Origin of the sequence: Litoreibacter sp. (assembly GCF_039974535.1) — a bacterium.
Lineage (GTDB): Bacteria > Pseudomonadota > Alphaproteobacteria > Rhodobacterales > Rhodobacteraceae > Litoreibacter.
On sequence record NZ_JBDWIU010000011.1, the window covers coordinates 394,058 to 448,654 of the forward strand.

General features: G+C 55.6%; 63 protein-coding genes, 1 tRNA gene and 1 other RNA gene (2 of these 65 only partly in view). 35 read left to right on the plus strand and 30 right to left on the minus strand.

Annotated elements, in window-relative coordinates; genetic code table 11:
• Nucleotides 1–90 carry the 5' portion of a 50S ribosomal protein L33 gene (gene rpmG / locus ABJN86_RS12470; RefSeq protein ID WP_011454349.1) on the minus strand. Its footprint begins 78 nt before the window's first position, so the window shows 90 of its 168 coding nt (coding positions 1–90); the start codon lies at nucleotides 88–90; the stop codon falls past the left edge of the window.
• A 181-nt stretch (nucleotides 91–271) separates the two neighbouring features.
• Here rpmG and ggt point away from each other — a divergent pair, with 181 nt between their 5' ends.
• Nucleotides 272–2,020, plus strand: coding sequence for a gamma-glutamyltransferase (gene ggt, locus ABJN86_RS12475; RefSeq protein ID WP_348367540.1), 1,749 nt, complete (start codon nucleotides 272–274; stop codon nucleotides 2,018–2,020).
• Nucleotides 2,021–2,096: 76 nt separating this feature from the next.
• Here the strand turns inward: ggt and rnpB are convergent.
• From rnpB to ABJN86_RS12510, 7 genes are all read right to left on the minus strand, one after another.
• Nucleotides 2,097–2,476, minus strand: an RNA gene (gene rnpB, locus ABJN86_RS12480) — RNase P RNA component class A.
• A 12-nt stretch (nucleotides 2,477–2,488) separates the two neighbouring features.
• Nucleotides 2,489–3,265, minus strand: coding sequence for an N-acetylmuramoyl-L-alanine amidase (locus ABJN86_RS12485; RefSeq protein WP_348367541.1), 777 nt, complete (start codon nucleotides 3,263–3,265; stop codon nucleotides 2,489–2,491).
• A complete protein-coding gene (locus tag ABJN86_RS12490) occupies nucleotides 3,189–3,920 on the minus strand; it encodes a hypothetical protein (RefSeq protein ID WP_348367542.1) in 732 nt (243 codons plus the stop codon). The genes ABJN86_RS12485 and ABJN86_RS12490 overlap by 77 nt, the downstream gene beginning before the upstream one ends.
• Nucleotides 3,921–3,954: 34 nt before the next feature.
• On the minus strand, nucleotides 3,955–5,436 hold the full coding sequence (gene gatA / locus ABJN86_RS12495; RefSeq protein ID WP_348367544.1) for an Asp-tRNA(Asn)/Glu-tRNA(Gln) amidotransferase subunit GatA: 1,482 nt from the start codon (nucleotides 5,434–5,436) through the stop codon (nucleotides 3,955–3,957).
• Complete coding sequence (gatC, locus tag ABJN86_RS12500; RefSeq protein ID WP_348367545.1) at nucleotides 5,436–5,723, minus strand: Asp-tRNA(Asn)/Glu-tRNA(Gln) amidotransferase subunit GatC; 288 nt, start codon at nucleotides 5,721–5,723, stop codon at nucleotides 5,436–5,438. Before gatC ends, gatA begins: the two co-directional genes overlap by 1 nt.
• A gap of 99 nt (nucleotides 5,724–5,822) precedes the next feature.
• On the minus strand, nucleotides 5,823–6,095 hold the full coding sequence (locus ABJN86_RS12505; protein WP_348367547.1) for a hypothetical protein: 273 nt from the start codon (nucleotides 6,093–6,095) through the stop codon (nucleotides 5,823–5,825).
• A 348-nt stretch (nucleotides 6,096–6,443) separates the two neighbouring features.
• Nucleotides 6,444–6,893 carry a nucleoside deaminase gene (locus ABJN86_RS12510; protein ID WP_348367678.1) on the minus strand — a complete coding sequence of 150 codons (450 nt, stop codon included), beginning with the start codon at nucleotides 6,891–6,893 and terminating at the stop codon, nucleotides 6,444–6,446.
• 52 nt (nucleotides 6,894–6,945) lie between these two features.
• Between ABJN86_RS12510 and ABJN86_RS12515 the strand changes: the two genes are divergently transcribed.
• The 19 genes from ABJN86_RS12515 (at nucleotide 6,946) to ureG (ending at nucleotide 21,819) form a co-directional block, all read left to right on the plus strand.
• Entirely contained in the window at nucleotides 6,946–7,734 is a 789-nt protein-coding gene (locus tag ABJN86_RS12515; RefSeq protein WP_348367548.1) for a pseudouridine synthase, read from the plus strand.
• 493 nt (nucleotides 7,735–8,227) lie between these two features.
• Complete coding sequence (locus ABJN86_RS12520; protein ID WP_348367550.1) at nucleotides 8,228–8,575, plus strand: hypothetical protein; 348 nt, start codon at nucleotides 8,228–8,230, stop codon at nucleotides 8,573–8,575.
• Entirely contained in the window at nucleotides 8,568–8,702 is a 135-nt protein-coding gene (locus ABJN86_RS12525; RefSeq protein WP_348367551.1) for a hypothetical protein, read from the plus strand. Before ABJN86_RS12520 ends, ABJN86_RS12525 begins: the two co-directional genes overlap by 8 nt.
• An 82-nt stretch (nucleotides 8,703–8,784) precedes the next feature.
• Nucleotides 8,785–8,907 (plus strand): hypothetical protein, encoded by a 123-nt coding sequence (locus tag ABJN86_RS12530; protein WP_348367553.1) that lies wholly within the window; start codon nucleotides 8,785–8,787, stop codon nucleotides 8,905–8,907.
• A gap of 320 nt (nucleotides 8,908–9,227) precedes the next feature.
• The gene (locus ABJN86_RS12535) at nucleotides 9,228–9,407 is read left to right on the plus strand and encodes a hypothetical protein (RefSeq protein ID WP_348367554.1); all 180 of its coding nucleotides are present in this window, start codon (nucleotides 9,228–9,230) and stop codon (nucleotides 9,405–9,407) included.
• Complete coding sequence (locus ABJN86_RS12540) at nucleotides 9,408–10,298, plus strand: Hint domain-containing protein (RefSeq protein WP_348367556.1); 891 nt, start codon at nucleotides 9,408–9,410, stop codon at nucleotides 10,296–10,298.
• A gap of 183 nt (nucleotides 10,299–10,481) precedes the next feature.
• Nucleotides 10,482–11,147, plus strand: a complete 666-nt coding sequence (locus tag ABJN86_RS12545; RefSeq protein WP_348367557.1) for an ankyrin repeat domain-containing protein — start codon at nucleotides 10,482–10,484, stop codon at nucleotides 11,145–11,147.
• Nucleotides 11,148–11,290: 143 nt separating this feature from the next.
• Nucleotides 11,291–12,943, plus strand: a complete 1,653-nt coding sequence (locus ABJN86_RS12550; RefSeq protein WP_348367559.1) for an AMP-binding protein — start codon at nucleotides 11,291–11,293, stop codon at nucleotides 12,941–12,943.
• 4 nt (nucleotides 12,944–12,947) lie between these two features.
• Nucleotides 12,948–13,715 (plus strand): 5-oxoprolinase subunit PxpA, encoded by a 768-nt coding sequence (locus ABJN86_RS12555; protein ID WP_348367560.1) that lies wholly within the window; start codon nucleotides 12,948–12,950, stop codon nucleotides 13,713–13,715.
• Nucleotides 13,712–14,374 carry an allophanate hydrolase subunit 1 gene (locus tag ABJN86_RS12560; RefSeq protein WP_348367562.1) on the plus strand — a complete coding sequence of 221 codons (663 nt, stop codon included), beginning with the start codon at nucleotides 13,712–13,714 and terminating at the stop codon, nucleotides 14,372–14,374. The genes ABJN86_RS12555 and ABJN86_RS12560 overlap by 4 nt, the downstream gene beginning before the upstream one ends.
• Nucleotides 14,371–15,384, plus strand: coding sequence for a biotin-dependent carboxyltransferase family protein (locus tag ABJN86_RS12565; RefSeq protein ID WP_348367563.1), 1,014 nt, complete (start codon nucleotides 14,371–14,373; stop codon nucleotides 15,382–15,384). The genes ABJN86_RS12560 and ABJN86_RS12565 overlap by 4 nt, the downstream gene beginning before the upstream one ends.
• 67 nt (nucleotides 15,385–15,451) lie before the next feature.
• Nucleotides 15,452–16,726, plus strand: coding sequence for an Hsp70 family protein (locus ABJN86_RS12570; protein ID WP_348367565.1), 1,275 nt, complete (start codon nucleotides 15,452–15,454; stop codon nucleotides 16,724–16,726).
• 229 nt (nucleotides 16,727–16,955) lie between these two features.
• Entirely contained in the window at nucleotides 16,956–17,753 is a 798-nt protein-coding gene (locus ABJN86_RS12575; RefSeq protein WP_348367566.1) for an urease accessory protein UreD, read from the plus strand.
• A gap of 1 nt (nucleotide 17,754) precedes the next feature.
• Nucleotides 17,755–18,057, plus strand: a complete 303-nt coding sequence (locus tag ABJN86_RS12580) for an urease subunit gamma (RefSeq protein ID WP_348367568.1) — start codon at nucleotides 17,755–17,757, stop codon at nucleotides 18,055–18,057.
• A 13-nt stretch (nucleotides 18,058–18,070) separates the two neighbouring features.
• Complete coding sequence (locus tag ABJN86_RS12585) at nucleotides 18,071–18,376, plus strand: urease subunit beta (protein ID WP_348367570.1); 306 nt, start codon at nucleotides 18,071–18,073, stop codon at nucleotides 18,374–18,376.
• Nucleotides 18,376–20,118, plus strand: a complete 1,743-nt coding sequence (gene ureC / locus ABJN86_RS12590) for an urease subunit alpha (RefSeq protein ID WP_348367571.1) — start codon at nucleotides 18,376–18,378, stop codon at nucleotides 20,116–20,118. The genes ABJN86_RS12585 and ureC overlap by 1 nt, the downstream gene beginning before the upstream one ends.
• Before the next feature lie 15 nt (nucleotides 20,119–20,133).
• Nucleotides 20,134–20,571 carry an urease accessory protein UreE gene (locus ABJN86_RS12595; protein ID WP_348367573.1) on the plus strand — a complete coding sequence of 146 codons (438 nt, stop codon included), beginning with the start codon at nucleotides 20,134–20,136 and terminating at the stop codon, nucleotides 20,569–20,571.
• Nucleotides 20,555–21,208 carry an urease accessory UreF family protein gene (locus ABJN86_RS12600; protein WP_348367575.1) on the plus strand — a complete coding sequence of 218 codons (654 nt, stop codon included), beginning with the start codon at nucleotides 20,555–20,557 and terminating at the stop codon, nucleotides 21,206–21,208. Before ABJN86_RS12595 ends, ABJN86_RS12600 begins: the two co-directional genes overlap by 17 nt.
• Nucleotides 21,205–21,819 carry an urease accessory protein UreG gene (ureG, locus tag ABJN86_RS12605; protein WP_348367577.1) on the plus strand — a complete coding sequence of 205 codons (615 nt, stop codon included), beginning with the start codon at nucleotides 21,205–21,207 and terminating at the stop codon, nucleotides 21,817–21,819. Before ABJN86_RS12600 ends, ureG begins: the two co-directional genes overlap by 4 nt.
• 58 nt (nucleotides 21,820–21,877) lie before the next feature.
• Here ureG and ABJN86_RS12610 read toward each other — a convergent pair whose 3' ends face one another.
• Complete coding sequence (locus tag ABJN86_RS12610) at nucleotides 21,878–22,342, minus strand: LuxR C-terminal-related transcriptional regulator (protein ID WP_348367579.1); 465 nt, start codon at nucleotides 22,340–22,342, stop codon at nucleotides 21,878–21,880.
• Between the two features lie 26 nt (nucleotides 22,343–22,368).
• On the opposite strand from ABJN86_RS12610, the gene ABJN86_RS12615 reads away from it, so the two are divergent.
• Together ABJN86_RS12615 and ABJN86_RS12620 are read left to right on the plus strand one after the other, a co-directional pair.
• Nucleotides 22,369–23,412, plus strand: a complete 1,044-nt coding sequence (locus ABJN86_RS12615) for an alpha/beta hydrolase fold domain-containing protein (protein WP_348367580.1) — start codon at nucleotides 22,369–22,371, stop codon at nucleotides 23,410–23,412.
• A gap of 185 nt (nucleotides 23,413–23,597) precedes the next feature.
• Complete coding sequence (locus ABJN86_RS12620) at nucleotides 23,598–23,981, plus strand: hypothetical protein (protein WP_348367582.1); 384 nt, start codon at nucleotides 23,598–23,600, stop codon at nucleotides 23,979–23,981.
• A 137-nt stretch (nucleotides 23,982–24,118) separates the two neighbouring features.
• On the opposite strand, the gene ABJN86_RS12625 is transcribed toward ABJN86_RS12620, so the two are convergent.
• The gene (locus tag ABJN86_RS12625) at nucleotides 24,119–24,442 is read right to left on the minus strand and encodes a zf-HC2 domain-containing protein (protein ID WP_348367584.1); all 324 of its coding nucleotides are present in this window, start codon (nucleotides 24,440–24,442) and stop codon (nucleotides 24,119–24,121) included.
• Nucleotides 24,439–25,029, minus strand: coding sequence for a sigma-70 family RNA polymerase sigma factor (locus ABJN86_RS12630; protein ID WP_348367585.1), 591 nt, complete (start codon nucleotides 25,027–25,029; stop codon nucleotides 24,439–24,441). Before ABJN86_RS12630 ends, ABJN86_RS12625 begins: the two co-directional genes overlap by 4 nt.
• Nucleotides 25,030–25,169: 140 nt before the next feature.
• On the opposite strand from ABJN86_RS12630, the gene ABJN86_RS12635 reads away from it, so the two are divergent.
• From ABJN86_RS12635 to ABJN86_RS12655, 5 genes are all read left to right on the plus strand, one after another.
• A complete protein-coding gene (locus ABJN86_RS12635) occupies nucleotides 25,170–27,293 on the plus strand; it encodes a molybdopterin-dependent oxidoreductase (RefSeq protein WP_348367587.1) in 2,124 nt (707 codons plus the stop codon).
• Between the two features lie 95 nt (nucleotides 27,294–27,388).
• On the plus strand, nucleotides 27,389–28,090 hold the full coding sequence (locus ABJN86_RS12640; RefSeq protein ID WP_348367588.1) for a hypothetical protein: 702 nt from the start codon (nucleotides 27,389–27,391) through the stop codon (nucleotides 28,088–28,090).
• Nucleotides 28,091–28,323: 233 nt separating this feature from the next.
• Nucleotides 28,324–28,983, plus strand: coding sequence for a DUF6796 family protein (locus ABJN86_RS12645; protein WP_348367590.1), 660 nt, complete (start codon nucleotides 28,324–28,326; stop codon nucleotides 28,981–28,983).
• Complete coding sequence (locus tag ABJN86_RS12650) at nucleotides 28,976–30,598, plus strand: VCBS repeat-containing protein (protein ID WP_348367591.1); 1,623 nt, start codon at nucleotides 28,976–28,978, stop codon at nucleotides 30,596–30,598. Before ABJN86_RS12645 ends, ABJN86_RS12650 begins: the two co-directional genes overlap by 8 nt.
• Entirely contained in the window at nucleotides 30,598–30,996 is a 399-nt protein-coding gene (locus tag ABJN86_RS12655; RefSeq protein WP_348367593.1) for a hypothetical protein, read from the plus strand. The genes ABJN86_RS12650 and ABJN86_RS12655 overlap by 1 nt, the downstream gene beginning before the upstream one ends.
• Nucleotides 30,997–31,272: 276 nt before the next feature.
• On the opposite strand, the gene phoB is transcribed toward ABJN86_RS12655, so the two are convergent.
• From phoB to ABJN86_RS12690, 7 genes are all read right to left on the minus strand, one after another.
• Nucleotides 31,273–31,959, minus strand: coding sequence for a phosphate regulon transcriptional regulator PhoB (phoB, locus tag ABJN86_RS12660; RefSeq protein ID WP_348367595.1), 687 nt, complete (start codon nucleotides 31,957–31,959; stop codon nucleotides 31,273–31,275).
• 3 nt (nucleotides 31,960–31,962) lie between these two features.
• On the minus strand, nucleotides 31,963–32,670 hold the full coding sequence (phoU, locus tag ABJN86_RS12665; RefSeq protein ID WP_348367597.1) for a phosphate signaling complex protein PhoU: 708 nt from the start codon (nucleotides 32,668–32,670) through the stop codon (nucleotides 31,963–31,965).
• Nucleotides 32,671–32,673: 3 nt separating this feature from the next.
• On the minus strand, nucleotides 32,674–33,471 hold the full coding sequence (pstB, locus tag ABJN86_RS12670) for a phosphate ABC transporter ATP-binding protein PstB (RefSeq protein WP_348367598.1): 798 nt from the start codon (nucleotides 33,469–33,471) through the stop codon (nucleotides 32,674–32,676).
• Nucleotides 33,472–33,484: 13 nt separating this feature from the next.
• Nucleotides 33,485–34,813 carry a phosphate ABC transporter permease PstA gene (gene pstA, locus ABJN86_RS12675; protein ID WP_348367600.1) on the minus strand — a complete coding sequence of 443 codons (1,329 nt, stop codon included), beginning with the start codon at nucleotides 34,811–34,813 and terminating at the stop codon, nucleotides 33,485–33,487.
• Nucleotides 34,810–36,036, minus strand: coding sequence for a phosphate ABC transporter permease subunit PstC (gene pstC, locus ABJN86_RS12680; RefSeq protein WP_348367601.1), 1,227 nt, complete (start codon nucleotides 36,034–36,036; stop codon nucleotides 34,810–34,812). The genes pstA and pstC overlap by 4 nt, the downstream gene beginning before the upstream one ends.
• Nucleotides 36,037–36,095: 59 nt before the next feature.
• Nucleotides 36,096–37,133 (minus strand): substrate-binding domain-containing protein, encoded by a 1,038-nt coding sequence (locus ABJN86_RS12685; protein WP_348367603.1) that lies wholly within the window; start codon nucleotides 37,131–37,133, stop codon nucleotides 36,096–36,098.
• Nucleotides 37,134–37,262: 129 nt separating this feature from the next.
• A complete protein-coding gene (locus ABJN86_RS12690; protein ID WP_348367604.1) occupies nucleotides 37,263–38,318 on the minus strand; it encodes an ATP-binding protein in 1,056 nt (351 codons plus the stop codon).
• Nucleotides 38,319–39,380: 1,062 nt separating this feature from the next.
• Here ABJN86_RS12690 and ABJN86_RS12695 point away from each other — a divergent pair.
• Entirely contained in the window at nucleotides 39,381–40,070 is a 690-nt protein-coding gene (locus tag ABJN86_RS12695; protein ID WP_348367606.1) for an NAD(P)-binding domain-containing protein, read from the plus strand.
• A gap of 919 nt (nucleotides 40,071–40,989) precedes the next feature.
• Here the strand turns inward: ABJN86_RS12695 and ABJN86_RS12700 are convergent.
• From ABJN86_RS12700 to ABJN86_RS12715, 4 genes are read right to left on the minus strand one after another with little or no spacing between them, the layout of a single operon-like run.
• Complete coding sequence (locus ABJN86_RS12700; protein ID WP_348367607.1) at nucleotides 40,990–41,730, minus strand: ATP-binding cassette domain-containing protein; 741 nt, start codon at nucleotides 41,728–41,730, stop codon at nucleotides 40,990–40,992.
• A complete protein-coding gene (locus tag ABJN86_RS12705) occupies nucleotides 41,727–42,671 on the minus strand; it encodes an iron chelate uptake ABC transporter family permease subunit (protein ID WP_348367609.1) in 945 nt (314 codons plus the stop codon). Before ABJN86_RS12705 ends, ABJN86_RS12700 begins: the two co-directional genes overlap by 4 nt.
• Nucleotides 42,661–43,599: an iron chelate uptake ABC transporter family permease subunit gene (locus tag ABJN86_RS12710; RefSeq protein ID WP_348367611.1), complete on the minus strand. Its 939-nt coding sequence runs from the start codon at nucleotides 43,597–43,599 to the stop codon at nucleotides 42,661–42,663. The genes ABJN86_RS12705 and ABJN86_RS12710 overlap by 11 nt, the downstream gene beginning before the upstream one ends.
• A gap of 10 nt (nucleotides 43,600–43,609) precedes the next feature.
• The gene (locus ABJN86_RS12715; protein WP_348367613.1) at nucleotides 43,610–44,491 is read right to left on the minus strand and encodes a siderophore ABC transporter substrate-binding protein; all 882 of its coding nucleotides are present in this window, start codon (nucleotides 44,489–44,491) and stop codon (nucleotides 43,610–43,612) included.
• Between the two features lie 146 nt (nucleotides 44,492–44,637).
• On the opposite strand from ABJN86_RS12715, the gene ABJN86_RS12720 reads away from it, so the two are divergent.
• From ABJN86_RS12720 to ABJN86_RS12750, 7 genes are all read left to right on the plus strand, one after another.
• Nucleotides 44,638–44,934: a DUF2218 domain-containing protein gene (locus tag ABJN86_RS12720; protein WP_348367615.1), complete on the plus strand. Its 297-nt coding sequence runs from the start codon at nucleotides 44,638–44,640 to the stop codon at nucleotides 44,932–44,934.
• 101 nt (nucleotides 44,935–45,035) lie between these two features.
• Complete coding sequence (locus tag ABJN86_RS12725; protein WP_348367617.1) at nucleotides 45,036–46,991, plus strand: TonB-dependent receptor; 1,956 nt, start codon at nucleotides 45,036–45,038, stop codon at nucleotides 46,989–46,991.
• Nucleotides 46,992–47,073: 82 nt separating this feature from the next.
• The gene (locus ABJN86_RS12730; protein WP_348367618.1) at nucleotides 47,074–47,487 is read left to right on the plus strand and encodes a hypothetical protein; all 414 of its coding nucleotides are present in this window, start codon (nucleotides 47,074–47,076) and stop codon (nucleotides 47,485–47,487) included.
• Nucleotides 47,487–48,149, plus strand: a complete 663-nt coding sequence (locus ABJN86_RS12735; RefSeq protein ID WP_348367620.1) for a MotA/TolQ/ExbB proton channel family protein — start codon at nucleotides 47,487–47,489, stop codon at nucleotides 48,147–48,149. Before ABJN86_RS12730 ends, ABJN86_RS12735 begins: the two co-directional genes overlap by 1 nt.
• Nucleotides 48,142–48,513 (plus strand): biopolymer transporter ExbD, encoded by a 372-nt coding sequence (locus tag ABJN86_RS12740; protein WP_348367622.1) that lies wholly within the window; start codon nucleotides 48,142–48,144, stop codon nucleotides 48,511–48,513. The genes ABJN86_RS12735 and ABJN86_RS12740 overlap by 8 nt, the downstream gene beginning before the upstream one ends.
• 1 nt (nucleotide 48,514) lies before the next feature.
• On the plus strand, nucleotides 48,515–48,904 hold the full coding sequence (locus ABJN86_RS12745; RefSeq protein ID WP_348367623.1) for a biopolymer transporter ExbD: 390 nt from the start codon (nucleotides 48,515–48,517) through the stop codon (nucleotides 48,902–48,904).
• Nucleotides 48,901–49,818: a TonB family protein gene (locus ABJN86_RS12750; RefSeq protein ID WP_348367624.1), complete on the plus strand. Its 918-nt coding sequence runs from the start codon at nucleotides 48,901–48,903 to the stop codon at nucleotides 49,816–49,818. The genes ABJN86_RS12745 and ABJN86_RS12750 overlap by 4 nt, the downstream gene beginning before the upstream one ends.
• Nucleotides 49,819–50,397: 579 nt before the next feature.
• On the opposite strand, the gene ABJN86_RS12755 is transcribed toward ABJN86_RS12750, so the two are convergent.
• From ABJN86_RS12755 to hisD, 8 genes are all read right to left on the minus strand, one after another.
• Nucleotides 50,398–50,472: transfer RNA gene (locus ABJN86_RS12755), tRNA-Phe, on the minus strand.
• Nucleotides 50,473–50,584: 112 nt separating this feature from the next.
• Nucleotides 50,585–50,803: a DNA gyrase inhibitor YacG gene (gene yacG, locus ABJN86_RS12760; RefSeq protein WP_348367625.1), complete on the minus strand. Its 219-nt coding sequence runs from the start codon at nucleotides 50,801–50,803 to the stop codon at nucleotides 50,585–50,587.
• Nucleotides 50,800–51,828 (minus strand): ribonuclease E/G, encoded by a 1,029-nt coding sequence (locus ABJN86_RS12765; protein WP_348367627.1) that lies wholly within the window; start codon nucleotides 51,826–51,828, stop codon nucleotides 50,800–50,802. The genes yacG and ABJN86_RS12765 overlap by 4 nt, the downstream gene beginning before the upstream one ends.
• Nucleotides 51,825–52,394 carry a Maf family protein gene (locus tag ABJN86_RS12770; RefSeq protein WP_348367628.1) on the minus strand — a complete coding sequence of 190 codons (570 nt, stop codon included), beginning with the start codon at nucleotides 52,392–52,394 and terminating at the stop codon, nucleotides 51,825–51,827. The genes ABJN86_RS12765 and ABJN86_RS12770 overlap by 4 nt, the downstream gene beginning before the upstream one ends.
• Before the next feature lie 23 nt (nucleotides 52,395–52,417).
• Nucleotides 52,418–52,636, minus strand: coding sequence for a translation initiation factor IF-1 (gene infA, locus ABJN86_RS12775; protein WP_008186030.1), 219 nt, complete (start codon nucleotides 52,634–52,636; stop codon nucleotides 52,418–52,420).
• Between the two features lie 137 nt (nucleotides 52,637–52,773).
• A complete protein-coding gene (locus tag ABJN86_RS12780) occupies nucleotides 52,774–53,232 on the minus strand; it encodes a low molecular weight phosphatase family protein (protein WP_348367630.1) in 459 nt (152 codons plus the stop codon).
• A 3-nt stretch (nucleotides 53,233–53,235) separates the two neighbouring features.
• Nucleotides 53,236–53,706: a UPF0262 family protein gene (locus ABJN86_RS12785; protein WP_348367631.1), complete on the minus strand. Its 471-nt coding sequence runs from the start codon at nucleotides 53,704–53,706 to the stop codon at nucleotides 53,236–53,238.
• On the minus strand, nucleotides 53,703–54,597 hold the 3' portion of the coding sequence (gene hisD / locus ABJN86_RS12790; protein WP_348367632.1) for a histidinol dehydrogenase. It continues 410 nt past the right edge of the window; 895 of the gene's 1,305 nt are visible here — the last part of the coding sequence; the start codon falls outside the window, past its right edge — the gene reads right to left on this strand; its stop codon occupies nucleotides 53,703–53,705. Before hisD ends, ABJN86_RS12785 begins: the two co-directional genes overlap by 4 nt.

Here is a 54,597-nt window from a genome sequence, read left to right on the forward strand (position 1 = left end):
CATGGTGCGGGCGTTCTTTTTGGTCACATAGAAGTGGCCCGTGCCAGCGGACGAGTTCAGGCGGATTTTGATCGTGGTTGGCTTCGCCATCTCACTTCTCCTCTGGGTCGAGCACACCTGAATTGGGTGCTCGGAAATACTGTTGAAGCCGCCTTTTACGCGCTTGGTGGGCCGAGTCAACCGCGAAAGCAGGTCAGCCCTTCCTCACTTGCCAAACTTCTCGCTAAAGTCATTAATAAAGTCTGTATTTACCGGATAAAGGAATTACCCAATGCGCCTATTGCCAGTTTTACCCATGATACTCGCGGCTCTTCCCGCCGCCTCACAAGACGCCGCCGACGCCTTCGCGCCCGAGGCCGCCACGTCCCAAGAAACCAAACAAAGCGGTGCTCCCGTAGCAGCCTCGGATTGGATGATTTCAGCCGCAAACCCATTGGCGGTGCGGGCGGGCGCGCGAATCCTGTCGGGCGGCGGCACTGCAGCGGACGCGATGGTCGCGGTTCAATCCGTGCTAGGCCTTGTGGAGCCGCAAAGCTCCGGCTTGGGCGGTGGGGCGTTCTTGGTCTGGTATGACGGTGCTACAGGCGAGATGACGACGCTGGACGGCAGGGAGACGGCCCCTCTCGCCGTGACACCGCGACTGTTCCAAGACGATGCCGGCGAGCCATTGAAATTTTTCGACGCCGTCGTGGGCGGCCTTTCGGTCGGCACCCCCGGCACGCCCGCTTTGATGGAAGCGGCCCACGCCAAGTGGGGCACCGCTGATTGGCCAATGCTCTTTGATGACGCTATCTCATTGGCCGAAGATGGCTTTGCGACGTCACCGCGCCTCGCCTCTCTTGTGGCGTCAGACCAAGAACGCCTAAGTCGCTTCCCGCGAACCGCTGCCTATTTCCTCCCCAATGGAGCTCCGATAGCTGAGGGCAGCACGCTCACGAACGCGCCCTACGCGCAAACCCTGCGTGCCATCGCAAGCGGCGGAGCCGAGGCGTTCTATACCGGGGATGTCGCCAAAGGCATCGTGGACACGGTGAACAACGCGCAAGGCAATCCCGGCGTCTTGTCCCTGACCGACCTGTCCATCTACGAGATCAAAGAACGCGCGCCCGTTTGCGCCACTTACCGCAGCCATGATATTTGCGGCATGGGGCCACCCTCCTCAGGTGCGTTGACCGTTGGGCAAATCTTGGGAATGCTCGACAGCTATGATCTTGCGGCGTTGGGCAAAGACAGCCCAGAGGCATGGCGCTTGATCGGTGACGCCTCGCGTCTCGCCTTCGCAGATCGCGGCCGTTACATGGCTGATAGCGACTATGTGCCAATGCCCACGAAAGGATTGGTTAACCCCGACTACCTCGCCTCTCGTGCCGCCCTGTTAGGCAATGACAAGGCCCTAACGGAGGTCTCTGCCGGTGAGCCGCCGTTTGATCACGCGCTGCTCTGGGCTGACGACGAAAGCATAGAGCTGCCCTCAACCTCCCACATCTCAATCGTTGACCAATTCGGCAACGCGCTCAGCATGACAACCACCATCGAGAACGGCTTCGGGTCGCGCCTGATGGCCCCCGGTGGGTTCTTGCTGAACAATGAGTTGACGGATTTCTCCTTCAAGACCCACTCAGACGGTGTCCCAATTGCCAACCGCATAGAGCCGGGCAAACGCCCTCGCTCCTCTATGTCGCCAACAATTGTGCTCAAAGACGACAAGCCTGTGCTGGTGGTGGGATCTCCGGGCGGGTCGCGCATCATTGGGTATGTGGCAAAAACCATCGTGGCGCATCTCGATTGGGGCCTAGACCCGCAAGCCGCGATCTCCCTGCCCCACTTGGTGAACCGCTTCGGCACTTATGATCTGGAAGAAGGCACGGCGGCAACGGCACTCGAAGCACCACTCACCGAATTGGGTTTTGAGACCAACGCGCGCGCCCTGACCTCAGGCATCCATGCCATTGCGATCACCCAAGACGGCTTGCTGGGCGGGGCTGATCCGCGCCGCGAGGGCATTGCACTGGGTAAATAAGCCGCCCCACGTCCAAGGGACTGCCAAATCAAACAAAGGTGGGCCGCGAAAGCGGCTCATTTTGATCAAGTCGAATATGCGCGGAGGGCCTGTAAGCCGGATTCTGTCCAAGGGGTTGCCCCCTCTGGATGACCATTCTTCTAAAGCCACGGTTGCCCGTAGCCCTCTAGCTGCCAACCCGAACCTGCTGGGGACAAAGCATCCCCGAAGACCGAGGCCTTCACGCGGTTCCTATTTGGCATTGCTCCCGGTGGGGCTTGCCTTGCCGCCCCTGTTGCCAGCGGCGCGGTGGGCTCTTACCCCACCGTTTCACCCTCACCCCCGATATACGGGGGCAGTTTCTTCTCTGTGGCGCTTTCCGTCGGATTGCTCCGCCCGGGCGTTACCCGGCACCGTTGCCTTGTGGAGTCCGGACTTTCCTCGAGCCTTGCGGCCCGCGGTCATCCGGCCCTCCGCGCAAGGCCCCGCCTACGCCTCGGCGATGTCTTGGTCAATCCCGAAGTCGCGGGCCAAAGCCTCGGCCATGGCAACATCGCGCACGGATAGCGGCCCCGAAGCCGTTGGATTGAACCGTAGCCTAAAGCTTGCAAGCCTCGTCTCAGCATCCACATCAATGGGGTAGCCAAATGAGGTGGCCGCAGTGTTGAAACGCGCCATGTCGACCTCCGCATCCAATGCATCCGGCGCATCAGGCCAAACTGCCATCCCGCCGCGCACCAGCCGCTGCCAGTCAAATTTGCGGCCCGGATCAATCTTGCGGCCCGGTGCAAAGTCCGAATGCCCGATCACGCCCGAGGCCGGAATATCCCAACGCGCCATGATGCCGCGCAACAAGATCTCAAGGCTGTTCATCAATGGCGCAGAGAACGGCACCACGCCAGTGTTCGACATCTCGATCCCAATGGAGCGCGAGTTCACGTCCCCACGCCCCTGCCACGTTCCAGCCCCTGCGTGCCACGCACGTTTGCTTTCCTCGACCATTTGAATGACATGCCCATCCTTACGGATCAGGTAATGCGCAGACACCTCATTGTCGGGATTGCACAAGGTCCGGCACGCCGCCTCACAGCTCTCCATGGCCGTGTAATGCAGAACCACAAGCTTAGGGGTTAGGCCATCTTTGCGATCGCCAAAGTTTGGCGAGGGACACCATTCGGGGGTCACGCCCCTAGCCTCGGTTGGCAACGCCGCGATATTTGCCCGGGTTCCAGCCACAGGCGTAGCCGTCGCCATCAGGATCGACACCCAGCTTGTCCTTTTGCGGACCGCCAGCCTTCAAGAACGCATCTTGCGCCAGTTCGGACGAGCTGTAGCTCGCACAGGCTTTCTGTGCCTTACTGGCCGAAAACACAGAGCGGCGGTACACTTTTTGCCCAATAGGATGGCTCGTGGCCAAGGCGAACTGAATTGGCGTTTGTATCCGGCTGCCCGGTCGGTTTGGAACCGCTTTCGGCGCAATCACTTGGTATTCCGCACTTTGGGCAAGACGGCGCTCCGCGTCGCTCTCAATGCTTTGACGACTGGACACCGCTTGGAAGTCCTGCTCGTCAGAAATGGACGGGTTGTTCAGGTTCGGCGCATTGGGCGAAGTGTTCTCGATCCCAGCGGGAACGCTTTCACCGCGAGCGATCTGCCCAGATGGCGAGCGAACGGCCGCGACGGCGTCATTCGCCGTCTGTTGCGCAGCGGTGGTTGCGTTGCCATTGGTCGGCACATCAGTCGATGCAGGCGCGATCGATTGCCGCCCCCCATTTTGCGCGCGCAATTCGGCATCCCTCGCTTGTTGTTGCGACAGATAGGTGTCGTAATTGTCAAATCCAACGCCCGTACCACTGTCAGGCACGGTGGGCGAACAAGCGGCAACACCAGCAACAACTAAAACTGCAAACAAACTACGCATCATACGCCTCATATTTTCTAACTTGCTTGGGAGATTACCACCATTTGGCGGGTTTCGCCACAAATCCGGCTGCTTGCTCCAGCGCATAGGCCGTGTTCAGCAAATCGCCCTCTTCCCAAGGACGGCCAATCAGTTGCAACCCAAGTGGAAGCCCTTGTTTGTCTAGCCCTGCGGGTACAGAGATACCCGGCAAGCCTGCCAAATTGACTGTGACCGTAAAGACATCGTTGAGGTACATTTGCACCGGATCCGCGTCTTTCATCTCTCCTAGGCCAAAAGCCGCCGATGGGGTCGCGGGCGTCAAGATCGCGTCGACGCCAGCGGCGAACACGTCCTCGAAGTCTTTCTTGATCAAGGTGCGAACCTTACGGGCGCGATTGTAATATGCGTCATAGAAGCCTGCGCTCAGCACATAAGTGCCGATCATTACACGGCGCTGCACCTCAGGGCCGAAGCCTTCGGCGCGGGTTGTCTCATACATCTCCGTGATGCCGTCGCCCTTACCCAGTTTGGCACGGTGGCCAAACCGCACGCCGTCATAGCGCGCAAGGTTGGAGGACGCCTCCGCAGGCGCTACCACATAGTAAGCGGGCAGCGCATATTTCGTGTGCGGCAAGGTGATATCAACGATCTCAGCGCCTGCGTCTTTCAGCATTGCGGTGCCGTCCGTCCAAAGCTGTTCAATCTCTTCGGGCATGCCGTCCATGCGGTATTCTTTTGGGATACCGATCTTTTTGCCACGAATGTCACCGCTCAAAGCCGCTTCAAAGTCCGGTACAGCCAATTCGGCACTTGTCGAATCTTTCGCGTCATGACCTGCCATAGCACCCAGCATAATCGCTGCGTCGCGCACGGATTTGGTCATCGGGCCCGCTTGATCCAGCGACGATGCAAACGCCACCACACCCCAGCGCGAGCAGCGACCGTAAGTCGGCTTCAAACCGGTGATACCCACAAAAGCCGCAGGCTGGCGGATCGAGCCGCCAGTGTCGGTCCCTGTTGCCGCCATGCACAAGTCAGCCGCCACAGCCGAGGCCGAACCACCCGAAGAGCCACCCGGTGTCAGCTTGCGGTCGTCAACCTTCCACGGGTTAACCGCGTCGCCGTAAACGGAGGTCTCATTGGACGATCCCATGGCGAATTCGTCCATGTTCAGCTTGCCCAACATGACCGATCCCGCATCCCACAATTGCTGCGTGATGGTGCTTTCATACTCGGGCTTGAATCCTTCCAAAATGCGCGAGGCCGCTTGACCCGCCACACCTTTGGTGCAGAACAAATCCTTAATTCCCAACGGGATGCCGCACATGTCTGGCGCATCCCCTGCCTTGATCCGCGCATCGGCGGCGGCGGCTTGGGTGTTGGCGATGTCTGGAGTGTTGTGCACAAAGGCGTTCAACGTGCCGGCGTCTTCAATTGCCCCAAGGCAAGCGTTTGTCAGCTCTACGGATGTCACATCGCCTTTGCGCAACGCGTCACGGGCTTCGGCAATTCCAAGTTTGTTCAGATCAGACATTATTCAACCACCTTAGGCACAGCAAAGAACCCTTCACGCGCATCTGGCGCATTTTTCATCACGGCTTGCGGCTGCGATCCGTCTGTAACCACATCTTCGCGGCGCTTCAGGCGCTGCGGGGTAACCGATGTCATCGGCTCCACGCCCTCGACATCCACCTCATTGAGCTGCTCCATGAAGTTGATGATGCCGTTCAGCTCATCAGCCAGCTTCGGCAGGTCGTCTTGCGGCACGGCAATGCGGGCCAACTTTGCCACTCGGGCGGCGGTTGCGGTGTCGATGGACATGAATATCTCCTAGCCAAACTTGCCCCCCGTTTAGCGCCGCGTTTGACAGGCTTCAAGCGTCTCAGTTGTGGGGCGGATCACGCCGCCCCACATTTGCCCCTAATGAGACCGGATCCAAAGCGCATGCAGATCGACATACGTCCTACAGGGCGATGCAGGCGGCAAGCCCAGATCCGCCCGAAGATGATCACTCAATAGGTCAAGCTGGCGCACATCTTTTGCCCTCAGCTCGACCTTGGTATCCGGGGGCCTTGTCCGCTTGGCCAACCTGCTCAGCAAGGCCAGCACCACATGGCGCAGGCCGTAATCGCTGATCAGATCATCAAGCGTGTCCTTCAAGGGCGTGTTTGGCTCAATTGGTAATGCATTCATTTTAGTCACTGTCCCCCATGCAAAAATGCGTGGTGGGGCCTTTCTGGATTGATCGACCCCCAAACACGGGACGCAGAAATGCGGCGTGTGGTCGGGCTATCGAAGTGGTTGGTTTAGAATGTGGAAAGGGTGGCACAAATTGTGCCGGCGGTGCTTCAGGCTCGGGCGCCGTCAAACGCGTATGCGTGTTGGGACATCACAAGGCCGAACCAAGGAGACGGGGCGCGTAGATCAGTAGTCATCATGTGCCCTCCTCTTAGTTGCTTGGTTGCACAATGGGTGCATAGCAAAAGAATTCGCGTTTGTGAACGGTCTTTCCCTTAGGGCAGGCAGAAAGTTGCCATCGTCCTAACGCCGCGCTGCAAAGAACTCGGTCAGCACCGCTTCGCAGGCCTCAGCATCAATGCCGTCGTAGACCTCGGGTGTGTGGTGGGCTTGTGTATGCGAGAACACGCGCGCCCCATGCGCCGTGCCGCCAGACTTTGGGTCCGACGCGCCGTAATACACCCGCGCCACTCGTGCCGCCGCAATCACGCCCGCGCACATGGCGCAGGGCTCCAGCGTAACGTAGAGGTCGCAGCCCGTCAGGCGCTCCGTGCCCAGCGCGGCACAGGCACCGCGCACCACAAGCATCTCGGCGTGGGCTGAAGGGTCGTTCAATTCCCGCGTCCGGTTTCCCGCGGCGGCCAATACCTCACCCGTAGGCGACACCAGCACCGCGCCCACAGGCACTTCGCCGCGGTCAGCGGCCAATCGCGCCTCTTTCAGCGCCAAATCCATATGCGAGGTAAACACCATGACTTCGGATACCCCCTTCACAACGCCACGCCAAGGGCGTAGGCCCCCATATATGAGCAATGACACACCCAAAGGCGATCGTATCGCAAAAGTTCTGGCCCGCGCGGGCCTTGCATCGCGTCGTGGCGCGGAGGCTATGATTGAAGCTGGCCGCGTGACCGTCAACGGCAAGCAAATCATGTCCCCCGCCCTCAACGTCACATCCGACGATGAGATCGTGGTCGATGGCAAACCCGTGGCCGAGCCGGAACCCACCCGCCTGTGGCGCTACCACAAGCCCCTGGATTTGGTGACAACCGAATCCGATGAGAAAGGCCGCGAGACCGTGTTTGACGCGTTGCGCGGCAAGCTTCCCCGTGTGGTCAGCGTTGGACGCTTGGACATCAACTCCGAAGGCTTGTTGCTTTTGACCAATGACGGCGCGTTGAAGCGGCAGTTGGAACTGCCCTCCACGGGTTGGTTGCGCAAATACCGCGTGCGGGTGAACGGCACGCCGGAAGACCACACGCTGGAGCCATTGCGCCGCGGTGTGGTGTCTGAGGGTGAAAAGTTCCAACCCATGGAAGTTGAGTTTGACCGCCAGCAAGGGGCCAACGCTTGGCTGACTGTCGGCATTCGCGAAGGCAAAAACCGCGAAATTCGCCGCGCGATGGGCGAGGTCGGCCTGAAAGTGAACCGCCTGATCCGTATCAGCTATGGCCCGTTCCGCTTGAACGATCTGAAGCGTGGCGAAGTCGAAGAGGTCAAAGGCCGCGTGCTACGCGAACAACTCGGCATGCGCGAAGACAACGAGAAGCCGATGCTGAAGAAAAAGCCCCGTTCAACCCGTAGACGCAACTAGTTTGAGCCGACCCAAGGCTTTTTTAGCAATGCGGTCTGCGCTGAGGTGTTGATTGGCTGCTACGATGAGGGCTTGGAGCCCACTCTACGAAATGCTGTACTTCGCATGAATGTCGGCTCCAACTGTGGCGCAGTGTATCAAGTTAGCGGTCGTTTACTTAACACACTTTAGAGGAAACCGCTCAAAAACCTACCAATTCTTCTGGGAGGGCAGATAGCATGAGCTATTGAACCGTCTCTCATAGATTGAACGTGACAAAAAATATAACTTTGTGAAAGATTTTACCTAGGCAAGAATGGTGGTCCGAATGTACTTTATGAAACGATACTTTTCCTTCGTATTGCTTCTGCTTTTTTTGGTAGGATGCACGACTCTCTCCATCCAAAGCGCCAATCTCACGCCAGCCATAAATGGCTGCAGTGCCGGTAATTATGAAAACATAACTAGATCGTACGCTTCCGACTTGAAACCGGGCAGATACAGAGACTTAATCGTGAATACCCTGTCTGAAATTGCCAAAGACATTTGGCAATTAGAGCCCAAGGTGAGCGACACTTGTCAAATTCGCTATACTATTAACTACAAACCCAGCCAGCCAATCTCTACTATGGATTTCCCTGTCGAGGTGTCGGTATTATTGGAGCCTGCAAAAGTTTGCCTGAACCATGATGATTTTACAGGCACCGGAAATGATGATGTTCGAAGAACGCAAACTTATAAAAAGTACCCTTGGGTTTATATTGAAAATAAAAACGCACCCGGATTAGGTGTTGGGCGGAAGCAATTTCTACCCGTATGTTTTGACGCGAGCGGAGAGATAAAAGGATATCGTAATGACTGAACCAACGTACACAATTCAAATTGGCGAGCACGCGATTCTTGGAGCGGGAGCTCACCTCACAGTTGCCTTTATTGATGACGGCGGAAACAAAATTGTAGAAATCAACGGTCTCGCAACAAACCCATGAACCGGGGAAACACTTCCTGTCGGAGCAGCAATATTCGGTCAGGATATTAGAGGTTACGTAACTGGCTCTACACCCGGTTACTTTGAAGCGTGGCGAAGTAGAAGAGGTCAAAGGCCGCGTGCTACGCGAGCAACTCGACACGCGCGAAGATAACGAGAAGCCGAATTTGAAGAAGAAGGTCGTGGCGCGCCGCCGTCGCAACTAATGGATCTTTTCGTTTTGGTGGGGTGCCCACAGCCTCAAGCTGCTTTCAACGGACATTTGCGCCGGTGATCACGTCGCCATCCAGCCTGATCAGGGCAGGAATGGCAGCTTTGACGACGTCCAACATGCAGAATTAATCTGAAAAGCGTATGTACCTAGGGTCAAGCCTGCAGGCAAATTCTTGGGAAAATCCCCATGGAATTCCCCCTTCGCTCGACACAATTAAGCCCCAATCAATGCTCAAGGTTTAGAGATGCAAGTCTCATATGTTCGTTGATCACGAATGTAGTGGGGGGAGTTGCTATATTTGGAGCAAGGTTAATGACGCTGCCGTCGACACCAATACTGCATCCCGCACGCCCGTTGGCCTTAAACGCCGGGGCGGCCGCATCAGGTATGCCACATAACCCGATATCCGATACGCATGCAGCTGACACCGCTCAGTTGATGTCCACCCCCCTGACCGACCGTCTTCCGGCCCTTCCATTCTGGGGGCGTTAGATGCCCACGTCACACACAGATCAAGCCTATCCAGTCGACATATTTCAGGTAAACGTTGGCGACGCCCTTACCGTCACGACCATCACCCTCATCGATACTGATGACGATGGGCTGATTGAAGTCGGTGAAACCATCAACGGCTTCACCATTACCAATGTTTATGTCGGTGACACCGTAACCGTTGATGGCGTGTTCATCACGGGCGTTACATTCACCACCAGCGGGGGGCCATTCTTCACCCCAAATGATGGTAGCATATTGGTTGATGGAACGGCTGATGCGAGGACATTTGTCACACCATCAACGTCCTTTCCTGTCGATGACTTAGGACCGCCGTGTTTTGTGCGAGGCACCTTAATTCAAACACCAAATGGGAGGGTTCCTATTGAAACCCTCAAGGTTGGAGATCTGGTAACAACCCGCGACAATGGCGATCAGGTTTTAACTTGGGTTGGCACTGCGCGCACCCACGGACAGGCCCAATTTTCACCCGTCCGCTTCGAGATCGGATCATGCGGTAACACAGAGGTGTTAGAAGTATCCCAGCAACATCAAATGTTACTGGTAGCACCCATGAATGACTTAAATTTTGGCACCAATGAGGTTCTCGTAGCCGCCAAACATTTGGTTGGAAACGAGGGGGTCGAGTTATCGCCTCGTGCGCATGTTGACTATATCCACCTCATGTTTTCTCAGCATGAGATTATTTGCGCCAATGGCGCTTGGAGCGAAAGCTTTTTCTACGGAAACCAAGAAGTGAGCGGGCTAAACACTGCCGCGCGGCAAGAGTTGGAAAGCATATTTGCGGACGATTTGGAGGTGCTCAACAATTTCCGTGAAACCGCCAGATATTGCCTCAAGGCACATGAGGCAGCGCTGGTAACGCTCTAAAGCAGCTCAACAAGACTCCAAACAACAATGGACCAACGAGATCAATTCGGCACGGCTGCAGCGTCGTCTCGCGGAATTGATAAGTGTTGTGACCTCTAGGAGTTGATCCGGCAGATGCTGATCGAGCATTATCCGTGTTTGCCCCCTGTTTGGGACAGACCACCTCAATTGAAAGGTCGCACAATGCTTCGCTCAACATTCTTGGCAGCCGCCCTAGTCATCACTGGCTCTGCAAATGCGCAAACTGCGCCGTCGGCATCCGAAATCGCCTCATATACCGGCCTACATTTGGCGGCCCATGAGGGTCAGGTTGACGAGATAAATCGCCTGATCGCGGCGGGCGCAGACCTGAACGCCCGCGACCAAGCGGGGCGCACGCCTGCGCATGTTGCCGCATTTGCATCACATGACGCCGCGGTCACCGCCCTTGCCAAGGGTGGGGCCGACATGAACGCATTGGAGAACCGCATCTATGATGTCGTGACAATTGCTGCAGTCGCAGATGATCCTGAAATGGTGTCCTTGGCGATGAAGCTGGGCAATAAGCCGGACCTGATCACGAGTGTTTATGACGGGACGGCCCTTATTGCTGCGGCACATTTGGGCCATCACGAGGTGGTCGCGCGCTTGGTCAAGGGCGGCGCGCCACTGGATCACGTTAACAATTTGGATTGGACGGCATTGATCGAAGCCGTTGTACTGGGAGACGGGGGACCAGATCATACAAAAACGGTTCAGATACTCGTAGACGCAGGCGCTGACAAATCCATCGGGGACCGCGAAGGGGTCACGCCGTTGCAGCACGCATTATCAAGAGGTTACGCCGAAATGGTCGAACTATTAAAGTAGAGCAAAAATTAATGCGGGCCATCTAACTCTGATGGCCAAGTTCGGCCTACCCCAAGCAAATATCCCACATCATGTGCCGCGCCGAAAATTCCGCTGCATTGAGTTGAAGCTGTGCTACCTTCCGCAATAGGGAGAATATCACCATGACCTCAAGACGCCCTACCGGCGGGCAATCTCATGTTGTTGGCGCGCAGGATACGCCTTTGTTAGGCCTGACAATACCAGCCCTACTGGCACAAACGGAGATGCGTCATCCCGACCAAGACGCCTGCATTTTTCCCAAGCAGAACATACGCTGGAGCTATGCCGAATTCGCCCACCAAGTAGACCGCCTTGCTGCGGGGTTTCTTGCTTTGGGCTTGGGCAAAGGTGACCGCGTGGGCATTTGGTCGCCGAACCGGGTGGAATGGCTGCTGACCCAGTTTGCAACGGCGCGGATCGGGGCCGTGTTGGTCTGCATCAACCCCGCCTACCGCCAATCAGAGCTGGCCTACGCCCTCAACAAGGTGGGCTGCGCCGCATTGGTAACCGCCCAAAGCTTCAAGTCCTCGGACTACATCGCGATGATCCGCGCGGTGGCCCCCAAACCCGTCGCCCTGCGCCATCTGATTGCGATGGGCGACGCGCCTGACGGGTTCTTGGCCTTCGATGACATCCCACGCGACGACACGCGCGAGCTGGACGCGGTCACCGCGAGCCTTGACCCTCATGACGTCATCAACATCCAATACACCTCTGGCACCACGGGGCATCCCAAGGGCACCTGCCTGACCCACCACAACATCGTCAATAACGCCTATTTCACCACCGCGACCATGGGCTTCACCCACCATGACCGCCTATGCATTCCAGTGCCCTTCTATCATTGCTTTGGGATGGTCATGGGCACCTTGGGTTGCGTGGCACATGGGGCCGCAATGGTGGTCCCTAGCGAGGGGTTTGAGCCACGCGACACGCTACAAGCGGTCCACGACGAGAAATGCACAGCCCTCTTTGGCGTGCCGACCATGTTTGTGAACGAGATGGCGCTACCAGATTTCAAAGACTTCGATCTGAGCCACCTGCGCACCGGCATCATGGCCGGCGCCCCCTGTCCGCGCGAGATCATGAAGCGGGTGCAACGCGACATGCATATGTCGGGCGTGACCATCGCCTACGGAATGACCGAAACCTCACCTGTGTCCTTTCAATCCGGCCTTGATGACCCGCTGGACAAGCGCGTCGGCACTGTGGGACGCATACATCCGCATGTGGAAGTGAAGATCGTGGACGAGAGCGGCGCGGTAGTTCCCCACGGGGAACAGGGCGAATTGTTGACCCATGGGTACTCCGTGATGAAGGGATATTGGGGCGAGGCCGCCAAAACCAGTGACGCCATTCGCGACGGCTGGATGCATACGGGCGATTTGGCGACCATGGATGGCGAGGGCTACGTCAAGATCACGGGCCGCTTGAAGGACATGATCTGCCGCGGCGGCGAAAACATCTACCCACGCGAGATCGAGGAGTTCTTGTTCACCCATGAGGACGTCGCACAAGCGCAGGTCTTTGGCATCCCCGACGACACATTGGGCGAGGTGGTCTGCGCGTGGCTCGTCTTGCAAGAGGGCAGCAACACCCGAGCCGAGGACATTCTAACGTTTTGCAAAGGCCAGATCGCCCACTACAAGCTGCCGCTGCATATCCGTTTCAAAGCCGAGCTGCCCATGACGGTGACCGGCAAGCCGCAAAAGTTCGTGATGCGGGATGCGATGCTTGATGAGCTTGAACTCCCGCCCGTCAGCATCCAAAGATAGGGGCATGAATAAAGGTATAGATTTAAATTCCGACCTTGGGGAAAGCTATGGGCCGTGGTCCATGGGGGATGACGCGGCGATGCTGTCGATCGTCTCGAGTGCCAACATCGCTTGTGGTGGCCATGCCAGTGACCCTGAAACCATGTATAAGACCCTGCAGCTCGCACATGAGAACGGCGTAAGCGTTGGCGCGCATCCGGGCTATAATGACCGCGAGGGGTTCGGGCGGCGTGTTATACCGATGCCCCCCATCGAGATCGGCCGCATGGTTGCCGCACAAATCGGGGCACTACAGGCTTTGGCCTCAATGGCAGGCACTCAGGTGCAATATGTAAAACCCCATGGTGCGCTTGGAAATTTGGCAGCGGCAGACCGCGCGGTGGCGGATGCCATTGTAGCCGCCGTGGCGCAGGTGGACCCGTCTTTGAGCATCCTCGCCATTTCAGGCATGCAGTTAGAACAGGCCGCTCGCGCCGCGAGGATGGACGTGTTTTCCGAAATATTCGCCGACCGCGGATATCTATCCAGCGGGCAATTGGTCCCGCGCGGACAAGACGGCGCAATGATCCATGATCCGGCGGAGGCCACGGACCGCCTATTAGGGGTCTTGGAGAGCGGCTTGATGCCGGTTATCGACGGCGACCCGATCCCGCTCGAAGCCCATTCGATATGCGTTCACGGGGACAGCCAAGGGGCCGTTGCGATGGCACGCGAAATCCACGAACGGTTGAGCGCCGAAGGCGTATCCATTTCGAGCTTTTGTGCAAAATGAGCCTACCGACCTTCAAGCCTGTGGCCGAGCAAGCCGTCTTGGTGGAATTTGGAACTTCGATTTCTGACGATGTAAACCGTTTGGTCGTAGCCCTAGATCGCTCCATCATCGAAGCGAGCATCGATGGCGTCTCAGAAGTCGTACCCGCCTTGGTCAATTTACTTGTGATTTTCGACCCTTTGATCACCGACCATACCCTCGTAGAAGCCGCAATCCGTGACCTGCTCCCCGTCACACCCGTGAGTGATGCAGCAACCAAGCATCACACGCTCGACATATGCTATGACGCCGAATTCGCACCCGATTTGGACGACGTCGCCAAAGCCTGCGGCATGAGCACGGACGACGTGATCGCAGCCCATAGCAGCGCCACCTTTCGCGTGGGCATGTATGGTTTCGCCCCCGGATACGCCTATCTGGCAGGGGTGCCTGACGCCATTCAAGTCCCACGCAAAACCACCCCCCTGCGCGACATCCCAGCAGGGCGCGTGATGATTGCAGGGCCTCAATGCCTTTGCACAACATTGATCATGCCCACTGGGTGGTCGATCATCGGCCAAACCTCCGCCAAGATCATGACCGCAGACCCCGATAAGCCGTTCTTGTTTGATGTCGGCGACAGCGTCTCATTCAACCGTATCCGCCGCGAGGATCTATGAGCCAAGCCCGTCTTCGCGTCATCCATGCAGGCCCGTTGGTATCCGTCCAAGACGCTGGAAGGTTCGGTCAACTGCGCTACGGTGTCTCCGCATCCGGCCCGATGGACAGAACGGGATTTGCAATTGCAAACGCGGCTCTTGGGCGCCCGCAAGGGGCCACGTTAATCGAGGTATCCTTGGGCGGCTTGGTCGTTGAATGCCTTCAAGGAGCCGTGAGCTTTGCGGTGGCGGGCGGCGGGTTCTCTGTGGAGTGCGCTGGGGCGAAATCCAACTCTTGGACCGTGCAAACCATTGAAGCGGGCGAAAAGCTGGCCATCAGGGGGGGCGCTTGGGGAAGCTGGAGCTATCTCGCATTTAGCGGGGACATGCAGGCGGGCGAATGGCTCGGCTCAAACGCGACGCACTCCATGTCGGGCTTCGGTGGTGGAAGTCTGCAATCCGGCCAAACTATTGATATTGAAAACGCCCAAACGCGCAGTAACCGATTGGGGGACATCCCCTGCCCCGCCTTCGCGCAACCCAATGGCACGGCGCATGTGGTCATTGGCCCGCAAGACCAGCATTTCGATCCGGCATCCGTCCAGACACTCCTTTCGACCCCCTACCACCTGACCGACGGCTTTGACCGCATGGGAGTGCGGTTGAACGGCGCGAAGCTGACACTGTCGGAGGCATTGTCGATCCCGTCCGAGCCGATTTTGCGCGGATCAATTCAGGTTTCAGGCGACGGGGTTCCGACGGTATTGCTGTCGGATCACCAAACCACAGGCGGCTACCCCAAAATAGCAAGTGTGATCGGCCCCGATATTGAGCGCCTATCGCAGATGCGCGCAACGGACAGCATTCGCTTCAAATCGGTAACGCCTGAAGAGGCAATCGCGCTTGCGAGAAACGAGACGAAACATCTGCACAGTTACCTCACCGAGCTTGCCAAGCCTCGTGCAAGTTTGGATGAGCTTCTACTGAGCGAAAACCTAATCAGCGGTGTCGTCAACGTCGCTGAGGGTTAAGCCGCTTGACCTCCGCGCTGGGCGTGCCTAGAGACGCGGCTTTCGCTAGATCGCAGGAGGCCAAGAGATGACATCACGTTCCCCCACCTTGGCCCCCACTTTGGCCCCCACATTGGGCATCGACTTTGGCACCTCCAACTCCGCGGCGGGGTATCTACGAGATGGGAAGCCCCATCTGGTGGAGATCACGAAGGGCAGCCAAACCCTTCCCACCACGTTCTTTTTTGACTTCGACACGAGGCAAACCCTGATCGGCGAGCCAGCAAATCAAGCGTTGCTAGATGGGGATGACGGGCGCTTCATGCGGGCCTTGAAGCGTGTTTTGGGCACCAACCTGATGCACGAGAGCCGCCAAATCCTGAACGAGCGCGTGACCTTCGTCGACATCATCGCCCGCTTTCTGCGCCAGATCAAAATCCGCGCGGAAGCAGACGCGGGCCATGCGTTTGAGGTGGCCTTGTCGGGGCGCCCTGTTGTGTTCCACGGCGTGGATGACCCCCGCGAGCAACAAGCCGAAGGCGACCTTCGCGCCTGCTACCTTGCGGCGGGCTTCAAGGATGTAAGCTTCTTGCCAGAGCCTGAAGCCGCCGCGATCGCGAGCGGTGCCTTGGAAAGCTCTGGCGAGTTGGGATTAATCGTCGACATCGGCGGCGGGACGTCGGATTTCTCGCTGTTTCGGTCAAATTCTACGGGGGTGTCGATCCTCGCGAACCACGGCGTGCGCATTGGCGGGACGGACTTCGACCGCTCCATCAGCATCGAGAGCGTCATGCCCCTGCTTGGAAAAGGCAGCGACCTGCGAAAGGTCATTGGCGAAGGGGCGACCCCAATGCCCAATGCCATTTTCAACGACCTCGCCACATGGGAGAAAATCCCCTTCCTATACGCGGCAAAGACGCGGCGTTCGGTGGCTGAGATGGCGAAGCTGGCCTATGAGCCGGATAAGCTTGGCCGATTGGTCACCGTGTTGGACGATGAGCTAGGGCACGAATTGGCCTTTGCAGTGGAGCGCGGGAAGATTGCTGCGAACTCTGGCGATGCGAACGCCCAGATCACATTGAACCAAATAGAGCGAGACCTACACGCGCCTCTGAGCTTGGACACATTGACCTCAACGCTACAAGACCACTCCCAATCCTTGCGAAATGGGGCCCAAGAGACCTTGCGCCTTGCAAACACCAAACCTGAACAAGTGAGCAAGGTGATCTATGTCGGGGGGTCCAGCCTGATGTCGATGGTGTCGGACACAATGAAGGGGCAATTCCCACATGCCGAGCACTCCTTCACCGAAGTATTCACTGCCGTGACAGATGGCTTGGCGCTGGCCTCGGCTCAGCAATAATATGTAGCGAAGCCGCGCGGATTCAAAACCGCACAAAAAATACGCGTGATTTGCAAATCAGCCCAAATCTTAGGCGATTTCAACGTTGAGCCGCCTATCTGCTAGATTTCCAAGTGACCTCAGGCCGACGCAGCCGAAAAAGTGGCACAATGAAAACCGCTGCAACTGCGTCTGCTTGAGGCCCCCAATAACTCTGTCCACCCACATATCCCCCTCGACGGGCCAAGCCGTGCAGCCCCGCGCTGTTGGGCAGGTATCGCTATCGGTCAAACCCGGTGTGCGTGGCACCGTGCTGGACGGGTTGCGCCAATCGGGATCGCTGCGTTGCCTGTTCCCGCGCCCCAAATCCCAAGCCTTGGAAGCCGTGCTGGTCAACACCGCAGGCGGGATCACAGGGGGCGACACGTTCAACATCTCGGCCAGTGTCGCAAGTGGTTGCGAGCTGGTGATGACCACCCAAGCCTCCGAGCGCGCCTACCGCGCGCAACCCACTGAGAGCGGCCGCATGCAGACTGATTTGCAGGTGTCGGACGATGCGCAGCTCAACTGGATGCCACAAGAAACCATTCTGTTTAACGGCAGCAGCCTAGACCGATCCCTGAACGTCGACCTCGCCCCCGACGCGAAGGCCTTGATCCTAGAACCCTTGGCCTTTGGCCGCCTCGCGATGAAGGAGCAGCTAACCGACATACGGCTGCATGACCGCATCACCATCCGGCGCGACGGGCAGCCTTTGTTTATGGACGCCACCCGCTTTGCCGGAGATATGGCCGCGCATCTGGATCGCCCGCATATCGCAGGCGGCGCAAGGGCCATGGCCATAATGATCTACACCGCACCGGACGCCGAGGGCCAACTACCCCAGCTGCGTGCCATGCTGCCCCCCCAAGCCGGCGCAAGTGTGATTGGCGACGACCTGCTAGTCCTGCGCATCCTTGCCCAAGACAGCCACGAGCTGCGCCTTAGCCTAATTCCGATCCTGAACCATTTGACCCACAACCAACTGCCTAGATGCTGGATGATCTGACATGAACCTGACCCCTCGCGAAAAAGACAAACTCCTTGTCGCTTTGGCCGCCGAGGTCGCCCGAAAGCGGCTGGCACGCGGCGTAAAGCTGAACCACCCAGAGGCCATTGCCCTGATCACCGACGCGGTGGTTGAGGGCGCGCGAGATGGCCGCTCGGTTGCGGACATGATGGAAGCAGGCGCCCAAGTCATCACCCGCGAGCAATGCATGGAAGGCATCCCCGAGATGATCCACGACGTGCAAGTCGAAGCGACCTTTCCCGATGGCACCAAGCTGGTGACCGTCCACAACCCGATCCGCTAAAGGAGGCTACCCCATGATCCCAGGTGAACTGATCCCCGCCAGCGGCGCGTTGACCCTGAATGAGGGGCGTAAGGCTATCGCCTTGATGGTTGCCAACACCGGCGACCGTCCGGTGCAAGTCGGCTCCCACTACCACTTCGCGGAAACCAACCCTGCGCTGGAATTTGACCGCGCGGCGGCGCATGGGCTGCGGTTGGACATCGCGTCCGGCACGGCCGTGCGCTTTGAGCCAGGTCAGCGCCGCGAGGTGCAGCTGGTGCCCCTTGCGGGCGCGCGGCGCGTTTTCGGATTTAATCAACACGTCATGGGAGACCTCTAATGCCCACCCAAATCCCCCGTAGCGAATATGCAGCCATGTTTGGCCCGACCACCGGTGACCGCCTTCGCCTTGCCGACACGGACCTGATCATCGAAGTCGAGCGCGATCTCACCGCAGAACTTGCCGCCGAGGGCGCAAACGCCCCTGTTTATGGCGAAGAGGTTAAATTCGGTGGCGGCAAGGTCATCCGCGACGGGATGGGGCAGTCTCAAGTCACCCGCGCGGCGGGGGCTGTGGACACCGTCATCACCAACGCCTTGATCGTGGATCACAGCGGCATCTACAAAGCCGACGTCGGCTTAAGAGACGGGCGCATTCACAAAATCGGCAAGGCCGGCAACCCTGACACCCAACCCGGCGTCGACATCATCGTAGGCCCCGGCACAGAGGTGATTGCAGGCGAAGGTCGCATCCTGACCGCAGGCGGCTTTGACAGCCACATCCACTACATCTGCCCACAGCAAATCGAGGACGCCTTGCACAGCGGGCTCACCACCATGCTCGGCGGCGGCACAGGCCCCGCCCACGGCACGCTGGCCACCACCTGCACCCCCGGCCCATGGCATATCGGGCGGATGATGCAGGCCGCCGACGCCTTCCCGATGAACCTAGCCTTCGCGGGCAAGGGCAACGCCTCGCTTCCGGCGGCGTTGGAAGAGCAAATCAACGGCGGGGCCTGCGCGCTTAAGCTGCACGAGGACTGGGGCACCACCCCCGCCGCCATTGATTGCTGCCTGTCGGTCGCCGATGCGATGGATGTGCAAGTGATGATCCACACCGACACGCTGAACGAATCCGGCTTTGTCGAGCACACGGTCAACGCCATGAAGGGCCGCACGATCCACGCCTTCCATACCGAGGGTGCGGGCGGTGGCCACGCCCCCGACATCATCAAGATTTGCGGCGAGGAGCATGTGCTCCCCTCCTCCACCAACCCGACGCGGCCTTTCACGGTGAACACGCTTGAAGAACACCTCGACATGCTGATGGTGTGCCACCACTTGGACAAATCCATCCCCGAGGACGTGGCCTTCGCCGAAAGCCGCATCCGCCGCGAAACCATCGCCGCCGAGGACATTTTGCACGACATGGGGGCCTTCTCGATCATCGCCTCGGACAGTCAGGCCATGGGGCGGGTGGGCGAAGTGCTGATCCGCACATGGCAAACCGCCGACAAGATGAAAAAGCAACGCGGGCGTCTGAGCGAGGAGACCGGCGAGAACGACAATTTCCGCGTCCGCCGCTACATTGCGAAATACACCATCAACCCTGCGATTGCGCATGGCATCAGCAACGAGATCGGATCGATTGCGGAAGGCAAGCGCGCCGACTTGGTGCTTTGGGACCCCGCGTTCTTTGGGGTGAAGCCTGAGATGGTCTTGATGGCAGGCACCATCGTGATGGCGCAGATGGGCGACCCGAATGCATCGATCCCCACGCCGCAACCTGTTTATTCACGCCCGATGTTTGGCTCCTTCGGGCGCTCTGTTGAGAACTCGGCCGTGGTCTTTGTCAGCGAAGCCGCGCAAGCCGCCGGCATCGGGGCTACATTGGGCTTGGCCAAGCAGACCGTCGCCGTCTCCAACACTCGCAACATCGGCAAGAAAGACCTATTGCTGAACGACGCGACCCCCGAGATGGAGGTGGACCCCGAAACCTACGAAGTGCGTGCCGACGGCGAATTGCTAACATGCCAGCCCGCAGAAGTGCTGCCGATGGCGCAGCGCTACTTCATGTTTTAAGGAGCCACCCCGCCCGTGCCACTTCCAACCGCCCAAACAGTGATCCATAGCCACCATGGCGACGATCAGGTCACCCTGACCTACGAAGCCCGTTTCCTGCGCCGCAAGGTGCTGAAGACGACCAGCGGCGCCGAGTTTCTGGTGGATCTTGCGCAGACCACATCCCTCAACAAGGGCGACGCCTTCCAGCTGGACGACGGGCGCTTGATTGAGGTTGTGCCTGCCCATGAGGACCTGCTGGAAATCATCGGCGATCTGACACGTCTGGCGTGGCACATCGGCAATCGGCACACCCCATGCCAGCTCGAAGAGGGCCGCCTGCTGATCCAGCACGACCATGTGCTACGCGACATGCTGCAAAAGCTGGGAGCGACGCTGCGCGACATCAATGAGCCCTTCACCCCAGAGGGCGGCGCATACGGCCACGGACGGACCCATGGCCACAGCCACTGAAACCCACATCCTGACGCTGGCCCAATGGCTGTCACCCGCCTACCCCATCGGCGCGTTCGCCTACTCGCACGGGCTAGAGGGCGCGGTGGATCAGGCTTGGGTCAAAGACGCGGCCAGCCTTGAGGGCTGGCTGGCAGACGTCTTGAACCATGGCGGCGGGCGGTCTGACGCCCTGCTTATCGCCGCCGCGATGAAGGCTGCGAATGACGCTGAGTTGGCAAAGATCGACGCCACCGCGCGGGCCTTCGCCGCGAGCAAAGACCGGCTGCTGGAGACCTCGCAACAAGGGGCCAGCTTTGCGACTGTCACCCGCTCTGTATGGGGGACGGGGCTGTCGTCCTACACCTACCCCGTCGCCCTTGGGGCCGCGGCGGCGAGTGCCGGGCTGCCAATCGGCCTCACGCAGATCATGTATTTGCAGGCCTTTGCCTCCAACCTCATTGCGGCGGGGCAACGGCTGCTGCCCGTTGGGCAAACCGAGGGCCAAGCGATACTCCACCGCCTCACCCCGCGCTTGCCCGAAATTGCCGACGACACCGTGCATGGGGACGTATCCCGGCTTAACTCCACCGCGTTTCTGGGCGACATCGCGTCGATGAAACATGAAACCCAATACTCAAGGATTTTTCGCACATGACCAGCCCAAACGGCCCGCTTCGCATCGGTATCGGCGGCCCTGTGGGCGCTGGCAAAACCACGCTGACCGCCGCCCTGTCAGAGCGGTTGCGCGACAGTCACTCCATCGGTGTGATCACCAACGACATCTACACCCAAGAGGACGCCGACGCGTTGGTCCGCATGCAAGTGCTGCCCTCCGACCGCATCATCGGGGTGGAGACAGGCGGATGCCCACACACTGCGATCCGCGAAGACGCCTCGATCAACCTCGCGGCGGTGGCCGAAATGGTGGAGCGCCACCCCGACGTCGAAATCGTCCTAATCGAGAGCGGTGGCGACAACCTATCCGCGACCTTCAGCCCAGAGTTGGCCGACCTGACGGTCTATGTGATTGATGTGGCCGCCGGAGAGGAAATCCCCCGCAAGGGCGGGCCTGCGGTGACCCGCTCGGACATTTTGGTGATCAACAAGACCGACCTCGCCCCCTATGTCGGCGCGAGCCTTGAGGTGATGGAACGTGACGCCGCACGTATGAGACGCGGCCTGCCCACCTTCTTCACCAACCTGAAAGCGCGTGAAGGCGTGGACGCGGTTTGGAAGCAAATTCAAGAGATTGGCGGGGTCAGCTAAACCCTTCTTGCGACAGTTGCCCTAAAATCGCGGGCATACTTTGGCGCAACGGATGCCCTTACCGTATCAGCTTTCTAATCAGGTCCACCTGATTTTGGGATCCGGTCTTCTCAAGCAACCGACGCGCATGGGTTCGTGCAGTATTGATTGAAATGCCCACATTTTCCGCATGCTGGCCAACCGTTTGACCGGCTACAAGTGCTATCAGTAGCTTCTTTTCAGCGGCGGATATCCCACAACTCTCGGTCAGGTTTTCAATGGATGAATTGTCTGTCTCAAGCTCGCATGTCAGGCGCTTATCGATCTGGTTAATCACATGATCAGGAAGTTGCTCCATGATGTCCGCGAGCCGACGTGCGCGTCCTGCATCGGCAGCCTGATCGAATTCGAGTAGTCCTAGGCTCTCCACATCTTCGACGATACGTTTCCGTGTGGCAGCGTGGTGAGATGGATCAGATTGATCGGTCATTTTCAAATCGCTCGACAAGTTCACATAAACTGTAGCAGAATTGGCGTTAAACATAAAGAAATCCGTAAATCGTGAGCGTGATGGCTGAAGTAGGAATTCTAGACGAAACCCCAGCAAGGCGTCTTGCTGCGCTCGAGGCACAACGTATTGTGCAACGGATCGCGACGGAGTCGGGATGGTGGCGCCAGTTGGCTGATCAAGCCATTGCCAAGATTGAGAACCGGCTGATTGAGCGCATTTTAATCTCGCGATTGCGCGCAGGGCTGCGCGCGGCGACCTCTGAAGAACTGGCGGAAGCCACAATCTCGAAGATGCGGGGAGCCTATACTTCGGGTCAGATGGAAACACTGCCAAGTTTTCTGCCAAGGCCGAAATACGCAATCTCCAATGCGCATGGTTCGTATTTAGACCCGGCTTCACGGCCGGAATACCCTGCCCGCGTGCTCTATGTCCCTGGAGGCGGGTTCATCTTCCCCATTTCCGCCCGCCAAAAGACCATGATGACCCGTCTGGCCGAGCAGACGGACTGTGAAGTTGTCCCCGGAACGCACCGCCTTGCGCCGGAGCATCCCTTCCCCGCAGCCGCAAAAGACATCGCCGCGCAATTTATAGAACTTACGAAATCGGGGGACGAAAGCCCGCTGTTTCTAGGCGGGGATACCGCGGGAGCATCTGTGGTGCTTGGGGCCCTGCAAATTTTGATAGAAGAACAGGTTAGCCCGCTCCCCAAAGGTATCATTCTGTTTTCCCCATGGGCGGATTTAAGCTTGAGCGGTTGGTCCTACATCACCAAAAGCGTCACGGCAGAAAGCCCGTTTCGGATGGAGACCGCCGCGTTCTGCGCGCGGCTTTATCTGGGATCACATTCCGCCAATGACCCGTTGGCATCGCCCATTTTTGCAGATCAAGACACGTGGCCGCCCTTGCTAATCCACACCAGCGAAAATGACCTCCATTTCGATGATGCGATGGCGTTGGCCGAGAACGGGTTGAAGCGGAACGTTAAGGTTCAGGTGAACTATTGGGATTCACCACGACATCATTTGGAGCGCCTTTCATCAAAAGATGCTGCCCGATCCTTTTCAGAAGTGCGTTCATTCATTGAAGCCCAATTAGACCCGTAGTGGTCAGCCATTCGCCGCCGACCATTCAATGATCCGCAACAACGTCGTGGGCGATTTGTGACTTACACCAGCCTTCGGATGACGACGTAATGCCCGTCCTTTTTCGTCTAATCACCAATCTTGGTGATTAGAGATGTGAACTTCTCAGGTAGCTCTGGTCAAATAAACCAGTTGGAGAGAATTTCATGAGAAATAGATTATTTTTTGCAGCCGCGCTCTTTGCGTTAAGCGCGTGTAGCGAGATCAACTACACTGATAATCGTTTGGTGGCGAAATACACCTATGACGGCGTGACTTATGACGTCTATGAAGCAATTGAAGTTAACCAGTCTGGGTTTGTTGTAAATGGCTCTTCGGCTGAAACCCAACGCGCCGTTTATCGGTTATTTCCGGAAGGTGCCGACCCTCAAGTTGATGGGAGTACAACCGGCGTGATATTCGGTGCCGCGCGTGAGATTACGACCTGCGCGGCAACATTGGATGAATGCAAGGTTGCATTCGGTAAGGTGCTCGAGAAACGCAAAGCCCAAGCCAACAAACCGGAGCGTGAAGAAGGCGGCATGTATTGAGGGGTCTTTTCGCTCTATTCGGGCGCGCACGAAATGGATGAAGCAGGTCGTGGCGGGTGAGTTTCACCGAGAGGATTTCAGTGGATATGAACCGCATGTCGGGGATCGAAGGCCACCCGTGGCCTTCGCCGCTCAAATCAACCGGAGTGTTTGCCCGACCGCGCGGCAATTACAGCCTTGATAAGGTCTTCTGGAACATCCCCCATCCCCATCTGTGAAAACGGGATTTCGAATTGATCTTTGGTCAGAGCCATAGTGGCTTTGTACTCGCTCAAATATTCGCGGCATTCACGGCAAACCCGCAAGTGCAGCTCAAACACAAAGCGCTGGCGCTTGGTCAATGTTCCTTCGAAGTAGTCCACAATGAAGGTTTCAAACGTGGCGCAATCGATCATCAACGGCAGACGGAACATGATCGCAGCGAGCGGACGAGCGGTTTTGCGGGATTGTGTCTGGCTCATAGCTTGTGCTCTTTCACGTGCGGTTCAAGTAATTTCTTAAGGGCTGCCCTGGCGCGATGCAGTCTCACTTTGACGTTGGCCTCGCTGAGATCCAATGCGGTGCTGGTCTCAGATGTGCTTAGTCCTTCGATGTCTCGAAGGCATAATACGATACGATATTTTTCCGGTAACGACATTATTGCGCGCCGGATTTGATCATTTGTCTCACGTCGCGATAGCAAAGCCTCAGGTGTCGCCACCTCCGTTGCGTCGAATTCCACACGGCACCCGCTACCATCAAAAACAGGCAGCAACTCGTCAATCGGGTGCTCATTTTGACGTTTGATTTTGCGCAAGGCCATCAACGCCTCATTCGTTGCGATCCGGTGCATCCAAGTTCGCATGGCTGAGCGACCTTCAAATGAGTCTAGCTTCGCCCATATCTTGGTAAATGCTATTTGCACCGCATCTTCTGCAAGTGCCTGATCACGTAGGATGCGAAACGCGACGGCGAGCATCCAATCAGAATGCTCACGTACAAATTGCGCGGACTCCTCCTCTGTCATTCGTAATTCGGTAGAGGGTCGGCTCGCGTCATCTTTGGTCATCCCCTCTTATCTCCCAAGCAGCACCTGGGCGATAGACCTTATGTCGGAGTTATCTCGTCATCGATGTAACCATTCGACACCTCACGACATCACATAGACAGTTAAATGAGCCAAAACCCAGCAATCTGAAACCCTGAGCCATGTCCAAAAGAACTCATTTTCGTGTCTGCAACCTCTGCGAAGCCATGTGCGGCATTGCGGTTCAAACTCATGGCGACAAGATCACGATCAAACCTGACACAAAGGATCCCTTCTCAAAGGGCAGCATGTGCCCCAAGGCACCCGCTTTAGGTGCTATACAAACAGATCCCGACCGGCTCCTTCAGCCAGTCAAAAGAGTAGAGGGAGGATGGGCGAAGATAAGCTGGGACGAGGCCTATGAATTGGTTGAAGCAGGCTTGAAAGGCACCCTCGCCAAGCATGGGCCCGACAGCGTTGGATCTTATCTTGGAAACCCAATTGTGCACAATTTGGGGATGCTCCTTTTTGTGAAATCATTAACTGGCGCAATCGGGTCGCAGAACGTGTTTTCCGCGACCAGCATGGATCAACTACCGCACCACTTCGCAGCGCATTACATGTTCGGTCACGAGTTTCGGATACCAGTTCCGGACATTGACCGGACCGATCATATGATCATCATGGGTGCCAATCCTCTAGCGTCGAATGGCTCAATCATGACAGCCGCAGGCATTACGGATCGGTTGCGCAAAATCGAGCAACGCGGCGGCAAGGTCGTCGTCATCGATCCACGCAAGACCGAGACAGCAAAGCTCGCGTCTGAACATCACTTCATTAGGCCCGGGCGCGATGTGTTTTTCCTTCTGACCTTCCTGCATATTCTGTTCCGTGATGGGCATATAAAGCTCGGCGATCTAGGTGCGCACCTAAAGGGATTTGAGCAACTCGAAAGCTTAGTTGTTGAATATACTCCCGAATACACCAGCCCGATGACGGGCCTTGAGGTGGCCACGGTTGAGGCATTGGTGCATGAATATGCCACTCAGGACCGCGCGGTCCTTTACGGGCGCATGGGACTGTCAACGCAACCGCATGGCGGGCTGTGCCATTGGATGATCAACCTCATCAATATTGTGTCCGGTAATTTCGACCAATCTGGCGGTATGATGTTCCCCTCCCCCGCCATTGAGCTTGTTCGCGGTGCAAAAGGGGGCATTCGGCATGCGCGATGGGCAAGCCGAGTGCGTCAATTGCCAGAGTTTTATGGAGAGTTACCTGTGTCCGCCATGGCTGAGGAAATGGCCATTGAAGGACGCGGCCAGATCAAAGCCTTTTTGACGATATGCGGAAATCCGGTTCTGTCTTCCCCCGGCGGCAAACGGCTGGACACGTTGCTTCCCAAGATGGACTTCATGGTCTCAATTGATAACTACATCAATGAGACGACACGTCATGCGGATGTAATACTGCCCACGCCAACGGGTCTCGAAATTGATCATTACGACATGATTTTCAACATCATTTCAGTGTCCAACAATGCAAAATTCACCCAATCGCTAATGCCCGTCGCCAAAGATCGCCCCTTTGATTGGCAGGTGCTGTCCGAACTCACAAGACGTATCAGTGGGCGTAAAACGTGGTTTGAACGATTTGCTACCCCGCGCCGTATTGTGAGCCTTGGTTTGGCATTGGGGCCGTATGGATGGCTAAGCCATCCAAAACGGTTGTTTACGGGGCTTTCCTTGAGAAAAGTAGTTAACTCCGTCCATGGCATCAGCTTAGGTCCCTTGCGACCGCGTGTGCCCGAGGGATTGCACACAGATGATGGGCTGATTGAGCTTGCACCGCAGGTGTTTCTTGATCGTTTGAGCGCGCTTGACCCAGAGCTGGACAGCACCGGCTTTCGACTAATTGGGCGCCGCAACCTATCGACCAACAACTCATGGATGCATCAATACGAAAAGCTGTCGAAGTCCCGTCAGGTACGCTGCACTGTCATGATAAACCCCGACGATGCCCGCAACCAAGGTATCCGCGATGGCGATAACGTAAGGGTTTCTAGCCGCACAGACGCGATAATTCTCCCCGCCGAAGTAACCGATACTATGATGCGAGGCGTATTAAGCATCCCGCATGGGTTCGGGCACACTCGCGAGGGGACAAAACTGCGCCACGCCGAGGCCAAACCCGGTGTGAGCGTCAATGACATAACCGACCATCTTCGTGTAGATGAGCTAACGGGGAATGCCGCGTTTTCTGGTCAGCCTGTTCAAATCGAGCGGGTCGGACCCTCGCAAATGTAACTGCTCAAGGATGGTGAACGACGCAATCCGGCGCTCATCGCAAAAAAAAAGAAGATGCCAAGTGATATCTACAAGACGCCTGTTAGGAGACCAGAATGCCCCAAGACCTCATGGTGCAAGTCACCAAAAACGTAGAAATCTCCATGATACCTGTGTCGCAAAGCATCTCGCTTGATGAGCCCGTCTTCGCGGTCAACTGGTTCGATACCCGCTCTTTGGTGTTGTATAACATATACAACCTCCTCGCGGCCCGCAGCGTCTTCAAGGTCGGGGGGCTGGTTGTTGTCAAAGGAAAGGTAACGACCATTATTGCAGGTGATCCGAGAGATCACCGCGATGTCGTGTTAATCGTGCGCTACCCATCCGGCCCGCTCTTTTTGTCGATGCTTCAAAGCGCATATTTCAAGGTGGTAAGCCTTCTGCGAACGGCTGCGGTCACACGGTTCACTTTTGGGTTCACCCAACCCGTATCTCACCCGCCTCCTGCATCAGATCCACGCAAAGACAAGGCCTACATGATTTACCATTACCGCGGGGCGGATATCACCGACGCGTTGGTTGGTCTGGCTGGTGAAAACAAGATTGAAGTTGTGTATGCAGGTAATGCCGTCGCTCAACTCGCGACCCGAAAGGCAGGTGCAGCGGACGTCTCCCTGCCGTCCCTTATGGATGGCATTGTTGTCTTTCAGGCCGACACGGATACCCAACTTGAAACCCTCGTCGCCTCCGATGCGTTTCAGCACATTTCAAGATCAACAGACTCGAATTTTTCCGCATTGTTTCAACGAATTTTGTAACGAGAAGTATGCGGATTTGAAGTCTCACATCACATTATCAGGAGTTACAACTTAACCCGATACTAAATATTTTCGAACACCTGTATCCTTCTTGGCTTGGCGAACATCAAACTATCAACTGAGGTGTTTGATCGAGCTGAAAGCCGGAGAACGCACACCGATGAATGTGTGCATAGATGAATTTTTCGCAACAAGAGAAAATACTACTATTGTACCGTAGGGGACGGCAGGAAATGACAGAAAAACGCTTAAGGGCAATCACCGGACTGGTCGGGCTAACAGCCGCGATCCTAGTTGGAATAGGTGAGTTCCTTTTACACTACGACGCGCTCGCACGCTACACAGACACTTTCGCCTTTTTTGAAGGCGTGACGCGTGAGCGGGCAACAATAGGTCACTTCTTTGGTGTCCTTGGTGCGCCACTTTACGTTGTTGGGGCCTTCCACATCTACCTAATGCTGCGACCTGCCAATGAGATAGCCGCGCGCATCGCGGGTTTCTCCATGGCATATGCTTGCATCGTCGGCGCTGTTTGGATCGGGTCCCGTGCGATGGCTGTTGAGTTGGTTGCTGCTGGCGGCATCCCGGAGCAGTTGGTCCTCTATGAATTGCGGTATGAGAGTTTGCTAATGGTGGTGCGTATAGCTGTCTTAGCCGTTTCGGGTATCTTCGTCTGGCTTTGCTTGACGGGCCGCTCCCTGTATCCTCGCGCCATGGCGGCATTGAACCCAATTTGTTTGATCATCGTCGCCTTCATCATCTTCTTCACTGTTCCAGCAATTGGCAAATACATCATGCCCATAGCGCTTAACGTCGCTTACTTCGTAATGTTCTCGGCATCGCTCATCATCAATTCAAAAGACCTACAAAACGAAAGCTCGTCACATGCTTAAAAAACTAAAATACATACCGATGGTAATGTTGCCCGTTGCGGCGACAATGTTTGGTGTTCTGTCCGTGAAAACACTCACTGACCGGCAAAACCCCTATGACACAGATCTAGCTGGAACGCTCATTCCCACATTTGATGAGATTGAGCTGCCATTTGATCAGCAGCACTCTGATGACACATCGCTGTCTTTCACTGCGTCCGCAGCCATTGATATTGATGGTGACGGCGTAGAGGAGTTGTTCATCGGTGGTGGATATCAGCAAGAAAACGTCTTGTACCGGTTCGAGAACGGCGGGTTTGTCGAAATCGCAGGCGTAGCTGGCATTACCAAATCTGCCGATGGCACATCCCTGAGCGCTTTGGTTCTTGATGCAAATGTCGATGGGCAAGCAGACCTGATCGTCAGCTCTCGTGAAGGTATCACGCTGTTCACAAACAAGGACGGCGTCTTTACCGGCGAACTGCTCGACACGCCCTTGGATGACAAAACAACGGCACTCTCTGTGGCTGTGGCCGACGTCAACAACGACGGCGCATTCGACATGTATGTGTCCGGCTACATCAACGTCGATCTCGTTGAGGGACTGAACATCTTCAACAAAGAGGGTTACGGAGGGGTTTCTGCCCTCCTCATCAACAACGGTGACAACAGCTTCACAAATGAAACCGAGGAACGTGGCCTGTACTACTTGCACAACACCTTCCAAGCGACATTTGGTGACTTTGAGCGTGACGGCGATCTAGACCTGATCGTGGCACATGACACGGGCCACATTCGAACTTACGTCAATGATGGCACCGGTTACTTCACCAACACCGACAACCCGAACTCCGGGCAGTATTCCTATGTCATGGGTATCGGCATTGCGGACTACAATAACGATGGCTTCACAGATTACGTCTTCTCCAACATCGGCGATACGCCACCGACCTTCATGGTTAATGGTGACCTGCGCGATGACCAACCGCTGTTCCGCAAATATGTACTCTTTCAACCTGATGGGTCTGGCGGGTTCAAGGACGTGGCAGAGGAGGTGAAGATTGCCGACTTCGAATTTGGCTGGGGTATGTCGTTTGAGGACCTTAACCTAGATGGCCGCGATGACTTAATCGCCTCCCAAAACTACGTCACCTCCCCGATCCACAAGATCGGCTTCCTACGTTTGCCTGGCCGCATGATGGTACAGACACCAAACGGCGAGTTTGCGGAGATCGGCGCGGAAGCGGGCGTGATCAATCGCCGTTATTCCATCGTGCCGCTCACAGCTGACTTCAACAGTGACGGCCGCCCTGACGTGGTGCACATCAACATCGCAGGCAAATCCAAAGCGTTCCTGAGCAAAGGTGATGCAAGCGACGGCTTCTTGAAGATCGATCTTGGCGACGGCTTGGACGCCATTGGCGCATTTGCGACGATCACTTTGGAGGATGGCTCTACCTTGTCAAAACCCTATGTTTCGGGTGAGGGTCTGACATCTGATAGCAGCCATATCATCATCGCTGGTCTTGGTGCGCAATCTGCAACATCCGTCGCCATCCGCTACTTGGATGGGACCGAGAAGACCGTGTCAGGGAGCTTTCGCAATGAAACTCTGAGACCTCAAGACGCGAACTGATGAGCCAAATTGTAAGCCGCATATTACGTCTTGGCTTGGTCATCATTTCTGGAATTGTGTTAACTGGGATCGTACCGATCTCAGTTGCACAATTCCGGACAGGTGATGCCTGCCCGTCTATCGGCTTCATTCCGGCCTGCTATCTTGTCACGATCTGCTATGCTGCAATCGGTGTCGCTGCCGCTATGTGGCGAAAACCCAATGACTGGCTATTCTTCGCCGGAGCAGCGCCAGTTATTGGACTGGCGCTGGCTGGCACCACGGCCGAGATTGTAGGCCTCCCGACCTGCCCGCGTTCCGCTACCGGCTGGCCCTTGTGTTACACGTCATTGATGGTTGGAACGGGGATCGCAGTCACCTACATGGTCATAAGACGGTTAGAGCTCCAAGTCGCCTAGTCCCACGATTAATATTACCGTTGAAAATCACGATGCATGGGTCTCAATGATTTGGGGGGCCGACGAGCAAACTTAGAGCGCTACGGGGCTAACACATCTAGTATCACGGCCTTCGTCCAGTTGGGTGAGCGTTTCGGTTTGGAATGCCCGTATACCCTATTCCTAGTCTCCAAAGGCGGTATTGGACCCTTTGGGGCCTATTTCTCTTAGTCGGCCTTTTAACAATTTCCGCGCACTCAAGCAGGGAAAAATGGCTCACTAGTTCAAGTCAAAATATCATCCAAGGGAGTATCCCGCGCCCCGTACTGTACGGATTGGATCAGCGCCCCCAAAGCGCGTTAATATTTTGCGCAGTCTTGCGACGTGGACATCGACCGTTCTCGAGTCCACGAATATGTCACGCCCCCAGACGAGATCGAGGAGTTGCTCGCGGCTGAACACCCGGCCGGGTCGTTCCATCAGCCTCGATAGAAGCCGAAATTCGAGTGGGCCCAACGAGAGTTCTTGATGAGCTCGACTGACGCGATGGCTTTCAGGATCGAGAACAATATCTTCGTAAGTTAAGGTAACAACAGCTGCAGAGTGGGTCCGGCGCAATTGCGTGCGGGCGCGGGCCATCAGTTCTTTGACTGAATAAGGCTTGGTCACATAGTCATCCGCCCCTGTATCCAGACCACGCACACTATCAACTTCTTCGGAACGGGCGGACAGCATGATTATTGGAATATGCTTGGTGGTGTCGCGGCTTTTGATCCGGCGACAGACCTCAATTCCGCTAAGCAATGGCATCATCCAATCGAGGATCACAAGATCGGGCAGTTCCTCGTCGATCAATTGCATCGCTTCCTCGCCGTTGGTCGCGTGGCGCACAGCAAAGCCTTCTGCACTCAGATTGTAAGTTAAGACCTCTGCCTGAGCAGGTTCATCCTCTACAAGCAGGATTTGCGCTTGTGGAGATGCCATCCGTCAGACCCCCGTGACTGTAGATGTTGTGTCTGCCTTCGGCCGCGCTTCATCGGGTTGCTTTCCATTCGCCAAATATATGACCTGTTCTGCGATTGACGTCACATGGTCCCCCATGCGCTCTGTGTTTTTCGAAATGAAATGCAGATGTAGGCAAGCCGTAATATTGCGAGGGTCTTCCATCATGAACGTCAGCAGTTCGCGGAACAGCGCATTATACATCTGATCCACCTCGGCATCGCGCGCAATGATATCAGCGGCAAGTGCTACATCACGATGAATATAGGCATCAAGCGCGTCTTTCAGCATGATCTCGACGGCTCGGGTCATCCGTTGCAGGGTGCCAGTGCTGTCGCTGATCGGATCGACATTTGACAATACTTCGGTGCGTTTAGCCATGTTTTTGGCGTAGTCTCCAATCCGTTCAAGGTTGCCGCTGATCTTGATCACGCTCAGGATCAGTCGCAAATCAATGGCAGTAGGGGCACGCAAGGCGATGATGCGAGCCGCATTTTCATTGATCGCCTCTTCGAGCGCATCGATGTCTGCATCGGCTGCGCGAACCTGATGTGCAAGCTCTTCATCGCGAGTCTCAAGCGACTGCATACTTAGGCGAATGGCGTTTTCAACCATGCCACCCATTTTCATGATTTGCGCTAGAACAGCTTCAAGATCGGTGTCGAAAGCCGAAGATATGTGTGCGTTGGTCATGGGTTATCCAATCCTACCGGTGATGTAGCTTTCGGTTCTGGGGTCACTTGGGGTCGTAAATACCTGATCTGTGTCGCCATATTCAACCAGACTTCCAAGGTGGAAGAACGCTGTTTTTTGGCTGATCCTTGCTGCTTGTTGCATCGAATGGGTGACGATCACGACACAGTAGTTTTCACGCAGCTCGTTGATCAGCTCTTCTATCTGCGCCGTCGCGATCGGATCAAGCGCGGAGCAAGGTTCATCCATGAGCAATACCTCGGGCGACGTTGCGATCGCCCGTGCGATGCACAGCCTTTGTTGCTGCCCACCCGAAAGCCCCGTGCCCGTTTTGTCGAGCCGGTCTTTGACCTCATCCCAAAGTGCTGCCTTTCTGAGCGCGTCTTCGACGATTACCTCCAACGCGGCCTTGTTACGGGCCATTCCATGGATTTTTGGGCCATAGGCCACGTTGTCAAAGATTGATTTAGGAAACGGATTTGGCTTTTGAAATACCATCCCGACCTTGGCGCGCAGTTGCACCGGATCGACAGCGCGGTCGTAGATATCTTCGCCATCGATTTTTATTTCACCACTCACGCGGCAAGTATCAATCGTGTCGTTCATCCGGTTCAAGCTTCGCAGAAACGTTGATTTACCGCAGCCTGACGGCCCGATAAAGGCGGTGACCGTGTTGGGGGGGATGTCCACGGACACGTCCTTGATCGCAGCGTTGCCGCCATAGGAGACCTGTACGTTTCTGGCCGTGATCTTTGGCTCGGCTGTATCTGGGGCGGGTTGGGTCAATGTGTTCACTTTCATCAGATATCTATTTCTACCAGCGGCGTTCAAAGCGGCGGCGCAGCAGAACGGCCACCGTGTTCATCACCGCTAGAAACACCAACAGGGTTATGATCGCGCCAGATGCGCGTTCCGCAAAACCGGGGTCGGCGCGCTGCGTCCAGTTGAAGACCTGCACAGGTAGTGCTGTCGCAGCCTCCCCAAACAGGCCCGCCGTTTCGCTGTAAGTTGCCGGATAATCGCGCACGAAAGCCACCATGCCAATCAGTAAAAGTGGTGCAGTTTCACCCAAGGCCTGTGCCAACCCAATAATTGTGCCGGTAAGGATGCCGGGTGCGGCGAGCGGTAAGACATGGTGGAAGACCGCTTGCATCTTCGTCGCACCAAGCGCCAAGGCCGCGTCGCGGATTGAGGGTGGTACTGCCTTGAGTGCCGCGCGGGTTGCGATGATGATCGTCGGCAAGGTCATCAGTGTCAGCACCAACCCGCCAACCAAAGGCGACGATTGCCGTAGTCCCATAAAGTTAATGAAGATCGCCAACCCCAAAATCCCGTATACGATGGATGGAACAGCCGCCAGATTGCTGATGTTCACTTCGATCAGGTCAGACAGGCGGCTCTTGGGTGCAAACTCTTCAAGGTAGACCGCTGCCGCCACGCCAATAGGCAATGCTAGAACCAATACGACCAGCATCATGTAAAGTGATCCAAGAATAGCAACACCCAAGCCCGCCGCTTCCGGCCGCTGGTCACTGGCGTCAGGGGCGGTCAAGAACGACCAATTGAACCGTGTTTCCATGATCCCCGCATCCGCAAGGCTTTGGGCGATCTGCAAGGCCTCGGGGGAGGTATTGCCGTCCAGCGCGGCGCTTTCGAGTGTGACGCGGCCTTTGAAAAAGCCATCGATACGGCCATTGGCCAGCACCTCTAACGACACGGTTCCACCAACAAGCTGCGGGTTCGCAAGAACATGGTTGCGCAGCGTTGCCGCGGCCTCTTTGCTGATCATGTTGCCGACATCTTTGTTGGACAATGTCGTGGTGATATTCAATTCCGTAATTTGCGCAAGTAAAGCATCGCGCAACAAGGGGGTGTAGCCAAAGGTGGAAACCTTGGCCATTGCCGCGGGATCACGTTCACCGCCCTTGTCCAACTTGTCGGCAGGCAAGGCGATTTCCAGCGTGACATAGGTCTGGCGAAATGAACTGGCCCCGTTTGAAACCACAGACGTCAGCAACACAACAAGCGCAAGGGCAGCCAATCCCACAGCCGCCAGACCATAGGCATGAAACCTTTTTTCCGCGGCGTTGCGCCGCTTGATGCGATCATCTTGGACGAATAATGACTTGGTTGGGCGGGTCATTCGTATTGCTCCCGATATTTGCGAACGATCATCAAGGCCAACGCGTTCAACGCTAGAGTAAAGGTGAACAACGTCAGTCCAAGCGCAAAGGCAACCAGCGTCTCAGGGCTGGCAAAATCGGTGTCGCCTGTAAGCTGGCTCACGATTTTGACGGTGATTGTCGTCATCGCTTCAAACGGGTTCAATGACATTTGTGCGGCCGCCCCCGCACCAAGGACGACAATCATTGTCTCCCCAATGGCGCGGCTTGTGGCCAGCAGCACGGCCCCCATGATGCCGGGCAAAGCGGCAGGGATGATGACTTGCCGCACAGTTTCAGAGCGCGTGGCACCAAGAGCATATGACCCATCACGCATAGTCTGGGGCACCGCATTGATTGCGTCATCTGACAACGACGACACAAACGGGATCAACATGATGCCCATAACGATGCCCGCCGTCATCACCGAGGATGCACTGCCGCCCAGTCCAAGCGGTTGCGCAAAATAGTCTCGCAGCATCGGACCGATGGTGATCAGTGCGAAGAGCCCATAAACAATTGTTGGAATTCCAGCGAGAATTTCGATCAGCGGCTTCGCGATACCTCGCATCCGTGGCCCTGCATATTCGGACAAATAGATCGCCGCAAACAGGCCCACAGGCACAGCAAGCGTCAAGGCAATGAGGCTGACATAGAAGGTGCCCCACAACAAAGGCAGAAACCCAAGCGCGCTGTCGCCACGAAAATTCGGGGACCAATCGGTGGAAAAGAAAAAGTCCTGCCACGCATATTGGCGGAAAAAATTCACCGCCTCGAACAACATCGACAGCACAATGCCAACGGTGGTCAAGATCGCTACGGCGGATGCTGTTATCAATAGTGATTTGATCCAAGCTTCGGACGCTGCCCGTGCACGAAACTGAGCCGTCGACCGCAGTATTGCGATACCACATCCCAATACCGAAACGACCAGCACCGCCCTGAATATGGCCCCATCAGATAGGGTTTCGACATCCAGCCTGCGCCCAATCAACTGCACCAATGACAAGCCAACAAGACATGTCATCGCTGGCACAAGTACGCTGAGAATTGCGTGCGTTCCGTGGGCGCGCGGCAAAGCGGCTAGACTTCGCAAGTCGCCACCAGCAGCATGATGCGCACGGATTTGCGCCCCGACCAATCCTATCAAGGCGAGACCCGCCAACAAGACCGGCAAAGACGAAAGTGTTAAAAAGCCCCACATAAAGCAGCTTCCATTCCTTCGGCGGCGAGGCTGACGAGATGTCAGCCTCGCGACCTGTGTTACATGCCGTCCAGCAAGGTACGGTTCGCGATTACGTCTTGGGTTTCAAGAAGCTCTGGGTCTGAGACCAGACCGTATTCTGCCAAAGGACCATCAGGACCAGAGATTTCATCGCTGACAAAGAAACTCACATAGTCTTGAAGGCCTGGAATGACGTCCAGATGTGCCGCCTTAACGTAGAAATAAAGCGGGCGTGACACAGGGTATTCACCAGAGGCGATACTGGCTGTGTTTGGCACGACGCCTGACATAGGCGCGACTTGCAGGCGGTCTGTGTTGTTTTCATAGAACGATAGACCGAATACGCCGATACCGTTGGTATCCGCTTCGATCCGCGCCAGCGTTTCTGTGTAGTCGCCGTCAATATCAACCGAAAGACCATCGGTGCGGACGCTCATGCAGCTTTGCTCAGCCGCGTCTTCGTCGCCCCCGTTGAGGGTCATGATCATGTCAAATCCACCACTGTCGATGCAGCCTTGCAACAACACTTTTTCCTCAAACACTTCGCGTGTGCCGTGCTTGGTTCCAGGGATAAACGCCTGAATTTTCTGCTCCGGCAGATCAGCGTTGATCGTAGACCAGTTGGAATTGGGGTTCGCGACCATTGCGCCATCAACAGGCAACTCGGCAGCCACGGCCAAGTACCAGTCTGTGGGCGTAAAGGTGAAGTTGTTACCGGCGATATCGCTGGCGAAGACAATCCCGTCATAGCCGATACGCACCTCGATGATATCGGTCACACCGTTCTCAGCGCAAACTTCAATTTCAGATGCCTTGATGGCGCGGCTGGCGTTGGCGATATCGACAGTATTTTCGCCCACGCCTTCGCAGAACCGCTTGAGACCAGCAGAGGACCCGCCTGATTCAACGACCGGCGTTGGAAAATCAAAATTTTCGCCGAAGGCTTCGGCAACGATTGCAGCATAAGGAAGCACAGTAGACGATCCTGCAACTTGCACGTTATCGCGCGCGGTGGCGGCGGTGGCAGATACAGCAGCGATGGCCAGCGTAGACGCTGTTAGATTAAAGAGTGACATGAAATCTCCTATCATATCCGGATCAAAGGCCACTCCCTTGGTGGCCCTGCGATGCTTATCGGCACAGCATGCTTCGGTTTTGCGACAGGTATGTTACAGTTTTATGACAGGTGGATATTTTGTCTCGCCTTAGGCCGATGGCAATATGACTGTGAACTGAGACCCTTCTCCCAATTGGCTGTCGACCTTCAATCGCCCCCGATGACGGTTCAGAATATGTTTTACAATCGACAGACCCAATCCGGTGCCCCCGATTTGGCGACTGCGATGGCTGTCGACGCGGTAAAATCGCTCTGTCAGACGGGGTAAATGGATGGGGTCAATCCCCGGTCCATGATCACTGACGCTGATTGCTACGGCGGGGCCACGCAAAACCGGATCATGTGTTTCAACTGACACTGAAATTTGAACGGCTTGATCCCCCCCACCACCATATTTAATCGCGTTCTCAACGAGATTGGTGAAAACTTGTATCAACTGATCGCTGTCACCCGTCACCTGCATGGGGATCTCACCCAGATCGCAGCGCAGCGCCACGCCACTATCCTGCGCCAACGGCGCGATGTTGCTCAGCATCGTTTGCAAGATATCTCTTACATCAATTATTGTCTTGGGGCGGACGTGCTCACCAGCTTCGACGCCGCTCAGCGATTGCAAATCCCCAACGAGGCGATTCATCCTTTCGGCTTCGCCCGACATAATTGTCAAAAAACGGTCCCGTGCATTTGCGTCATTTCGGGCAGGCCCCTGCAAAGTTTCAATAAACCCCATCAAAGACGTGAGAGGCGTGCGCAATTCGTGACTGACATTGGCAACGAAATCGCTGCGCATCTGTTCGGCGAGCACGACCTCGGTGGCATTTTGAAAGCTGAGGATCAGCAGGGGCGTGCCGGCGATTGCGCGCAGATGCACGTCATAAAAAACATCATTTCCGTTTTCGACGACTTGAAAAGAAACTTTGCGCGGCGCACGGTCCAGTAAACTGAGCTCAACCGCGTCCACCAGTTTGGGGTGACGTAAGCTTGTCGTCAAATGTCGTCCTAGTGCCCTTTTGCCAAACCGCACTTCTGCAGCAGCGTTCATACATGCGAGCGTCCCTGCGCCGGAGATGACCAGCGTCGGTAAGGGAAATGCCTCGATCATATCTTCGATTGCCGGGGTGTTGGCCGAGTCACTGTGAAGCATGGTTGTGTCTCAAGGTTGCTGCGTGGGGTAGGAGTAACCAGATTATGCTCGAATCAACAGCATCGCTATCCTCTAATTTACCGACCGGCTCGAATGCGTACTTTTTCTTACTTCTGACACCTCAACAGAACGTCAGCGAATTCGAAGCGGCCATTGACCCAACCCATGCATGTCCGTCATCCTCCTGTTGAAGTTAGAAGGGGCGACTTTTTCATCCGAAGTCGTCGAGTTGAAGAAGGGCTCTCGCTAATGGAACCCGCGTTCCTTCTCAACAAAGTGCAGACGGAAACAGCTTGACGTTTCGTGCAAGAGAAGTGGCCGCTGCAATGGTTGATTTGATGGAAAGCCCTTACGATCTCCGCCTAGCAGATCTTAAACTCACTCCTACATTGTGCGATTTAGTTTCGCAAAGACCGAATTCTGATAGTTGCGCCATTGGGTTCATCGCGTTCTTACTCAAGGTCTGGGCGACAGATCGTTCTTCATTTCGTACCCTGCCCCGTCGTCAGAGACGGAGTGTCTCAATCGGTGGGATGACGCGGTCTTAACTAACGGGTCAAATTCAAACACACAGAAGTTCTGGAGAGTGTAACAAACTCGCTCTAGGTCTCTCGATGTTCGCGATGTCATCGCGATACACAATGCGGTTTCACAGCAAGCATATGAATGTCTGCTTCTTGGTGATGGCTAAGGCTGTTCGTTAGCTTCGCATTCATTCAAAGGTGGCATCGTAAAGAGATGGCCAATCACCTGTGCCGAGACGGCTTCTCCGCACAGGTCGAGTTGCAGTGTTGAACCAATGCCGGCGAAACCCGTGTCGACGAATGTATAGGCGAGATTCATTGCAACGCGTTGGCGATACACACATCAATTGTTATACTATAACACATAAGTAACACAGCTGCCCGAAACCCGCGACTACTATGCCCATATGTCCCGCCCGGACCTTTCTCCCAGACATTTTAGAGAAACACCACAGGTACGCAGCGCCGATTGCACGATGTCACTGGAGTTAATGTTAAGTAGACCAACGTCACTATGATTTGCGAAGACAAAATGGGCATGCCAGACCACATTCGTGTGGCAATCATTGGCGCTGGACCCGCAGGACTAGGGGTTGCACGGGTTCTACGAGACCTAACCATTCCCGATGTTTGGTTGCTAGAACGCGGCAAAATTGGGCATAGATTTCTGGATTGGCCAACGGAGGCACGGTTCATAACCCCCTCTTTTCAAGGCAATGTTTTTGGCATCACCAACCTGAACGCGATTAGCTATGACAGCTCTCCTGGGTGGTCCTTGCGCAGTGAGCATCCAGATGGAAAGTCTTATGCCGAATATCGAGCGCTGGCTGCGAATACCTTTGGCGTCAATGTCCAATGCAGCATAGATGTGCAGTCTGTTGAACCAAAACACGATGATGAAGGATTCGATATTGAAACCAACAATGGTCGAATTTCTTCAGACTTCGTAATTTGGGCTTGCGGCCATATCGGCGATCCATCGGATGACGACCTACTTGGTGCAAATTTGGGCCGTCACTACAGCTCGATGCCAAGCTGGAAAGACGTTGCAGGGGGTCAGGTCTATGTCATCGGTGGTTATGAAAGTGGCATTGATGCCGCCATTGGCATGGATCAAAACGACAAAGAGGTGGTCGTGCTTGATAGCAGCGCACGGTGGCTAGACGGCGACAAAGACCCCAGCTGTAGCCTGTCCCCTTACACGCACCAAAGGCTTAGTGCCGCGTAGGAATCGTTCTCGATTTCGCTGCTGCCAAATGTCGATGTCATTGCGCTCAAGCAGGAACAAGGTGACGTGCGCATTCTGTCTGGGGATGGCCATTCATGGCTTTCGGAAAAAGCACCAATTCTGGCCACAGGCTTTGGGTCTGGCACCGACCGAGTGTCGGAAGGATTGGCTACGCCCTGAACGGTATGCCGTTGTTGACGTCACAAGACGAGTCCACCTCCATGCCAGGCTTCTTTCTTGTCGGTCCAGAGGTTTCTCATCAAGAGCACACCACCAACCGAAGACACCGCCTCGGCACAGACCAAAGTTGCAGCGTTCTTTATCCTCGCGATCGTGGTTGGGTCGGCAGTGGGTTTAACTGCGCCTGAGACAGGGCAACATATATCCAGTACTCAAGACATGCCACCGCGCTGGTGCTTATTGTTCTCACTGTCCAAATTTTTGCTGTAAATATTGGGGTAATAGCTATCCGGCCAGAAACCTTCACACTCGTTGCAATCGCGGTATTATTGCTCTTTGGCGCGACATTTTTCGTCGGTAAAGCCTTTGCGCATTTTGGCGGCTAAGAATATCCGCAGCGCGCGTTACTCGGTATGACCATGACTGCTCGAAATGCGACGTTGATACTGGCATTAACGGCCGCGACCATGCCTCACCGGCCTTTAGTTCTAGCTGCAATTGTCGTGGGGACGCTTACTGAAATACCAATTCTCACTGCGCTGAAGGAAATACTGTTGCGGCGGAAAACCGCTAAAATTGTCCTTCAGCACTGAGAGTGAGCTGACATATGGCCCCTAAAATCGGCGTTTTCCTTAGCGTGCATCGCTTCTTTTCCCTTTCGGAGCAAATCCGACTTAGACAAAACCTCTTACACTGGGGTCCTCCCACCTAGATCAAACGGCACCCACTTTTGTCAAATTCAAACCTGAACAAGAGGGCGCCCACCCACGTCATGTACCAACCCGCCCGTGCCAAAAACATCCTCTAACAACTCGCTTCTGACCACGTCTAACGGAGTACCAATCGAATGAATTTTTCCGCCCTTCATGGCCACAATCTGATCCGCATAGCTGCTTGCATAGTTGATGTCATGCAGGACGATCACCACCGTACGGCCTAACCTTCGGAGAAGTTGCATCAAGGCACGAGACGCGGCGATATCGAGATTGTTGAGCGGCTCGTCCAGCAACACATACTCAGTGCTTTGTGCATGGATCATTGCCACTTGCGCCCGTTGCCTTTGACCGCCCGACAATGTGTCTAACTGCCTATTCGCCAAGTCATTCAATTCAAATCGGTCCAGCGCTTGTGCAATGATCTCTAAGTCTTCCGGACCTGCGCGTCCCTTGTGATAGGGATAGCGCCCAAAGCCGACCAAATCGCGGACCGTCAAACGCGGTGCGGCATCAGAGCTTTGTGGAAGGATGGCAAGAGTTTGTGCCAATATGTCCGACGCGCAACTTCCAACCTCAAGATCATCAACCGTGATCGAGCCCGTTTGTAACGGCATCAGACGTGCAATAAGCGAGAGTAGCGTAGATTTCCCCGCGCCGTTGGGACCGATCAAAGCAGTGATCGCACCTTTTTGGATGTCGAGGCTGATGTCTGACAATATCTGCGTACCGCCAATATCATAAGATACATTCGAGACCTTGATCATTTGGCCATCCTTCTAAGTAAAAGTGCCAAGAACACAACTCCGCCCAGCAAGTCGATCACAACTGACAAAGGTGTCGATAACCCCAACACGCGCTCAAGTACCGCTTGTCCGCCCACCAAAGTGATCCCGCATATTAGGATCGAGCAAGGCACCAACACCGCATGCCTTGCCGCAGGCACAAGTAAATGCGCAAGACTTACGACCAGTAAACCAAGAAACACAATCGGCCCGACTAAAGCCGTGGACACCGACACCAGCGCCGCGACGATCACAAGCGCCTGCAACGTGATCCGGCGCGGGGTTTCACCCAAATTGATTGCCACATCATGTCCAAGTTCTAAAACATCCAACCGGTGACGCATGCGCCAAGCGAATATCATTGAAACCGCGGTCAGGGCCGCCCCGATCAGTGGTAGCTCCGTCTCGATCCGGCTGAACCGCGCGTAAGAACTAACCTGAATCATTGCGTATTCATTTGGGTCGATCATACGCTGCAAAAAGCTGGTAATTGAGCGAAATAAAACCCCGAAGATGATCCCCGTGAGGATCATGCGCACTACGTCTTGGCGCATCTGTCCGAGAAGGGTTCCAAACAAAAGAAAGGACGCGATCATCAGCAGGATAACATGCAAGGCGAACTGCCCCATTGCCGGCAGACGCACATATTCCTGCCCACCTAACGTAAAGACCAATGTCGTCACGACCAGCACATAAAGTGCATCAAAACCCATAATTGCGGGCGTCAGAATGCGGTTTTGGGTGATGGTTTGAAACAAAACCGTAGACGTTGGTATCGCCAGTGACACTAACAAAAGCGCTGCAAGCTTTGCCCCTCGAAATGGTAGGATAAACCCCCACCCCCCTTGTGCACCAAGGGTCATATACCCCAGCATGCAAAGCACCAACGCCACACCTAAGGTAAGCAATCGGTTACGCGCCATGACGCCTCGGGGCGTAAAGCAACCATAGGAATACCAAGGTACCGATGATGCCAAAAACAGTGCCAACAGGGATCTCGTAAGGGTAGTGTAGAACGCGCCCAAGAATGTCGCTGATCAACACAAAGCTCGCCCCGATGATCGCGATATAGGGCAAAGTCGCACGTAGGTTGTCTCCATAAAGGCGCGACACAATATTGGGGACCACAAGGCCGATGAAAGGGATCATACCGACCGTCACAACCGTCAATGAGGTCACAACCGAAACCACCACCAAGCCAATCAAAACGACCCGTTCATAATTCAGGCCCAGGTTCACACTGGCGACCCGCCCCATACACACAATCGCGAATTGGTCAGCCGCAAAGTAGCTGATTGTTGTTACCACTGCGGCGATCCAAAGCAGTTCGTAGCGACCTTGCAAAACCCCCGAGAACTCACCGTTCATCCAAACATCGAGGTATTGTAAAAGGTCGGCTTGATACGCGACGAAAGTCACACCCGCGCCAATGATGCCGCCATAGATAATACCAACCAAAGGCACGAGCAACGGCTGCGTAGGTGGCAGGCGGCGCACAATAGCCAGAAAACCAATGCTGGTACAAAGTGCGGTTACCGATGCCAACGCCATTTTGACGAAAAGCGAAGCTTGCGGCACGAAGAGTGTAACCAGCAAGATACCCAATGCCGTACCCTGCCCTGTGCCCGCAGTCATTGGCTCCACGAAACGGTTGCGGACCAGCATTTGCATTATCGCGCCACAGATGGCCAAACCCGCACCAGTTATCACCACGGCGATAGTACGCGGCAGGCGACTTGTCACCAATACCTGCCACGCCTTCACATCAGCCGTCAGATCAATGACCCCAACCATAAGGGACAAAAGGCACAAGGACCCGAAAGAGAACAGTGCCCAAAAATACCGCGCCATCCGCCTAACCTTAAAACGTCGCCGCAATCTCTTTTAGCGTTTTGTTCATGGACTGAATGCCACCGCCAGCGATGTAGATCGGTGCAGAGTCCAAATACACGACTTTGCCCTCTGCCCATGCCTTGGTCCCATGAACCAAAGCATTATCAAGTGTAGTCTTGGCATTGGCTCCCTCTCGACCAATCGCAGCAAAGCGGTCGATTACAATCAAGATGTCCGGATTAGCTTCTCGGATAAATTCAAAGCTAATCGCCTCACCATGTGTGGATTCCTCAACGCTTGCCACCGCTTCGGGCAAATCCAAAGCACTGTGCAGCCACCCGAAACGCCCGCCCAAACCGTAGGCAGACACTTTGGGGCCATTGGTCATTACGATCAACGCGTTGCCTTTATTCGCGACAGCTTGTTTGGTCGCTTCAAGTTGCACCTGAAACTCTGCTTCAAGTGCTGCCGCTTCTTCAACCTTGCCAAAGATCGCGCCATAGGCTTCAAGCCGCGCCAATCCCTGCCCAATGGGGTCTTCCCAAATCGTCATATCAATCGTCGGCGCCATCTTTGCCAATTCAGGCGCCTGTGTCGAAGATCTGCCGCCGGCAACGATCAAATCAAACTGCATCGCGTTGACCGCTTCAAAGTCCGGCTCGAACAGTGATCCCACGGATTTCGTTCCTTTGACTGCGGCCTCCAGATAAGGCAGGTAAACTGGGGAAACCAACCCGTTGGCCTTCACACCCAATGCTTGCAAACTATCCATGGCTGCAAGGTCAAACACGGCGATCTTTTCCGGATTCATCGCGACCTCGACGGTCCCAGTGTATGTGTCTACTGAAACGGTTTGTGCGAGAGTTGGGGAGGACAACCCGATAAGGACAATGGCTAGTTGTTTTAGCATTATGACGTCTCCTGTCATGCTGCATGGCTAGCACCTAATTTTGTGGTGATATGGCTTTGCGTTTAAGGTTTGACCTTCTTTAAAACCTGCAATATGTGGTGTCCAGAGATTCCTTAGCTTTTTAATCAGGTAAAATGGGAGCGCCAATGCCACGTATCGTCGGACGAATAGACACACCGAATAGTTCCAAGTATTTGCAACAACTTTGCAAGCACTTCGGCCATAAAATTTCGGTCGAGCACGACACTCATTCGGGCCACGCAAGGTTCTCTATGGGATCAGCACGACTGACGGCGGATGATCAAACTTTGACGGTGGAATTTCCAAGCATCGGCAGTGAAGACATTCCAACGGCGCATGACGTCATTGACAGGCATCTTGAAAAATTCGCATTTCGCGAAAACATTACCGGCCTTAATTGGTCGCCCCCCACCTCTGGTTGATCTAATCGACCCAAAAGCCAGAACATAAAATACACGGCAGCAAGGGAACCACCCCAGCAACCTTAGTACTCATCTTTCAACGTATTAAGGTACTGCTAACAATGAAGACCCTCCCAATTTTCATCTTAACTTCTGCAGGGCTTGCAGCCTCTGGTGCATTCGCACAATCTGATGAACCGTTTGATCTTAACACAATTGTATTGGGTGTAGGTGACGAGAACTCCGTCGAAGTCACCGCCGAAGACATCGAGCGTCAGAACCCCGAAGACCTGCAAGATCTCTACAAGAGCCAGCCTACGATTGCAGTCGGTAGCTCAATCCCAGCGTCACAAAAGCTGTTTGTGAATGGGGTTGAGGAAACAAACCTCTCCGTGAGCATCGATGGGTCACGCCAGAACAACAAGATCTTCCACCACAATGCGACCACTCTTATTGACCCCGCGCTGCTCAAAGCTGTTCGTATCGAGCCAGGCGTGGCAGCCGCCGACTCTGGTCCCGCAGCCATTGGCGGATCGGTAAGCTATGAAACCAAGGATGTCGAAGACCTACTTGCGCCAGACTTAAACTTCGGCGGCTTTGTCAAAAGCGAATACGACAGCAACGGCGATCTGTTCACCAACAGCACCTCGTTATATGGTCGCAACGGCAACTTGGAGTACCTAGGTTTCTTCAAAATTTCCGACGGCGGGCTGCGCGAAGATGGCGACGGCGTGGACATTACAGGTTCGGGCAGCAACTTGTTCAGCGGATTGGCCAAGGCTGCCTATACCACTGACACGGGTCATCGTTTCGAGCTGTCATACGAAAAGGTCAACGACGACGATGCGCGCCCTTACCGCGCAAACATTGGTGCTCTTACCGCCGGTCGTCCTGTTCCACTGACACGAAATTACGACCTGACCCGCGAAAATGTCGTGTTCACCTATAGCAATGACCAATTGGGGGGCATCTGGGACCCAACGATTGTTTTCGCTTACAGCGCCACTGACCTCGACATTGTAGAGACTGACCAACTGACATTTGGCACCACCGAGAGCTTCAACGGTAAGATCGAGAACCGTTTTGTCGTCAAAGGCGGCACTGTGACGGCCGGTATCGACTTCTTCTCTGACGAAGCCGAACTCGATTACCGCTATCTGGCAAACGCCACGTTCAACGAGGCCGGAACAGAGAAATCCGACAATGTTGGCATCTATGCACAAGCACGCTTAGACCTATCTGATCGCGCACGGTTGTCATTTGGTGGGCGAGCCGACTTCCAACAGTTCACGGGTGTCGATGGCAGCAAATCGAGTGACGAAGGCCTATCAGGCAACATCAGCGGTGAATATGACGTAAATGAAGTGCTTACCCTTGGCGCCGGTTATTCCCATGTATGGGGTGGCGTCGCATTGGCCGAAAACTTCATAATCAACCCCACATGGACATACCCTACCGGCGGCATTGAGTCAGTGACGTCTGATAACGTGTTTCTATCCGCCAAGGCCGATTTCGGACGTTGGGATCTGAAGGCAAAGTACTTCAAAACCGACGTCGATAACGCTCGCGACCCTAGTTATGGCGGCGGCCCTGGGTTGACGACCGATTTCTCATCAGAAGGGTTTGAACTGGGTTTCGGCTACAACTGGCAACATGGTTTCCTGCGTGTAGGTTACGCCAATATCGACACCGAGATTAACGGTGGCACATCCGACTCAGACACAGGTCTCTACTTCACGACGCCAATCGGCGAGATCATCACCATCGAAGCGGTCCACACCTTGCCACAGCATGGCATCACCTTTGGTGCGGACGCTCAGATCGTGTTGGAAGAAACGGATACCTTTGACGTCGATACAGGTGGTCTAGGCCAGCCCCTACCTTCCTACGAGGTGGTGAATGTTTTCGCGGAATACAAACCAAAGCGAGCAAAAAACCTCACCGTTCGCGGCGAGATCAACAATCTCTTTAACGAAACCTACACAAACCGCGCGACCTACGGACAAGAATATTCAGTCGTCGTCCCACTGAACGAGCCAGGCCGCTCGTTCAAACTCAGCGCGACGCTGAACTTCTAGCGCGACGTGAGGCGGGGAGTTTCTCCGCCTCATCTTTCTAACTGTTTTGGATATCTACCAAAGCCACAACACCGGAGCCAATATGCTACGTATTTTGCCATTCCTTTGCTTGCTTGCCGCTGCCCCTGCGTGGGCGCAGGACACTGAAATCGGCGAGTTGACTGTTGAGCTAAACACAACTCAAGCCGGCGCAGACGCCTGCACGCTTAGCTTCATGGTCATCAACGATACCGGCTCAAAAATTGAAAAGGCGGTGTTTGAAACCGTGCTGTTTGGATCTACTGGCGCAGTCCAAAGTATGACCTTGTTCGACTTCGGCACCCTGCCGCAAAAGCGCCCGCGCGTACGGCAGTTTGCGGTGCCTAATCTGGCTTGCGACGACCTAAGCCGCATCCTGTTCAACGGTGCCAGCACATGCGCCGCTCCCGACCAAGGGATCTGCGACGCGACACTTAAACCTGTCTCCCGCATCAAAACAGTAGAGGTATTGGGTTAATGGAAACTCTATCAAAATTTTTGAAACCACTTCACCAGATTGCAGAAGTCGGCGGACCCGTCGTCGTCATTTTGATGGGCGTGTCGGTGCTGACACTTGCAGTGATCCTTTACAAACTATGGCAATTCTCTTCGGCCGGTGTTGGGCGCCACAAGGCACTGTCTGACGCCATCGCAGCATGGGACGCGAATGACCGCACTCAAGCGCGCGCAGCCCTAGATCGATCCACCAGCTACCTTGCGCCAGTTGTTGACATGGCGCTATCGGGCCATAGCCACGCATCTGATCGCTTATTATCCGAGGCAGAATTGCGCTTCGGCAAACTAGAACGCGGTTTGCGTTATTTAGATTCAGTAGCCCAATTGGCCCCACTTTTGGGACTGTTCGGGACCGTTTTGGGTATGATCGAAGCCTTTCAATCGCTGCAAGACGCAGGCGCGCAAGTTGACCCGTCAATTCTGGCTGGCGGCATCTGGGTAGCATTACTGACTACAGCTGTTGGATTGGTTGTAGCAATGCCCACGGCACTGGTCCTTAGCTGGTTCGAAGGCCGCATGGAGGGCGAACGCGTCTTCGCTGAGAAGGCTATTCAAACGATGCTGGCCCCTACTGGGCAGACCGGCACCACAGATGCATCTAATATGGTAACGACCCATGGCTAAAGCCCGCAAAAGGCGGCGCAAGCTATCGATGACGTCGTTAATCGACGTCATCTTCTTGCTGCTACTATTTTTCATGCTCACCTCCACGTTCTCCAAGTTCTCGGAAGTGGAGCTGGCCGCAGCCGCAGGTGTCGGCACCCCGAAAAACGACACTCCGCCTGTTTTCATGCAGTTGGCCAAAGAAAGCATCAACCTCAACGGTGACGAAGTCGAGATGACAGAACTAACGATCGCCTTACCAGACACCGAGGCTACTTTAATTGTTGCACTCAAGGATGATGTTGACGCCCAAAGGTTGACGAATCTGTTGGTCGCGCTGCGAGAGTTCCCCAAGATTACCGTCTCAGTATTAGGGGGTGCTTGATATGCGCAAGCTGGCTAAAGCCAAACCCCAACGCGAACCAACAATTGCGTTGATCAATATCGTGTTCTTGATGCTGGTGTTCTTCATGGTCGCTGGAACGCTTGCGCAACCGTTGGATAAAACCCTCACCTTGGTCAACACCAAGGACCTTGAAGGGCGCGCTCCACCAGATACGCTGGTCGTACATTCTGATGGCCGGTTGACCTATCACGGTGAAGATCAATCAGATGCCGCCGCATATGTCACGGGCCTGAGCGAAGACGACCGAAGTAAAGTTCGCCTTGTTCCAGATCGTGAACTACCCGCCGAAGACTTAATGAAGATCGCACGCGATCTACGTGGTGCAGGAGCGGGGCAGATCATGATTGTCACCGAACGGGGCCTAGAATGATCGCAACATCGCGCCCATTTAAGTTCGGCGCGCTTTTGATCGCTGCTGGGGTTCATATTGGTGCATCAGGCGCATTTGCTCCGGACGTAACGGTGGAGATCGAAGCCAGTGCAGGTGCCGCGCAAGCCAAGCTCGGCTCCAGCTTTGCGGATATGAGTGCGGGCACCATCTCGCCTACCGAAGTCGAAGATATCAGCGAAGTCATACAACCGGACACTACGCCGCCCCCTCCCAAGACACAGACCACGTTGACACATACCGCACCTGCCCCAACCCAAAGCACAACCCCTGAGATAAACCCATTGGCAGATCCAACGGCCTTGGCGGTCCTCACGCAAAAGGTTGCTGAGGCCTTGCCAACTAAACCACAAACAGTGACACCTGCCACCCCCGTCGAGAAAATCATCAGCGCCGCCCCTGATGACCCAATCGCAACCTCCCCAAGACCTACCCGACGCGATCCGAAGCTCGTCCCAAAAAAATCACCTAAGCCCGCAAAAATTGCCGAGGCCACTCCGGCAGCAAGGAAAGCGCCAAAAGCCAAGCGGGAGAAGGGTAAAGTAAACAACACGCAAGGCTCAGCAACCGGCAGCACCCAAACCCGCAACAAGACACAAGGTAGAGACTCTTCACGCAAGCGAAGCAACGGAAATGCCGCAGTCAGCAATTATCCCGGCAAAATCCAAAGACGCATTGCCCGCGTACGCAAGCCCTATGTAAAAACACGCGGGTCCGCGGTAGTAAGCTTCACGATATCGTCTAGCGGTGGCCTCTCGAAGCTATCGATCTTACGTAGCTCCGGTTCCAGCCAAATTGATAAGGCCGCCCTACAGGTGGTCCAGAATGCCCGACCGTTTCCCGCCCCGCCAAAAGGCGCTAAACGCAGCTATAACGTTCCAATCAAAATAAAATAACCCCGCGCGCCAATGACCTAAAAGGCATGGAAGACATTCCTTAAAATCAACGACCTCTCAATACTTGATTTTTTTAGCAGTTAAATTAACCACCCGTGACGCCAGCTACGAGCCAGCGCAACCTTCCATACATTTTGCCCAAGCCAGCCCGTAATCCGCACTTGATGCTGCACCCGAGCATAGCGCTGTTACGATCCTCGCCAGCACCTATGGTCGTCCCTGGAGCTATGATGGGCTCTCCAGTGCCTTTCACGGTCTTAAGCGAAAACTTGAAAAAACGATCAAATCACTCCTGGACGAACCATGAGGGGACTGCGCCACGCAGTTGCAACGACGCTACGTGAAGCAGGCGTTGATGACCGCCGCATCGCGAATTTGTAGGGGCAGAGAACCACATCGATGGCAGGCCATTACAGCCGCTCAGCGGACCTCGCTGTAAAGAACCAAGATACAATACGAACACTCGACCAAGCAAATGAACAGCGAACGGAAGTTCGTCAAACCCTTCTCCAAAGCTGTCAAACCTTAATAGGAGAGCAGGTACACGATGAAATTACATAAATATATCAGATAGTTAAATGGTGCCCAGGGGCGGATTTGAACCACCGACACGAGGATTTTCAATCCACTGCTCTACCCCTGAGCTACCCGGGCACCGGGTGTTCGCATAGGGTGTTTACCTGCGAACGTGGGACTACTTAGGCCAGCGATTTGGCGGTGTCCAGAGGCTTGTGCACGAAAAGTTAAAAACCTCGCCACGAAGCTGCTAATGTGGCTTGGAGCCGCCACCACTTGTGCCATTTGCGGCGATTTCGCCCAGCTTTTTCTCCAACTCTTCCATCAATTCGTCATCATCATCAGGGTCTTGGCTGGGAATGGCGTAAGATCCGGTCATCCAGCGGCCCAAATCGATGTCAGCGCAGCGCTTGGAGCAAAACGGGCGATGCGCTTGCACCGTGTCTTTTGAGCAGATCGGGCAGCTCATTGTGCAACTCCTTTGGGAACCGGCTGGCGTTCGCGTTTGCGTTGCAGCTCATAATGCCCCAAAGGCGTCCATCCGACCAGAGATGTCTCGATAGGGTCCGCGCGAAAGGCGTTGCGCAGCGTCACCTCAAATTGCTTGCGGTCCTTCTTGGGCATAGGCGCCAGATCAAGCGTGATCTGCCCGCCCAAGCCGCGCAGGCGCAACATACGAGGCAAGGCCTTCGCCACCGCCAGATTGGCCTTCACCCCTGCCGCAGGCGAGAAATCCCCGCCAGTGTTCACATCCACCGCAACCAAGGCGCGTGTGGGTTCTATGAACATCGAGGCTTGACCCAAGGAAATTTCCTCGCGGTCCATCTCTGCCAACGCGTCCAGAACGCCGTGCTCGTCGAATCCCTGCACTGTTTGATCTTTATGTGGCCAATCGCGCCACGCGAGATCATGCGGGCCGATGGCATCGACCAACAGCTCCGGCGCGCCGTCAGTATCGGCCAGCACCGCATCGGCTAAATCCAACAGGCTGTCGGTTTCTTCCGCTATATCGTCGGGGTCAATCCCAACGGCACCCGTGCGAATAATCACCCCATGCCCTGCCTCAGGCGCACGGGACCGGTGCAAGGCCTCCAGCAGCTCTTCGCGCATGTCGTCATCGCGCACTTGGCGAGAGACGTTCAGCCCCTTGGCACCCGGCGTCACAATCACGCTACGGCCTTTGAAGATCAAACGGTCGGTTACCGGCACCGCCTTATGCGCCTCTGCGTAGGAGGTCACTTGCACCAGCATCGTAGTGCCGGGTTTCAGCCCCTTCGCGCCGCGAAACAGAGCCGTTTGGCCGTCGGGCAAGCTAAGCATCATGCCGCCCTGCCCCTTTAACGGGCGATCCGCCACCGCGCGGTAGATTGCACCGGGCGCAGGTGGCGCGTTGTCGTCGGGGGCCAACAACAAGTCGTCCAACTTGCCGTCCACCATGCGTGCGGCGGCCTCGCGGCCGGCCAATTCGCCCAAAACGATCAATGCGCCCTTCATGGTGCGACCTCATATCCTGCGGTTTTCAGCAATTGTGCGGCCTCGGCTACTGGCAAGCCCATCACGCCCGTGTAGGAGCCCTGTATCCACGGGATAAACGCCCCCGCTGGGCCTTGGATTGCGTAGCCGCCCGCCTTGCCCTGCCAGTCGTTGGTGGCGAGGTAGGCGTTTAACTCTTCGTCCGAGAGGGACTTCATCTTCACGGTGGTGACCACATCAGCAGTCCAAATTTTGTCACCGCGTTTCACAGCCATAGCCGTGATCACGCGGTGCCTGCGCCCTGACAGCGACAGCAAAAACTGCGCGGCCTCGCCAGCATCAGCGGGCTTACCCATGATGCGACGTCCCAAGGCGACGGTGGTGTCCGCGCACAGCGCGACCTCACCCTGCGCCAGCGTCAACGCCTCGGCCTTACTGTGGGCGATGCGTTGGCAGTATTGGCGCGGCTTCTCAGCGCCAATCGGGTCCTCATTGATATCAGGGGGGCGGATGGCGTCGGGGGTGATCCCCAGAGTCGCCAAAAGCTCCAGTCGCCGTGGCGATCCGGAGCCGAGCACGAGCTTCAACCCGGCCTCCCGGGTCGCAGCGGTCACTTGAAGCGGTAGTTGATCCGACCCTTGGTCAGATCGTAGGGTGTCATCTCAACCTGCACCTTGTCGCCTGCCAGAACACGGATGCGGTTCTTACGCATCTTGCCTGCCGTATGCGCGATGATCGTATGGCCGTTTTCCAGCTCGACCAGGAATGTCGCGTTAGGCAGGAGTTCCTTCACGACGCCGGGGAATTCGAGCAGTTCTTCCTTGGCCATGTTCACTCCGTTGTTGTGCCCACCAAAGTGTGGGCGTGGCACTAGATGCGCCGAGAGTGTCGGGTTTTCAAGTGCATTGTGGTGTTTGCAGCCCTAAGGCGGCTAAATTGTCGACATATAGGATGTTTTACTAACGGTTAGCGGTTAGTAGGCGGCCCGAAACGGCCCAATATGCGGTCTTTGATCTGGTCGCGGGCCATGCGGTAGGAGTTTAGCTTTTCCTCGCGCCCCTCGCCCAAACCTGTGGGGTCGAGGATCGGCCAATACTCTACTTGCAAGTGATAAACCCGCGTCAGCTCCAGTGCTTGACGTTGGGATGCAGGGCTAAGAGCTACTATTAGATCGAACCCCGACAGGTCATCGCCCCATTCCTGCATTTCCTCAAAGGACCGCGTGCGGTGGCGCGACAGCTCTATGCTCAACTCGTTGCATACCGCGACCGAGAAGCCGTCAATGTCGAGATCGTTCTTCACACCAGCGGATTGGACGTAGATGTCCGTGCCGTACAAATGCTTCATCAGCCCTTCGGCCATGGGGGAGCGCACGGCGTTATGATCGCAGCAGAACAAGACCGATTGTGGTTGATCCGCTCCCATCCCCTACCCCCCGAAGTGCAAGACGCAAATGAGCGTGAACAGGCGGCGGGCGGTGTCATTGTCGATCTCAGCCTTGCCCTCCAGTCGCTCCTCAAGGACGCGGGCGCCCTCGTTGTGGATGCCGCGCCGTGCCATATCGATGGTCTCGATCTGACTGGGTGGCAGCTTTTTGACCGCGTCGAAATAGCTTTCGCAAATTTGGAAGTAGTCCTTCACCACCTGACGGAATGGTCCAAGCGACAGGTGAAATTCCGCCGCCCTCTGCCCGTTTTCGGTGTCTAGTTCAAAGACCAAGCGGCGTTCGCGAATGGACAGGTCCAGCTTATAGGGTCCATCGGGGGCGCCGTCTTGTGGCAGGGCAAAGCTGTTGTCTTCCAACAGATCAAAGATCGCAACTTTGCGCTCCTGCTCGATCTCCGGTGTGGGGGTCGGCAAGCCGCTGTCGTCAATGGTGACTTCGCAGAGTGTACTCATTCTTCATTCAACCTATTCAATCTCGCACGGACAGACAATCCATGCGCTTCCAATCCTTCTGCCTTTGCAAGTGTTTCGGCGGCGGGGCCGATTGCCTTTAACGCCTCGGGCGTCATGCGGGCAAGCGTCGTCCGCTTCACAAAATCCATGACCGACAGGCCAGACGAGAACCGCGCCGAACGTGCGGTTGGCAGCACGTGGTTCGGTCCGCCGATATAGTCACCAATGGCTTCGGGCGTGTAAGCGCCAATAAAAATAGCGCCCGCGTGACGAACTTGGCCCGCAACCTCATCGGCATTGTCGCAAGCAATTTCCAAGTGTTCAGGCGCGATCCGGTCGGACAGCGCGACAGCCTCATCCATATCCTTCACAATGATCACCGCACCAAAGTCGCGCCAGCTTGGGGCGGCGATATCGCGGCGCTCCAGCGTCTCAAGGCGTGCCTCGACGGCCTTCACAACCAATGCGCCGAAATCAGCATCATCGGTGATTAGTAAGCTTTGCGCACTTTCGTCGTGCTCGGCCTGCGACAGCAAATCCACCGCCACCCAGTCGGGGTCATTGTTTTTGTCGGCGATCACCAAAATCTCGGATGGGCCTGCGATCATGTCTATCCCGACACGCCCAAAGACGCGCCGTTTGGCCGCAGCTACAAAGGCGTTGCCCGGCCCCGTGATTTTATCGACTGGCGCGATTGTATCGGTTCCATATGCCATAGCGGCGATCGCTTGAGCGCCGCCGATGCGATAGACCGTTTCCACCCCTGACAGTCGCGCGGCCAAAAGGACCAACGGGTTCGCGACACCGTCGGGCGTCGGCGCACAAATCACCAAACGCTCCACGCCAGCGACCTGCGCGGGGATGGCATTCATCAAAACGGATGAGGGATAA

Excerpts from the sequence above, each read along its gene's own strand:
- ggt (WP_348367540.1), top strand. The coding sequence starts at position 272 with ATGCGCCTATTGCCAGTTTTACCCATGATACTCGCGGCTCTTCCCGCC.
- ABJN86_RS12490 (WP_348367542.1), bottom strand. The coding sequence starts at position 3,920 with ATGCGTAGTTTGTTTGCAGTTTTAGTTGTTGCTGGTGTTGCCGCTTGT.
- gatA (WP_348367544.1), bottom strand. The coding sequence starts at position 5,436 with ATGTCTGATCTGAACAAACTTGGAATTGCCGAAGCCCGTGACGCGTTG.
- gatC (WP_348367545.1), bottom strand. The coding sequence starts at position 5,723 with ATGTCCATCGACACCGCAACCGCCGCCCGAGTGGCAAAGTTGGCCCGC.
- ABJN86_RS12505 (WP_348367547.1), bottom strand. The coding sequence starts at position 6,095 with ATGAATGCATTACCAATTGAGCCAAACACGCCCTTGAAGGACACGCTT.
- ABJN86_RS12510 (WP_348367678.1), bottom strand. The coding sequence starts at position 6,893 with ATGGTGTTTACCTCGCATATGGATTTGGCGCTGAAAGAGGCGCGATTG.
- ABJN86_RS12515 (WP_348367548.1), top strand. The coding sequence starts at position 6,946 with ATGAGCAATGACACACCCAAAGGCGATCGTATCGCAAAAGTTCTGGCC.
- ABJN86_RS12525 (WP_348367551.1), top strand. The coding sequence starts at position 8,568 with ATGACTGAACCAACGTACACAATTCAAATTGGCGAGCACGCGATTCTT.
- ABJN86_RS12535 (WP_348367554.1), top strand. The coding sequence starts at position 9,228 with ATGACGCTGCCGTCGACACCAATACTGCATCCCGCACGCCCGTTGGCC.
- ABJN86_RS12540 (WP_348367556.1), top strand. The coding sequence starts at position 9,408 with ATGCCCACGTCACACACAGATCAAGCCTATCCAGTCGACATATTTCAG.
- ABJN86_RS12545 (WP_348367557.1), top strand. The coding sequence starts at position 10,482 with ATGCTTCGCTCAACATTCTTGGCAGCCGCCCTAGTCATCACTGGCTCT.
- ABJN86_RS12550 (WP_348367559.1), top strand. The coding sequence starts at position 11,291 with ATGACCTCAAGACGCCCTACCGGCGGGCAATCTCATGTTGTTGGCGCG.
- ABJN86_RS12555 (WP_348367560.1), top strand. The coding sequence starts at position 12,948 with ATGAATAAAGGTATAGATTTAAATTCCGACCTTGGGGAAAGCTATGGG.
- ABJN86_RS12560 (WP_348367562.1), top strand. The coding sequence starts at position 13,712 with ATGAGCCTACCGACCTTCAAGCCTGTGGCCGAGCAAGCCGTCTTGGTG.
- ABJN86_RS12565 (WP_348367563.1), top strand. The coding sequence starts at position 14,371 with ATGAGCCAAGCCCGTCTTCGCGTCATCCATGCAGGCCCGTTGGTATCC.
- ABJN86_RS12570 (WP_348367565.1), top strand. The coding sequence starts at position 15,452 with ATGACATCACGTTCCCCCACCTTGGCCCCCACTTTGGCCCCCACATTG.
- ABJN86_RS12580 (WP_348367568.1), top strand. The coding sequence starts at position 17,755 with ATGAACCTGACCCCTCGCGAAAAAGACAAACTCCTTGTCGCTTTGGCC.
- ABJN86_RS12585 (WP_348367570.1), top strand. The coding sequence starts at position 18,071 with ATGATCCCAGGTGAACTGATCCCCGCCAGCGGCGCGTTGACCCTGAAT.
- ureC (WP_348367571.1), top strand. The coding sequence starts at position 18,376 with ATGCCCACCCAAATCCCCCGTAGCGAATATGCAGCCATGTTTGGCCCG.
- ABJN86_RS12600 (WP_348367575.1), top strand. The coding sequence starts at position 20,555 with ATGGCCACAGCCACTGAAACCCACATCCTGACGCTGGCCCAATGGCTG.
- ureG (WP_348367577.1), top strand. The coding sequence starts at position 21,205 with ATGACCAGCCCAAACGGCCCGCTTCGCATCGGTATCGGCGGCCCTGTG.
- ABJN86_RS12610 (WP_348367579.1), bottom strand. The coding sequence starts at position 22,342 with ATGTTTAACGCCAATTCTGCTACAGTTTATGTGAACTTGTCGAGCGAT.
- ABJN86_RS12615 (WP_348367580.1), top strand. The coding sequence starts at position 22,369 with ATGGCTGAAGTAGGAATTCTAGACGAAACCCCAGCAAGGCGTCTTGCT.
- ABJN86_RS12620 (WP_348367582.1), top strand. The coding sequence starts at position 23,598 with ATGAGAAATAGATTATTTTTTGCAGCCGCGCTCTTTGCGTTAAGCGCG.
- ABJN86_RS12625 (WP_348367584.1), bottom strand. The coding sequence starts at position 24,442 with ATGAGCCAGACACAATCCCGCAAAACCGCTCGTCCGCTCGCTGCGATC.
- ABJN86_RS12630 (WP_348367585.1), bottom strand. The coding sequence starts at position 25,029 with ATGACCAAAGATGACGCGAGCCGACCCTCTACCGAATTACGAATGACA.
- ABJN86_RS12635 (WP_348367587.1), top strand. The coding sequence starts at position 25,170 with ATGTCCAAAAGAACTCATTTTCGTGTCTGCAACCTCTGCGAAGCCATG.
- ABJN86_RS12640 (WP_348367588.1), top strand. The coding sequence starts at position 27,389 with ATGCCCCAAGACCTCATGGTGCAAGTCACCAAAAACGTAGAAATCTCC.
- ABJN86_RS12645 (WP_348367590.1), top strand. The coding sequence starts at position 28,324 with ATGACAGAAAAACGCTTAAGGGCAATCACCGGACTGGTCGGGCTAACA.
- ABJN86_RS12650 (WP_348367591.1), top strand. The coding sequence starts at position 28,976 with ATGCTTAAAAAACTAAAATACATACCGATGGTAATGTTGCCCGTTGCG.
- ABJN86_RS12655 (WP_348367593.1), top strand. The coding sequence starts at position 30,598 with ATGAGCCAAATTGTAAGCCGCATATTACGTCTTGGCTTGGTCATCATT.
- phoB (WP_348367595.1), bottom strand. The coding sequence starts at position 31,959 with ATGGCATCTCCACAAGCGCAAATCCTGCTTGTAGAGGATGAACCTGCT.
- phoU (WP_348367597.1), bottom strand. The coding sequence starts at position 32,670 with ATGACCAACGCACACATATCTTCGGCTTTCGACACCGATCTTGAAGCT.
- pstB (WP_348367598.1), bottom strand. The coding sequence starts at position 33,471 with ATGAAAGTGAACACATTGACCCAACCCGCCCCAGATACAGCCGAGCCA.
- pstA (WP_348367600.1), bottom strand. The coding sequence starts at position 34,813 with ATGACCCGCCCAACCAAGTCATTATTCGTCCAAGATGATCGCATCAAG.
- pstC (WP_348367601.1), bottom strand. The coding sequence starts at position 36,036 with ATGTGGGGCTTTTTAACACTTTCGTCTTTGCCGGTCTTGTTGGCGGGT.
- ABJN86_RS12685 (WP_348367603.1), bottom strand. The coding sequence starts at position 37,133 with ATGTCACTCTTTAATCTAACAGCGTCTACGCTGGCCATCGCTGCTGTA.
- ABJN86_RS12690 (WP_348367604.1), bottom strand. The coding sequence starts at position 38,318 with ATGCTTCACAGTGACTCGGCCAACACCCCGGCAATCGAAGATATGATC.
- ABJN86_RS12695 (WP_348367606.1), top strand. The coding sequence starts at position 39,381 with ATGCCAGACCACATTCGTGTGGCAATCATTGGCGCTGGACCCGCAGGA.
- ABJN86_RS12700 (WP_348367607.1), bottom strand. The coding sequence starts at position 41,730 with ATGATCAAGGTCTCGAATGTATCTTATGATATTGGCGGTACGCAGATA.
- ABJN86_RS12705 (WP_348367609.1), bottom strand. The coding sequence starts at position 42,671 with ATGGCGCGTAACCGATTGCTTACCTTAGGTGTGGCGTTGGTGCTTTGC.
- ABJN86_RS12710 (WP_348367611.1), bottom strand. The coding sequence starts at position 43,599 with ATGGCGCGGTATTTTTGGGCACTGTTCTCTTTCGGGTCCTTGTGCCTT.
- ABJN86_RS12715 (WP_348367613.1), bottom strand. The coding sequence starts at position 44,491 with ATGCTAAAACAACTAGCCATTGTCCTTATCGGGTTGTCCTCCCCAACT.
- ABJN86_RS12720 (WP_348367615.1), top strand. The coding sequence starts at position 44,638 with ATGCCACGTATCGTCGGACGAATAGACACACCGAATAGTTCCAAGTAT.
- ABJN86_RS12725 (WP_348367617.1), top strand. The coding sequence starts at position 45,036 with ATGAAGACCCTCCCAATTTTCATCTTAACTTCTGCAGGGCTTGCAGCC.
- ABJN86_RS12730 (WP_348367618.1), top strand. The coding sequence starts at position 47,074 with ATGCTACGTATTTTGCCATTCCTTTGCTTGCTTGCCGCTGCCCCTGCG.
- ABJN86_RS12735 (WP_348367620.1), top strand. The coding sequence starts at position 47,487 with ATGGAAACTCTATCAAAATTTTTGAAACCACTTCACCAGATTGCAGAA.
- ABJN86_RS12740 (WP_348367622.1), top strand. The coding sequence starts at position 48,142 with ATGGCTAAAGCCCGCAAAAGGCGGCGCAAGCTATCGATGACGTCGTTA.
- ABJN86_RS12745 (WP_348367623.1), top strand. The coding sequence starts at position 48,515 with ATGCGCAAGCTGGCTAAAGCCAAACCCCAACGCGAACCAACAATTGCG.
- ABJN86_RS12750 (WP_348367624.1), top strand. The coding sequence starts at position 48,901 with ATGATCGCAACATCGCGCCCATTTAAGTTCGGCGCGCTTTTGATCGCT.
- yacG (WP_348367625.1), bottom strand. The coding sequence starts at position 50,803 with ATGAGCTGCCCGATCTGCTCAAAAGACACGGTGCAAGCGCATCGCCCG.
- ABJN86_RS12765 (WP_348367627.1), bottom strand. The coding sequence starts at position 51,828 with ATGAAGGGCGCATTGATCGTTTTGGGCGAATTGGCCGGCCGCGAGGCC.
- infA (WP_008186030.1), bottom strand. The coding sequence starts at position 52,636 with ATGGCCAAGGAAGAACTGCTCGAATTCCCCGGCGTCGTGAAGGAACTC.
- ABJN86_RS12780 (WP_348367630.1), bottom strand. The coding sequence starts at position 53,232 with ATGGGAGCGGATCAACCACAATCGGTCTTGTTCTGCTGCGATCATAAC.
- ABJN86_RS12785 (WP_348367631.1), bottom strand. The coding sequence starts at position 53,706 with ATGAGTACACTCTGCGAAGTCACCATTGACGACAGCGGCTTGCCGACC.